General features: G+C 30.5%; 70 protein-coding genes and 1 pseudogene (1 of these 71 running past the window's edge). 2 read left to right on the forward strand and 69 right to left on the reverse strand.

Going from position 1 to position 57,671, the window contains the following annotated elements; all coding sequences use genetic code 11:
* Positions 1 to 467, forward strand: a 467-nt coding sequence (locus CUL_RS17045) for an IS3 family transposase (protein ID WP_035143029.1), incomplete at its 5' end; no start/stop codon positions are given.
* Positions 468 to 534: 67 nt separating this feature from the next.
* On the opposite strand, the gene CUL_RS0108445 is transcribed toward CUL_RS17045, so the two are convergent.
* From CUL_RS0108445 to CUL_RS0108575, 27 genes are all read right to left on the reverse strand, one after another.
* The gene (locus CUL_RS0108445) at positions 535 to 1,533 is read right to left on the reverse strand and encodes a M42 family metallopeptidase (protein WP_005582208.1); all 999 of its coding nucleotides are present in this window, start codon (positions 1,531 to 1,533) and stop codon (positions 535 to 537) included.
* A 1-nt stretch (position 1,534) separates the two neighbouring features.
* On the reverse strand, positions 1,535 to 2,554 hold the full coding sequence (locus tag CUL_RS0108450; protein ID WP_005582207.1) for a M42 family metallopeptidase: 1,020 nt from the start codon (positions 2,552 to 2,554) through the stop codon (positions 1,535 to 1,537).
* On the reverse strand, positions 2,545 to 3,600 hold the full coding sequence (locus CUL_RS0108455) for a M42 family metallopeptidase (protein WP_005582206.1): 1,056 nt from the start codon (positions 3,598 to 3,600) through the stop codon (positions 2,545 to 2,547). The genes CUL_RS0108450 and CUL_RS0108455 overlap by 10 nt, the downstream gene beginning before the upstream one ends.
* Positions 3,601 to 3,662: 62 nt before the next feature.
* A complete protein-coding gene (locus CUL_RS0108460; protein ID WP_025641159.1) occupies positions 3,663 to 4,439 on the reverse strand; it encodes a CheR family methyltransferase in 777 nt (258 codons plus the stop codon).
* A gap of 192 nt (positions 4,440 to 4,631) precedes the next feature.
* Entirely contained in the window at positions 4,632 to 6,611 is a 1,980-nt protein-coding gene (locus CUL_RS0108465; protein WP_005582204.1) for a bifunctional 4-hydroxy-3-methylbut-2-enyl diphosphate reductase/30S ribosomal protein S1, read from the reverse strand.
* 11 nt (positions 6,612 to 6,622) lie between these two features.
* Entirely contained in the window at positions 6,623 to 7,207 is a 585-nt protein-coding gene (locus tag CUL_RS0108470; RefSeq protein ID WP_005582203.1) for a lysophospholipid acyltransferase family protein, read from the reverse strand.
* A gap of 4 nt (positions 7,208 to 7,211) precedes the next feature.
* Complete coding sequence (gene cmk, locus CUL_RS0108475; protein WP_005582202.1) at positions 7,212 to 7,874, reverse strand: (d)CMP kinase; 663 nt, start codon at positions 7,872 to 7,874, stop codon at positions 7,212 to 7,214.
* 49 nt (positions 7,875 to 7,923) lie between these two features.
* The gene (aroH, locus tag CUL_RS0108480) at positions 7,924 to 8,286 is read right to left on the reverse strand and encodes a chorismate mutase (protein ID WP_005582201.1); all 363 of its coding nucleotides are present in this window, start codon (positions 8,284 to 8,286) and stop codon (positions 7,924 to 7,926) included.
* A 50-nt stretch (positions 8,287 to 8,336) separates the two neighbouring features.
* The gene (locus tag CUL_RS0108485) at positions 8,337 to 8,786 is read right to left on the reverse strand and encodes a hypothetical protein (RefSeq protein ID WP_005582200.1); all 450 of its coding nucleotides are present in this window, start codon (positions 8,784 to 8,786) and stop codon (positions 8,337 to 8,339) included.
* A gap of 88 nt (positions 8,787 to 8,874) precedes the next feature.
* Positions 8,875 to 10,092, reverse strand: a complete 1,218-nt coding sequence (locus CUL_RS0108490) for a BaiN/RdsA family NAD(P)/FAD-dependent oxidoreductase (protein WP_005582199.1) — start codon at positions 10,090 to 10,092, stop codon at positions 8,875 to 8,877.
* 2 nt (positions 10,093 to 10,094) lie between these two features.
* Positions 10,095 to 10,706 carry a histidine phosphatase family protein gene (locus CUL_RS0108495; protein ID WP_005582198.1) on the reverse strand — a complete coding sequence of 204 codons (612 nt, stop codon included), beginning with the start codon at positions 10,704 to 10,706 and terminating at the stop codon, positions 10,095 to 10,097.
* A 132-nt stretch (positions 10,707 to 10,838) separates the two neighbouring features.
* Positions 10,839 to 11,714 carry a MurR/RpiR family transcriptional regulator gene (locus CUL_RS0108500; RefSeq protein ID WP_005582197.1) on the reverse strand — a complete coding sequence of 292 codons (876 nt, stop codon included), beginning with the start codon at positions 11,712 to 11,714 and terminating at the stop codon, positions 10,839 to 10,841.
* A complete protein-coding gene (locus CUL_RS0108505) occupies positions 11,698 to 12,261 on the reverse strand; it encodes a 2-oxoacid:acceptor oxidoreductase family protein (RefSeq protein ID WP_005582196.1) in 564 nt (187 codons plus the stop codon). Before CUL_RS0108505 ends, CUL_RS0108500 begins: the two co-directional genes overlap by 17 nt.
* A 14-nt stretch (positions 12,262 to 12,275) precedes the next feature.
* The gene (locus tag CUL_RS17050; RefSeq protein WP_005582193.1) at positions 12,276 to 13,085 is read right to left on the reverse strand and encodes a 2-oxoacid:ferredoxin oxidoreductase subunit beta; all 810 of its coding nucleotides are present in this window, start codon (positions 13,083 to 13,085) and stop codon (positions 12,276 to 12,278) included.
* A 1-nt stretch (position 13,086) separates the two neighbouring features.
* The gene (locus CUL_RS0108515) at positions 13,087 to 14,229 is read right to left on the reverse strand and encodes a 2-oxoacid:acceptor oxidoreductase subunit alpha (RefSeq protein ID WP_025641161.1); all 1,143 of its coding nucleotides are present in this window, start codon (positions 14,227 to 14,229) and stop codon (positions 13,087 to 13,089) included.
* A gap of 1 nt (position 14,230) precedes the next feature.
* A complete protein-coding gene (locus CUL_RS0108520; RefSeq protein WP_005582190.1) occupies positions 14,231 to 14,425 on the reverse strand; it encodes a 4Fe-4S binding protein in 195 nt (64 codons plus the stop codon).
* Positions 14,426 to 14,678: 253 nt separating this feature from the next.
* Complete coding sequence (locus tag CUL_RS0108525) at positions 14,679 to 16,076, reverse strand: oxaloacetate decarboxylase subunit alpha (RefSeq protein ID WP_025641165.1); 1,398 nt, start codon at positions 16,074 to 16,076, stop codon at positions 14,679 to 14,681.
* Positions 16,077 to 16,093: 17 nt separating this feature from the next.
* Positions 16,094 to 16,663, reverse strand: coding sequence for a tRNA 5-(aminomethyl)-2-thiouridylate-methyltransferase MnmM (locus tag CUL_RS0108530; RefSeq protein WP_025641168.1), 570 nt, complete (start codon positions 16,661 to 16,663; stop codon positions 16,094 to 16,096).
* A complete protein-coding gene (locus CUL_RS0108535) occupies positions 16,653 to 17,066 on the reverse strand; it encodes a GNAT family N-acetyltransferase (RefSeq protein WP_005582187.1) in 414 nt (137 codons plus the stop codon). Before CUL_RS0108535 ends, CUL_RS0108530 begins: the two co-directional genes overlap by 11 nt.
* 88 nt (positions 17,067 to 17,154) lie before the next feature.
* Entirely contained in the window at positions 17,155 to 17,862 is a 708-nt protein-coding gene (locus tag CUL_RS0108540; RefSeq protein ID WP_025641169.1) for a pseudouridine synthase, read from the reverse strand.
* Positions 17,863 to 18,022: 160 nt separating this feature from the next.
* Positions 18,023 to 19,120, reverse strand: coding sequence for a D-alanyl-D-alanine carboxypeptidase family protein (locus tag CUL_RS0108545; protein ID WP_005582185.1), 1,098 nt, complete (start codon positions 19,118 to 19,120; stop codon positions 18,023 to 18,025).
* Positions 19,121 to 19,169: 49 nt separating this feature from the next.
* The gene (ytfJ, locus tag CUL_RS0108550; protein WP_005582184.1) at positions 19,170 to 19,613 is read right to left on the reverse strand and encodes a GerW family sporulation protein; all 444 of its coding nucleotides are present in this window, start codon (positions 19,611 to 19,613) and stop codon (positions 19,170 to 19,172) included.
* Entirely contained in the window at positions 19,567 to 20,154 is a 588-nt protein-coding gene (locus CUL_RS0108555; RefSeq protein WP_005582183.1) for a DUF2953 domain-containing protein, read from the reverse strand. The genes ytfJ and CUL_RS0108555 overlap by 47 nt, the downstream gene beginning before the upstream one ends.
* A gap of 74 nt (positions 20,155 to 20,228) precedes the next feature.
* A complete protein-coding gene (gene scpB / locus CUL_RS0108560) occupies positions 20,229 to 20,777 on the reverse strand; it encodes an SMC-Scp complex subunit ScpB (protein ID WP_025641170.1) in 549 nt (182 codons plus the stop codon).
* 3 nt (positions 20,778 to 20,780) lie between these two features.
* Positions 20,781 to 21,530 (reverse strand): segregation and condensation protein A, encoded by a 750-nt coding sequence (locus tag CUL_RS0108565; protein ID WP_025641171.1) that lies wholly within the window; start codon positions 21,528 to 21,530, stop codon positions 20,781 to 20,783.
* A gap of 13 nt (positions 21,531 to 21,543) precedes the next feature.
* Positions 21,544 to 22,137, reverse strand: coding sequence for a site-2 protease family protein (locus CUL_RS0108570; protein WP_005582865.1), 594 nt, complete (start codon positions 22,135 to 22,137; stop codon positions 21,544 to 21,546).
* A gap of 113 nt (positions 22,138 to 22,250) precedes the next feature.
* A complete protein-coding gene (locus tag CUL_RS0108575; RefSeq protein ID WP_005582864.1) occupies positions 22,251 to 23,408 on the reverse strand; it encodes a D-alanyl-D-alanine carboxypeptidase family protein in 1,158 nt (385 codons plus the stop codon).
* Between the two features lie 307 nt (positions 23,409 to 23,715).
* On the opposite strand from CUL_RS0108575, the pseudogene CUL_RS20160 reads away from it, so the two are divergent.
* Positions 23,716 to 25,159: pseudogene (locus tag CUL_RS20160) on the forward strand (IS3 family transposase).
* 133 nt (positions 25,160 to 25,292) lie between these two features.
* Here the strand turns inward: CUL_RS20160 and CUL_RS0108590 are convergent.
* From CUL_RS0108590 to CUL_RS0108795, 42 genes are all read right to left on the reverse strand, one after another.
* Positions 25,293 to 26,618: a pyrimidine-nucleoside phosphorylase gene (locus tag CUL_RS0108590; RefSeq protein ID WP_025641173.1), complete on the reverse strand. Its 1,326-nt coding sequence runs from the start codon at positions 26,616 to 26,618 to the stop codon at positions 25,293 to 25,295.
* A 14-nt stretch (positions 26,619 to 26,632) separates the two neighbouring features.
* Positions 26,633 to 27,451: a purine-nucleoside phosphorylase gene (locus tag CUL_RS0108595; protein ID WP_025641174.1), complete on the reverse strand. Its 819-nt coding sequence runs from the start codon at positions 27,449 to 27,451 to the stop codon at positions 26,633 to 26,635.
* 11 nt (positions 27,452 to 27,462) lie between these two features.
* Positions 27,463 to 28,356: a site-specific tyrosine recombinase XerD gene (gene xerD, locus CUL_RS0108600; protein WP_005582859.1), complete on the reverse strand. Its 894-nt coding sequence runs from the start codon at positions 28,354 to 28,356 to the stop codon at positions 27,463 to 27,465.
* 69 nt (positions 28,357 to 28,425) lie between these two features.
* Positions 28,426 to 29,061, reverse strand: a complete 636-nt coding sequence (gene spoIIM / locus CUL_RS0108605) for a stage II sporulation protein M (RefSeq protein ID WP_025641175.1) — start codon at positions 29,059 to 29,061, stop codon at positions 28,426 to 28,428.
* Between the two features lie 76 nt (positions 29,062 to 29,137).
* On the reverse strand, positions 29,138 to 29,677 hold the full coding sequence (locus CUL_RS0108610) for an NUDIX hydrolase (protein ID WP_005582857.1): 540 nt from the start codon (positions 29,675 to 29,677) through the stop codon (positions 29,138 to 29,140).
* Between the two features lie 15 nt (positions 29,678 to 29,692).
* Positions 29,693 to 30,781: a DUF3866 family protein gene (locus tag CUL_RS0108615; RefSeq protein WP_330216558.1), complete on the reverse strand. Its 1,089-nt coding sequence runs from the start codon at positions 30,779 to 30,781 to the stop codon at positions 29,693 to 29,695.
* Complete coding sequence (locus CUL_RS0108620) at positions 30,778 to 31,593, reverse strand: hypothetical protein (RefSeq protein WP_005582854.1); 816 nt, start codon at positions 31,591 to 31,593, stop codon at positions 30,778 to 30,780. Before CUL_RS0108620 ends, CUL_RS0108615 begins: the two co-directional genes overlap by 4 nt.
* Before the next feature lie 5 nt (positions 31,594 to 31,598).
* On the reverse strand, positions 31,599 to 32,288 hold the full coding sequence (locus CUL_RS0108625; RefSeq protein WP_005582853.1) for a glycosyltransferase family 2 protein: 690 nt from the start codon (positions 32,286 to 32,288) through the stop codon (positions 31,599 to 31,601).
* A gap of 1 nt (position 32,289) precedes the next feature.
* A complete protein-coding gene (locus tag CUL_RS0108630; RefSeq protein WP_025641177.1) occupies positions 32,290 to 33,186 on the reverse strand; it encodes a copper transporter in 897 nt (298 codons plus the stop codon).
* A gap of 14 nt (positions 33,187 to 33,200) precedes the next feature.
* On the reverse strand, positions 33,201 to 34,319 hold the full coding sequence (gene steA, locus CUL_RS0108635; protein WP_005582850.1) for a putative cytokinetic ring protein SteA: 1,119 nt from the start codon (positions 34,317 to 34,319) through the stop codon (positions 33,201 to 33,203).
* A gap of 147 nt (positions 34,320 to 34,466) precedes the next feature.
* Positions 34,467 to 35,288 (reverse strand): sporulation transcription factor Spo0A, encoded by an 822-nt coding sequence (gene spo0A / locus CUL_RS0108640; RefSeq protein ID WP_005582849.1) that lies wholly within the window; start codon positions 35,286 to 35,288, stop codon positions 34,467 to 34,469.
* A gap of 124 nt (positions 35,289 to 35,412) precedes the next feature.
* Positions 35,413 to 36,726, reverse strand: coding sequence for a SpoIVB peptidase (spoIVB, locus tag CUL_RS0108645; protein ID WP_005586101.1), 1,314 nt, complete (start codon positions 36,724 to 36,726; stop codon positions 35,413 to 35,415).
* 240 nt (positions 36,727 to 36,966) lie between these two features.
* Positions 36,967 to 38,667, reverse strand: coding sequence for a DNA repair protein RecN (gene recN, locus CUL_RS0108650; RefSeq protein WP_025641179.1), 1,701 nt, complete (start codon positions 38,665 to 38,667; stop codon positions 36,967 to 36,969).
* Between the two features lie 15 nt (positions 38,668 to 38,682).
* Entirely contained in the window at positions 38,683 to 39,135 is a 453-nt protein-coding gene (gene argR, locus CUL_RS0108655; protein ID WP_005586099.1) for an arginine repressor, read from the reverse strand.
* A 15-nt stretch (positions 39,136 to 39,150) separates the two neighbouring features.
* Positions 39,151 to 39,951: a TlyA family RNA methyltransferase gene (locus CUL_RS0108660; RefSeq protein WP_025641181.1), complete on the reverse strand. Its 801-nt coding sequence runs from the start codon at positions 39,949 to 39,951 to the stop codon at positions 39,151 to 39,153.
* A gap of 16 nt (positions 39,952 to 39,967) precedes the next feature.
* Positions 39,968 to 40,591, reverse strand: a complete 624-nt coding sequence (locus CUL_RS0108665; protein ID WP_005586098.1) for a hypothetical protein — start codon at positions 40,589 to 40,591, stop codon at positions 39,968 to 39,970.
* 678 nt (positions 40,592 to 41,269) lie between these two features.
* Positions 41,270 to 42,139: a polyprenyl synthetase family protein gene (locus CUL_RS0108670; RefSeq protein WP_005586097.1), complete on the reverse strand. Its 870-nt coding sequence runs from the start codon at positions 42,137 to 42,139 to the stop codon at positions 41,270 to 41,272.
* 4 nt (positions 42,140 to 42,143) lie between these two features.
* On the reverse strand, positions 42,144 to 42,377 hold the full coding sequence (gene xseB / locus CUL_RS0108675) for an exodeoxyribonuclease VII small subunit (protein ID WP_005586096.1): 234 nt from the start codon (positions 42,375 to 42,377) through the stop codon (positions 42,144 to 42,146).
* Entirely contained in the window at positions 42,364 to 43,590 is a 1,227-nt protein-coding gene (xseA, locus tag CUL_RS0108680) for an exodeoxyribonuclease VII large subunit (RefSeq protein ID WP_025641185.1), read from the reverse strand. Before xseA ends, xseB begins: the two co-directional genes overlap by 14 nt.
* 5 nt (positions 43,591 to 43,595) lie before the next feature.
* Positions 43,596 to 44,558, reverse strand: a complete 963-nt coding sequence (locus CUL_RS0108685; RefSeq protein WP_025641188.1) for a Kae1-like domain-containing protein — start codon at positions 44,556 to 44,558, stop codon at positions 43,596 to 43,598.
* Positions 44,551 to 44,961: a transcription antitermination factor NusB gene (nusB, locus tag CUL_RS0108690; protein WP_005586093.1), complete on the reverse strand. Its 411-nt coding sequence runs from the start codon at positions 44,959 to 44,961 to the stop codon at positions 44,551 to 44,553. The genes CUL_RS0108685 and nusB overlap by 8 nt, the downstream gene beginning before the upstream one ends.
* 45 nt (positions 44,962 to 45,006) lie before the next feature.
* Positions 45,007 to 45,243, reverse strand: a complete 237-nt coding sequence (locus tag CUL_RS0108695; protein WP_005586092.1) for a DUF2273 domain-containing protein — start codon at positions 45,241 to 45,243, stop codon at positions 45,007 to 45,009.
* A gap of 19 nt (positions 45,244 to 45,262) precedes the next feature.
* Complete coding sequence (amaP, locus tag CUL_RS0108700) at positions 45,263 to 45,811, reverse strand: alkaline shock response membrane anchor protein AmaP (protein ID WP_005586090.1); 549 nt, start codon at positions 45,809 to 45,811, stop codon at positions 45,263 to 45,265.
* A 62-nt stretch (positions 45,812 to 45,873) separates the two neighbouring features.
* Positions 45,874 to 46,272, reverse strand: a complete 399-nt coding sequence (locus CUL_RS0108705) for an Asp23/Gls24 family envelope stress response protein (RefSeq protein WP_005586088.1) — start codon at positions 46,270 to 46,272, stop codon at positions 45,874 to 45,876.
* Between the two features lie 72 nt (positions 46,273 to 46,344).
* Positions 46,345 to 47,013 (reverse strand): SpoIIIAH-like family protein, encoded by a 669-nt coding sequence (locus CUL_RS0108710; protein WP_005586087.1) that lies wholly within the window; start codon positions 47,011 to 47,013, stop codon positions 46,345 to 46,347.
* Between the two features lie 12 nt (positions 47,014 to 47,025).
* On the reverse strand, positions 47,026 to 47,607 hold the full coding sequence (locus CUL_RS0108715; RefSeq protein ID WP_005586086.1) for a SpoIIIAG-related protein: 582 nt from the start codon (positions 47,605 to 47,607) through the stop codon (positions 47,026 to 47,028).
* A 1-nt stretch (position 47,608) separates the two neighbouring features.
* Positions 47,609 to 48,235: a stage III sporulation protein AF gene (gene spoIIIAF / locus CUL_RS0108720; protein WP_081722813.1), complete on the reverse strand. Its 627-nt coding sequence runs from the start codon at positions 48,233 to 48,235 to the stop codon at positions 47,609 to 47,611.
* A gap of 13 nt (positions 48,236 to 48,248) precedes the next feature.
* Positions 48,249 to 49,439 carry a stage III sporulation protein AE gene (spoIIIAE, locus tag CUL_RS0108725; RefSeq protein WP_005586084.1) on the reverse strand — a complete coding sequence of 397 codons (1,191 nt, stop codon included), beginning with the start codon at positions 49,437 to 49,439 and terminating at the stop codon, positions 48,249 to 48,251.
* 11 nt (positions 49,440 to 49,450) lie between these two features.
* Positions 49,451 to 49,840 carry a stage III sporulation protein AD gene (gene spoIIIAD / locus CUL_RS0108730; protein WP_005586083.1) on the reverse strand — a complete coding sequence of 130 codons (390 nt, stop codon included), beginning with the start codon at positions 49,838 to 49,840 and terminating at the stop codon, positions 49,451 to 49,453.
* Between the two features lie 15 nt (positions 49,841 to 49,855).
* Positions 49,856 to 50,053 carry a stage III sporulation protein AC gene (gene spoIIIAC, locus CUL_RS0108735; RefSeq protein WP_005586082.1) on the reverse strand — a complete coding sequence of 66 codons (198 nt, stop codon included), beginning with the start codon at positions 50,051 to 50,053 and terminating at the stop codon, positions 49,856 to 49,858.
* 13 nt (positions 50,054 to 50,066) lie between these two features.
* On the reverse strand, positions 50,067 to 50,591 hold the full coding sequence (spoIIIAB, locus tag CUL_RS0108740; RefSeq protein ID WP_005586081.1) for a stage III sporulation protein SpoIIIAB: 525 nt from the start codon (positions 50,589 to 50,591) through the stop codon (positions 50,067 to 50,069).
* Between the two features lie 19 nt (positions 50,592 to 50,610).
* On the reverse strand, positions 50,611 to 51,585 hold the full coding sequence (spoIIIAA, locus tag CUL_RS0108745) for a stage III sporulation protein AA (RefSeq protein WP_005586080.1): 975 nt from the start codon (positions 51,583 to 51,585) through the stop codon (positions 50,611 to 50,613).
* 96 nt (positions 51,586 to 51,681) lie between these two features.
* Positions 51,682 to 52,023 (reverse strand): CD1247 N-terminal domain-containing protein, encoded by a 342-nt coding sequence (locus CUL_RS0108750; protein ID WP_005586078.1) that lies wholly within the window; start codon positions 52,021 to 52,023, stop codon positions 51,682 to 51,684.
* A gap of 39 nt (positions 52,024 to 52,062) precedes the next feature.
* A complete protein-coding gene (gene efp / locus CUL_RS0108755; protein WP_005586077.1) occupies positions 52,063 to 52,620 on the reverse strand; it encodes an elongation factor P in 558 nt (185 codons plus the stop codon).
* Positions 52,621 to 52,639: 19 nt separating this feature from the next.
* Positions 52,640 to 53,080: a type II 3-dehydroquinate dehydratase gene (gene aroQ, locus CUL_RS0108760; RefSeq protein ID WP_005586075.1), complete on the reverse strand. Its 441-nt coding sequence runs from the start codon at positions 53,078 to 53,080 to the stop codon at positions 52,640 to 52,642.
* A gap of 40 nt (positions 53,081 to 53,120) precedes the next feature.
* Positions 53,121 to 53,681 carry a shikimate kinase gene (locus tag CUL_RS0108765; RefSeq protein ID WP_005586074.1) on the reverse strand — a complete coding sequence of 187 codons (561 nt, stop codon included), beginning with the start codon at positions 53,679 to 53,681 and terminating at the stop codon, positions 53,121 to 53,123.
* Entirely contained in the window at positions 53,674 to 53,940 is a 267-nt protein-coding gene (locus tag CUL_RS0108770; RefSeq protein ID WP_005586073.1) for a late competence development ComFB family protein, read from the reverse strand. The genes CUL_RS0108765 and CUL_RS0108770 overlap by 8 nt, the downstream gene beginning before the upstream one ends.
* 22 nt (positions 53,941 to 53,962) lie before the next feature.
* The gene (locus tag CUL_RS0108775; protein ID WP_157752640.1) at positions 53,963 to 54,991 is read right to left on the reverse strand and encodes a hypothetical protein; all 1,029 of its coding nucleotides are present in this window, start codon (positions 54,989 to 54,991) and stop codon (positions 53,963 to 53,965) included.
* A 16-nt stretch (positions 54,992 to 55,007) separates the two neighbouring features.
* Entirely contained in the window at positions 55,008 to 55,556 is a 549-nt protein-coding gene (locus CUL_RS0108780) for a PilW family protein (RefSeq protein WP_005586071.1), read from the reverse strand.
* Positions 55,557 to 55,558: 2 nt separating this feature from the next.
* The gene (locus CUL_RS0108785) at positions 55,559 to 56,005 is read right to left on the reverse strand and encodes a type II secretion system protein (RefSeq protein WP_005586069.1); all 447 of its coding nucleotides are present in this window, start codon (positions 56,003 to 56,005) and stop codon (positions 55,559 to 55,561) included.
* 13 nt (positions 56,006 to 56,018) lie between these two features.
* A complete protein-coding gene (locus CUL_RS0108790) occupies positions 56,019 to 56,465 on the reverse strand; it encodes a hypothetical protein (protein ID WP_005586068.1) in 447 nt (148 codons plus the stop codon).
* A 10-nt stretch (positions 56,466 to 56,475) separates the two neighbouring features.
* On the reverse strand, positions 56,476 to 57,671 hold the 3' portion of the coding sequence (locus tag CUL_RS0108795) for an S-layer homology domain-containing protein (RefSeq protein ID WP_025641201.1). The gene runs 850 nt beyond the window's last position; only the last 1,196 of its 2,046 coding nucleotides appear in the window; its start codon lies off the right edge, out of view — the gene reads right to left on this strand; the stop codon is at positions 56,476 to 56,478.

A 57,671-nucleotide genomic window follows, 5' to 3' on the forward strand; every position in this document is an offset into this window, starting at 1 on the left:
TTACAGATGTAACTGAATTTTCAATTCCTGGAGATAATAGAAAGCTTTATTTAAGTCCAATTATGGACATTTACGATAACAGTATTATTGAATATGAAATATCCTTTAAAAACAATAATCAACTTGTATTTAAAATGTTTGATAGAGCCATCCAAAAACATCCTGATGCAAAGCCCATATTTCATAGTGATAGAGGGTTTCAGTATACGGGAAATATTTTCAAAAGTAAGATTGAAGAAGCTGGAATGGTCCAAAGTATGTCAAGAGTTGGTAAATGTATAGATAATGGTTCTATGGAAGGATTTTTTGGTATATTAAAGACTGAAATGTTTTACGGTAAGAAGTTTAAAACACTTGAAGAATTAAGGGAAAAAATAATTCAATATATAAAATTTTACAATGAAAAAAGATTTCAAAAAGGATTAGGATGCATGGCTCCTTTAGAATATCGAAACCATGCATCCTAATGTGCATAAATTTTAATTAAATTGATTGTCTACTTGACAAAGGTCAGTTCAAAGTTCAGCTCTTTTATTATAATTTTATATCTTGTTCTAGCAATTTTATTAACAATTTTATGGAGTTCATAATGTCATTTTTTGAAGCCATTTCTATAGTAGAATGAACATATCTAGTTGGAATAGATATTACTCCAGAGGGTACCCCTTCCTTAGTCAAATGGATAACCCCTGAATCAGTACCACCATATTCCAATACTTCTAATTGATAGGGGATATTATTTTCTTTAGCAATGTCTATCATAATTTGTCTCAATTTTGGGTGAGTTAGAATTGAATTATCTTTTACCTTTATGGCAGTACCCTTATTTAATCCTACTGCAAAAGTTTTGGCTTTGGGAGTGTCCCCACTTCCCGTGACATCAACAGCTATACCTATATCTGGGCCGATTTTATAGGCAGATGTTTTTGCTCCTCTTAAACCTACTTCTTCTTGTACTGTAAAGACAAAATATAGATCATTTATTGGATTATCTACTCTTCTTAATGCTTCAATAGCAACAAAGCATCCCACCCTGTCGTCTAGACACCTTGTAAATACTACATTATCATTCTCGCCATATTCAGATCTATAAACACATATATCTCCAATATTAACAAGTTTTTCTGCTTCTTCTTTGTTATTAGCTCCTATATCTATGAACATATTTGATAATTTAAGTTTGGAAATATCGTCAATTGGTTCTGATGAAACAACTCCCATCGTTCCATTTCCAAATATAACTTGCTGGCTCAGTGTAATAAAAGGTGATATCCCGCCAATATTAGTAAACCTTAAGAAACCCTTATCGTCAATATCGGTGACCATTAATCCAATTTGATCCATATGGGCAGCTATCATAATTTTTTTACCATTGCCTTTTTTTCTAGCTATTAAATTACCTAGATCGTCTATGCTGATTTCATCAACATGGTCTTTAATTTCATTCTTAATATATTCTCTAATGTTTTTTTCATTACCCGACGGTCCATAAAGACTAACTAATTCATCCAGCAGTTGACTATTAAATTTCATATTACAGTTCCCCCTTTTTATATTCAGTTAATATGGCTTTTAACAATTTATAAGTATTGTTATAATCATTTTTACTCATTACTGAAGTAGGTGAATGAATATTTCTGCAAGGTACAGATAATGTTGCTGTAATAGATCCCTCTTTTGTAGTAAGTATTTTTCCCGAATCGTTTCCACCCATAGATGTTTTTCTATATTGATAAGGTAAATTATTCTTCCTAGCAATCTTTACTATTTTATTTCTAAAGTCCATATTATATAGAGTTGTTCTATCTACTAATGAGATTGCAGGTCCCATATTTAAATAAGTAGGTATTAAATGCTTATCAAGTTTTGGTATATCATAGCATAAAGTCCCCTCTAATATAATACTAATGTCTGGATCTACACTATATGCTGCAGGCCCTGCTCCTACAAGTCCTATTTCTTCCATTACGGTAAATACTCCATAAAAACTTGTATCTTCAATCTCTTTAAGCAGTTCAACTAATAAACTGCAACCTACACGATTATCTAACGCTTTTGCTTTTACTAGATTTTCACCAAATTCAATATATTGACCGTGAAACAACACATAATCGCCAATACTAACTAATTTTTCAGCCTCTTCTTTAGTATTTACCCCTATATCTATGTATAATTGGTCTATGTTTAAGGCTTTTTGCCATTCCTCCCTTTTCTGTAAATGAATAGGTTTCGCTCCTATAACTCCAAATATTTTATTTTTACCTACTAAAACTTGTTTGGAAACTAAAATCCTCTTATCAATACCACCGACAGTTGTAAATTTAAGTAACCCCATATTATCTATATCTGTAACCATTAAACCTACCTCATCCATATGGGCTGTTACCATTAATTTTTTATGATTATTCTTTCCCTTTTTAAATGCTATGACATTTCCTAATCTATCAACTTTTACATCATCTACATGATCCCTTATTTCATCAATAATAATATCTCTTACTTCTTTTTCATTGCCAGATACACCTGAAGCTTCAGTTAACCTTTTTAATAACATAGTAACCCCTCCAAATTTTCACTTGAAATGGAAGCCATAAAGAATGCTAATAGTTTAGCTGTATTCTTTAGATCCATCATATCAATTACCTCTACTGAAGTATGCATATATCTTAAGGGTATAGATAAACATAAGGTTGGAATACCTTCTCTTGTGATTTGCATAGCTCTTCCATCAGTTCCAGTAGGGCCAGGTGTTACTTCAAATTGAAAAGGAATATTATAATCTTTAGCTACTGCCACAATTTTTCCCCTAAGCCCTGGATGGATATTCCCTCCTATTGTTATTCCAGGACCTTTGCCCATATCGATTGTATCTCCTTTTGGCAGCTCAGGAGTTGAACCAAATCCTACATCTATCGCTATGCCAATATCAGGATTTATCTTATAAGTACTAGTGAAAGCACCTCTCATTCCCACTTCTTCCTGAACAGTGGATACAAAATATATATCTGCCTCATGATTTATTTTTGAAAGTTCTTTAATACATTCATACATGGCAGCTATCCCTGCCTTATCATCTAAGGATTTCCCCATTACCTTATTGCCTTGTAATGAGGTGAAATTTCTTTTAATAGTTATTGGATCTCCAATACTCACATGCTTCTCTACTTCTTTTTTTGGATATCCTATGTCAATTATCATATCTTCTATTTTTATTGCTTTATTAATTTCTGATGGTTCCTGTAAATGAGGCGGTTTTGAACCTATTACTCCAAATAAATCTTTGTTTCCATGTACTATGACTTCTTGGCCTAATATGGTTCTAGGATCTATACCTCCAATATTAGTAAATCTCAAAAATCCGTTATCTTCAATATATTTAACCATTAAACCAATTTCATCCATGTGGGCAGCTACCATTATTTTGAAATTAGATTGGTCGTTTGTGCCTCTTTTTAATATTATTATATTACCCAACTTGTCTATCCAGATATTATCAGCGTAAGTTTTGAAAGTGGATATTATCTCGTCATTAAGCCTAGATTCATGACCTGAAACACTACTACCGTTGCTTAACAATTTTAAAAACTCTTTAGTATCCAATTTACAACCCCCTCTAATTAAATATTTCCACTGTATTATAACATAAATTGTATTTAGCTACACTAATTAACTTTCCCATAGAAGAAAGTCTTAATAGTTCTAAAATTATACCTTTCAGGTAATATTATCTGTTCAGTACTTCCTACAAAAAGAACACCTTTATTACCTAAGCTATTATGAAATTTTTTATACAATAATTCCTTTGCCTCATCAGTAAAATATATCATTACATTTCTACAAGCAATTAATTCTACATTATTTGGAAATGGATCTTTGAGAAGGTCCAATTTATTAAACTCCACACACTCTTTTATTTCATTTTTTATTCGATATGAATTACCAACTTTTTCAAAATACTGTTTCTGAAATTCCATTGGCAAATTGACCAATGCTTTTTCAGAGTAAAGGCCTACTTTTGCCTTCTCGATTGCACCATCATCAATATCTGTAGCCAAAACTTTGATTTCGCTTAAATCATAAAATTTAGTCATTAACATAACTAAAGAATAAGGTTCTTCGCCAGTAGAACAGGCGGAACTCCAAATTTTTAATGGTCTCTTATTTCTTACAATTAGATTAGGTAATATATCTTTTTCTAAAACCTTCCATTGGGATGGGTTTCTATAGAATTCGGATACATTGATTGTTAGATAGTTTATAAACTGGTCTAATAAAAACTTGTCAGATTTTAATCCTTGGAAGTATTGATGGAAATCATCGAATCCATTCCTATTCACTAAAGAAGTAATCCTTCTTTTCATTTGTTTTTCTTTATAATAATTCAGGTCTATATTGATAAGAGCATTTATATTTTTTTTAAAAATTTCATAACTATCCATGGATACCCCCTTAAGATTATTATGGTATTGGAATCAAAGGATAAAATAAGATAAACTTTATTAATTGAAAAAATTTCTGTGGTATAAAACCACAGAAATATCAATGTAAAGGGGGTCTTGATGTAGTTTGTGAGGTCACAATTATATTTTTCCAAATAATAAATTAATTATACATCAATTCCCTTTACACTTTTAGTTGTCTTTTACAATATCCTCTATTTTTATATCCATGTCTTTGTTTTCAAAGGTTTCAACTTTTTCTTTCTCTTCTTCTTCGTCTCTATCTTCTTCAATTGCCCTCATGCTCAAGCTAATTCTTTGTCCTTCCTCATCTATGTCAATAATTTTTACTGTAACCTCTTGTCCAATTTCTAATCTATCAGATGGTCTATTAACATGGTCTTTAGATATTTGAGATACATGAACTAATCCATCAACACCTTCTTCCAATCTAATAAAGGCTCCAAAATCTAAAATATTTACAACTTTCCCAGAAACTATATCTCCAACATTTCTTTTATCAATAAATATGTCCCAAGGCTTTGGTAAAATTTGTTTTAATCCCAAAGATATCCTGTTCCTATTTTTATCAAAATCCAAAACTTGGACTTGAATTTTGTCGCCAGCGGCAACAACTTCTGACGGGTGGCCTATCCTATACCAAGACAAATCGGAAATATGGATTAAACCATCTAAACCACCAATATCAACAAAGGCCCCAAAATCCGTCAATCTTTCTACTTTGCCGTCGATTATATTTCCAATTTCTAAACTATCCCAGAGCTTCTCTCTTTTCTTTTCTAATTTTTCTTGTTCGACTACTTTACTTGACAGTACAATTCTTCTTCGATTTTTGTCAAAATCTATAATTCTGGCAATTAATTTTTTGCCCTTATAAGCACTCAAATCATCAACATAGGATACAGAAATTTGGGATGCAGGAATAAAACCATTAATATTCTTTATCAACACGGAAAGGCCGCCTTTAACGTCCGACAGTACTTTACATTCTATATTTTCTTTATTATCATAGGCTTTTTCAAGCTCTTCCCAATTTTTTATAACCTCTAGTCTTTTTGTAGAAAGTACAACATTTCCCTCACCATCATCTAATCTAACCACATAAACCTCTATCTCATCTCCCTCTTTAATCAAATCCTTAGGCCTAATATCGGGGTCATTAGATAGTTCTTCTTTAGTAATAATTCCATCAGATTTATAATTGATATTTACCATAATTTCATTTTCAGTTACATAAATGACTTTACCCTTTACAACATCTCCTCTACGGACTTTAACAAGTGTGTTTTCTATTGCTTCCATTATTTCATTATTATTAATATTATCCATTGTATTAACAACCTCCTTAATTATCCAATCAGGTGTTGAAGCACCTGCGGTTATTCCTATTGTATTAAATTTTGTTAGCTCTTGTAAAGGCAAATCTTTAGATAATTCGATATGAAATACATTATTACAATATTTTTTACTTATTTCTACTAATTTATTGGTATTGGAGCTATGATAACCACCAATTACAATCATAGCTTCGACTTTTTTCGCCAATTCTTTGCAAGCACCTTGTCTTGTATTAGTAGCATTACATATGGTATTAAACATCTTAACTTCCTCACCTTTACCGACAACAATATCCGATAGTTTTTTAAATTTTTCAAATGTATTAGTAGTCTGTGAAACTAAACAAATTTTATCATAGTTAGAAAGATTATTTGCTTCCTCTTCATTATTTATTATAATTCCATCATCATTACACCATCCGTTAATTCCAATTACCTCTGGGTGGTTTTTATCACCAATTATTACAATTTTATATCCTTTGTCGCTGTATTCTTCAACTTTTTTATGAACGGATTTTACGTAAGGACAAGTACAATCAATTAATTCTAAATTTAAATCTTCAATTTTTTTCTCAACTTTATAAGGTATGCCGTGAGACCTTATAATAACTTTTCCGTTTTCTATAGAATCAACTTCATCTATAACCTTTAAGCCATCTTTATTTAACTTGTCCACTATCTGAGTATTATGGACTAAAGGACCTAAAGAGTAGGTGTTTACACCTCCTGAGTTTTTAATAATTTTTTCAGCGGTATTAACCGCTCGCTTGACACCAAAACAATAACCAGCATGTTCAGCAATATAAACCTTCACCTTTTTTCCTCCTATGCATTATCTAGTGAATAGATAGATTTTAGTATATCCTTACTAATACTTTTATATTCTTCAGTAGAAAGTTTCTTATCAAAATATTCATCTAAATAAATAGGTCTACCAATCCTTACCACTATTCTACTAAATAATTTGTATTTTGATTGGATATATACAGGTACTACTGGCGATTTCCCCTTTATACTAATTAAACTTACTCCTGGTTTTGCACTATCTAAGTCCATCTTTTCTACTCTTGTTCCTTCTGGAAATATTCCTAAGATTTTTTCATCTTTTAATACTTTTAAAGATGATCGAATAGCTGATATATCTGAACTCTTTCTATCTACAGGAAAAGCCCCAAGCTCATAAATCAATTTAGCAATAATTTTATTTTCAAATAATTCTTTTTTCGCCATAAAGGATATGGGTCTAGGCACAGCTATTGCTAAAACAATAGGATCTAAAACACTAATATGATTAGAACATAATACGACTCTTCCTTTATTTGGTATATTTCCCCGACCTTCAATATCTATTCTAAAAAGAATATTAAATATTAAGACTGCAAGAAAACGAACAATTTTATAGAAATACAATTAGTTACCCCCCTTCAATTATCCTTAGAATTTCTTCTACACATTCTTCTACTGTTTTTTCAGTTGTATCTATTTCATATGCATCTAAACTCTTTTTTAAGGGAGCAATTTTTCGTGTACTATCTATTCTATCCCTATTCTTAATTTCAGTTAATATTTGTTCATAGGAAATATTTTTTTCCTCCTTCTCTAGTAATTCTTTATATCTCCTTCTTCCTCTTTCTTCAATGGAGGCAGTTATAAAGAATTTATAATTTGCATTTGGAAGAACAACCGTACCAATATCTCTTCCATCCATAATAAGGTTACTAGATTCTGCTAAACTTCTCTGTAAATGAACCATATTTTCTCTAACTTCTTTAATCTTTGAAATAACAGACACATTATTATTTACTATTTTTTTTCTAATTTCATTATCTACCGTTGTTCCATCTAAGTATATATGGTTATCTTTAAAATATATAGAAGTAGTCTCCATTAATTTTAGAATATTTTCCGTATCTTCAGGATCGATCCCTGCTCTAATTACCTTTAATGTTAAGGCTCTATACATAGCGCCAGTATCGATATATTCTAATTCTAAAATCTCAGCAATTCTTTTAGCAATAGTACTTTTACCTGCCCCTGCAGGGCCATCCACTGCTATGATTAATCTTCTATTGACCATTCCAATCCTCCTAATAAAATAATAACCACCATTGGTGGCATTGTTGTTTTTATTTATTTAAATCAGGTCTCAATGTTTTGGCATCTTTAAGATATACATGTTTTACATCTTTTTGTTTTAAAGAATCATGATATAGAATCATAACCCTAATACATTTTCTAATGCTATCTAAAACATCCATCTCATTGAAGCACATTAATCCACATTGAGTATATCCTAACAACCTAGCAGCCTTAGCAGGGTATTCAGCATTTAAATCTTTAGTTGATGAGAATAAAATACTAATGACATTATCTTTTATTAGATTGTTTTCTTTTTCTATTTTAAATAATAGGTCTTTAGTAGCTTTTACTATTTCTTCTTTATCATTATATTCAACAGTTGTAGCTCCTCTAATCGAAACTATTTTCAATTATATCACTTCCCTTAATAATTATATATTAAAACCTAGAATCAAACAAGTTATTTTAATTTAACATTACTTAATATTTCTATACTCTGGGAAGTTGTTATAACTGTATCCAATTTTGGTATAATGATATTATTGCTTATCCCTACTACTTTAATTTTCAATTGATTATTGTATTTAGTGCCATCAATTTCGATTAGATCATTGTTATATACACCAACTTTAAGCTCATCATTTTTAACAAAATCTCCAATATACTCCCCATTAACTAATACTTCAATATTATTGTAATTTGGAGTCATGTTTTTCAATATAATAATTCCCTTATCAAAGGATTCTGCAGAATTAGCAATAGGAAAAAACTTGCTATCTTTATTATTCATATAAGTTAATATAATATCATTATCAGTATAATTGATATATTGAATTGCTAACAGCAGCAATAGAGATAATATAGATAATAATATCAATGTCTTTTCGAAGTAATTGAAAATAGGTTTCATTTTAGCCTCCTAAATCCATTATTAATAATACTCTATGCATATTGTTAGCAATTAATGAAAATATTATAAGGCTAATCTATTTACCATATTAGACATTCATTCCCGCTAGATACCCTGTTGAATATGCAATTTGTAAATTGTAACCCCCAGTCAATCCATCTACATCAATTATTTCTCCACCAAAAAACAAACCAGGTACAATTTTAGATTCCATAGTAGACGGATCAATTTCATTTGTAGATACCCCTCCAGATGTAACTATTGCCTCTTTAATAGGCCTAAAGTCCTTAAAGGTTAATGGTAAGTTTTTAATGGTTTCTACAATTTTCAACCTTTCTTCCTTGGTTATTTGATGAATAGCTTTTGTTCCATTAATTGAAGCTATATCTATAATTAAGGGTATTAGTTTTTGGGGCAAAAGTTCATCTAATCCATTTTTTATTTGTCTATTGCTAAATTTTTGAAAATCCCTTAAAACCCTTTTGTCTAGCTTTTCCTTCGATAAAGCAGGTTTTAAATCGATAAATAATCTAATCTCTTTATCTGAATGTTTGTTGATTACATTGCTCATAGATAATACAATGGGGCCTGAAATTCCATAATGGGTAAATATCATTTCTCCAAACTCTTCATGCACCTCATTATTTGCTACTGTGCTAATAAGCTTTACATTTTTAAGGGATAAACCTTGTATATCTTTTACCCAATCTTCTTCTAATTCCATGGGTACTAGAGAAGGCCTTAATGTCTTAATTTTATGACCAAATTTCTTTGCAAAATCATAACCATCTCCAGTTGATCCAGTAGCTGGATATGATTTTCCTCCAGTAGCTATAATTATTTTATCAAATTTTTCTATATTCTCATCTTTAAATTTTACGATAAATTTATCGCCAATATTTTCTATATCTTTTACAGTTTTGTTTAACAAAACCTTAACATTATTAGCCAATAAAAATTTTTCTAAAGTTTTAATTACATCACTGGATTTGTCTGACACTGGAAAAACTCTATTACCTCTTTCAATTTTAACCTTAAGTCCATAAGATTCTAACAATTTAATTATATCTTCATTGGTAAAAGAATAAAATCCACTATATAAAAACTGACTATTAGTAATTATATTGTCGAAAAAATCATCTATTGGGGAAGCATTGGTAATATTGCATCTGCCTTTTCCCGTTATGAATAATTTTTTTCCTAATCTGTTATTTTTTTCGATTAAAGTTACATCTATGCCTCTAGAACCAGCAAACCCTGCAGCTATTATTCCCGCAGGACCTCCTCCTATCACTCCTACTCTCACCTTTAACTCTCCTTTATATGGCAAATATCATTAAATAATTTCAGTACTTTATTATGTTCTCTAATTTCTACAATTGATAAACTAACATTATTAATAGTTAAATTCTTAAAATTGGCTAAATTCATATTCAATAATCCTAGTATAATAGTTTTTAAAGTAGCACTATGGGATACTATTAATACGTTATCAATTCTATCATTATGAATTATCTTATTTAATCCATTCATGGCCCTTATTTGTAGTTCTTTTAACGTTTCTGCTCCTTCTATTTGTAATTTTTCAGGCTCGTTTCTCCATAAAGCAAGGTCATCCTGATGTTCTTCAATCATTTTATCGTTAGATATCCCTTCCCATACCCCAAAATTAATTTCTCTAAATTCCTTCATAGGGGTTATAGCTAAATTTAGTTTGTTTCCAATAATTTTAGCAGTTATATATGCTCTATTCAGGTCGCTAGAGTATATTTTTTCTATATTTTCATTAATCAATCTCTCTCCAATTAAATGGGCTTGTTCAATGCCTTTTTGTGTGAGGGCAATATTTTGCTGCCCTTGAATTTTTTTTAGAACATTCCACTCTGATTCTCCATGCCTTACCAAATATATTTTTTTCATATATTTACCTCCAATTTATAAATGTATATAGTTTATTATAACAGAATATTATTTAATATTATATATATCATTTATGATAAGATCTAATATGTTAGCTAAATAACAAATAAAACTACCATCTAATTGGTAGTTTTATTTGTTATTCTTATTGTTTGTATTATATACATTGTGCTTCTTCCAAATCTTTTCCAAATCCTCAAAGTATGCAGTAATATCATTTTTCTTCTCAGTTCCCAATGCAATAATAAAAGCATTTATTAAACTCATGGGAGCTACTAGTGAATCTACAAAGGATAACATATTGCTACTTGCTATTAGAGTAGTATCTGCATACTGAGCTGCTGGTGATATCAAACTATCTGTGATTCCGATTATTTTACAACCCTTTTCTTTTCCATAATCTAATGCTTCTAAGGTTCGTTTTGAATACCTAGGATAACTTATTCCTATAATAACATCTTCATCAGTAGCTTTTAACAACTGCTCAAAAACATCGCTAGGGCCAGATGTTACGACTTTAACATTGCTTAATAAAAAATTTAAATAGAAACCCAGATATCCAGCTAAAAAAGATGAACTTCTAAGACCTAATACAAACACATTATCAGCCTTTAGAGTAATTTCAACAGCCCTTTGAAAAGCATGATAATCTATTTCATTTAATGTTTTTTCAATATTATCCATATCCTTTTTAACCACTAATTTTAAAGCATTTTCATAGTCTGTAAAGTCCTTGCTTAAAGATATTCTTTGAACTGTAGTTAGTTTGTTTTTAATTAATTCTTGTAATTCCTTTTGTAGTTCCCTATATCCATCATAGCCTAATGTGTTAGCAAATCGTACTACAGTAGACTCACTTACCCCTACCGTTTCCCCTAAAGTTGCAGCAGTCATAAAGGCAGCCCTATCATAATTATTCATTATAAATTCAGCAATTAATTTTTGCCCCTTGCTCAAACGATTAAAATTATTTTGTATTACTTTTATTAGATCAACATACTTCTCCATATACACTATCCTTATGGTTTTCTATTAGTTTAAATCCTTCCGAAAGAGCTCTTTTATTCAACTCTTCTGTACCTCGGGGCACTCTACTTAATACTGCTTTTTCTAAAGATTCTTTGCTAACAACTTTAGTCAATTCATAGATACTACCTAAGGCAACAATATTTGCAACCATAGGCTTTCCCAGCTGATTTACAGCTGTATCTAATATAGGTATTGAAAAAATTTTAATATCCTCTCTATTTGGTTTTTCAGTAACACTTTCATCTAAAATTAATACTCCCCCTGGCCTTAAAGAATTAATATATTTTTCACATGCTTTTTGAGTTAAAGACAAAAGTATATCGCATTTATCTACCTTTGGATAGTTAATTATTTTATCACTAATTATAACCTCGGCTTTGCTTGCTCCTCCTCTTGCCTCTGGTCCATAGGACTGGGATTGAACTACGTTTTTACCATCATATAAGGCAGCTTCTGCCAAAATTATTCCCGCCAAAATAAGACCTTGCCCACCTGAACCACTTAATCTTAATTCTTGTTTCATCATTTTAAATCTCTCCTTTAAAAAGATTCCATTATTTTATTATACTCATTAGTATACTCTGGTCTTTTCCCTCTATATAATTCACCTATAATAATTTTGCCTTCTCGCTTTTCCTCTGATAATTTTTCATAAGCAGCTTTATTAATAGTAATATCCCTCAAATTCATCATCATCTCAACGGCATCGCCTTTTTTGTTTTTTCTTCCATAATAGGTAGGGCAGGTCGTTAAAGTTTCAATAAAAGAAAAACCTCTGTTTTTTATACCCTCTTCAACCTGTTTAATTATCATATTTGTTCCATATACCGTTGCTCTACTTACATAAGTAGCACCTGCAGCTTTAGCTAAGTCACATAAATCAAAATTTGCATCTATATTACCGTAAGGTGCTGTAGTTCCCTTGTCCCCCGTTGGCGTAGTAGGTGAATATTGACCTCCAGTCATCCCGTAAATATTGTTGTTGAATACAATAGTTGTTATATCAATATTTCTCCTTGCCGCATGGATTAAATGATTTCCTCCTATGGCAGCACAATCCCCATCACCAGTAATTACTATAACATGTAACTTTGGATTAGCAAATTTAATACCTGTGGCAAAAGCCAGTGCCCTTCCATGAGTTGTATGGATAGTATTAAAATCCAAATATCCTGAAGCCCTAGATGAACATCCAATTCCAGAAACAATACACACATCATTTTGATTTAACCCAATATTATCTATAGCTTTTACAATAGCTCTAGTAACTATTCCATTTCCACATCCTGGACACCAGATATGAGGCAAACTTTCGGTCCTATAATATTTTTCTACTAATTGACTTGGCAATTTAACCCCTCCTACCTTTTATAAAAGAGATAATTTCTTCTGGAGTAATTAACTCTCCATCTACACGACCATATTTATCTACTTTTGTATACTTACCTGCAATTCTATCAATTTCTAAGAAATATTGTCCCAGATTCATTTCTATAACTGAAACTCTATTCACAATTTTAGCCAAATTTTCTATTTGCTTCTGCGCCACTGGCCAAATGGTAATTGGTCTAAACATACCGATTTTTCTGCCTTCCTCTCTTAGTAAATCAATGGCGGATTTGGCTGATCTAGCAGTTGCTCCGTATGTAATGATTATTTCATTTGCATCTTCTAATTTGTATTCTTCATATTCAACAATATCGTCCGCATTATCCTCTATTTTATTAACCAATCTTGTTATCAATTCTGCCGCAATTTTATTATTATTTGTAGGGAATCCAGTTTCACTGTGAATTAATCCAGTTACATGGAATCTGTATCCTTCTCCAAAATTCGCCATTTCAGGGACTATATTGTCTTCCTTTACTTTATAAGGTACATAATCTTCTGGATTAGATGCAGGTTTCTTTCTATTATATATTTCCATTTGATTTTCTTCTGGTATTTCTATCTTTTCCCTCATATGACCAATTACTTCATCCATCAATAATATAACTGGAGTTCGATATTTTTCTGCTAAATTAAAAGCCCTAATAGTTGTATCATAAATTTCTCTTACTGTAGATGGATATAAGGTAATAATAGAATGTTCCCCATGAGTACCCCATCTAGCTTGCATTATATCACCTTGAGCTGGCGATGTAGGTAAGCCAGTACTAGGACCACCTCTTTGAACATTTACTATTACACAGGGCACTTCCGATATAATAGCATATCCTATACCCTCTTGTTTAAGGGAAAACCCGGGGCCACTAGTAGCCGTCATTGATTTCTTTCCAGTTAACGACGCACCAATTATTGCACTAATGCTTGCAATCTCATCCTCCATTTGAATAAATTTTCCGCCTATCCTAGGTAATTTAGCAGCTGAAAGCTCTGCTATTTCAGTTGAAGGAGTAATGGGATAACCAGCATAAAACATCATACCCGCAGCAATTGCACCTTCAACACAAGCTTCATTACCTTGCATTAATTTTACAGTTTTTTCTGGCATTTTACTTACCTCCTAAATAAATTGCATAATCAGGACATCTTAACTCACATTGACCACATTGTATACAAGAGTCCAGATCTTTAATAACTACCTTGTCATCTTTTATTTCTAACACATTTTTTGGGCAAAATGCAACACATATACCACAGCCTTTGCACAATTCCTTTTCCACATTGAGTCTTTCCAATGTCTTCAATGCTACTTCCCCCTTATTGTGATATTTTCTACTATTATAGTATCAAAAATATGCCTTTTATGCAAGATTTATTTCATATTTATAATATTTTTATTAAATATGCAAGTTTTGTTTCATTATTTAGAAAAAACAAGCCCTAAAAAGGACTTGTTTTATAAAACACAAAAGGTATAAATCACTCATAAAATAGACTTTAAATTGATGGTTTACAAAAAAGGCTTTCTTAACTTCAAAATACTTAATGGGAACCTTTTTATACTGGATATGTTTTAAATTCTTCATTTAATAAGTCAGTATCAATTTTATACCTTTCAGCTTGCCTATATTTAAAGAAATCAATGGCAACTTGAGGAAACAATGCATAGGTTAATACATCCTCATCTTGTTCAATATATTCTTTTATCTCATCTCTCATCCTATGCAGTTCCGGATCCATCAAATCTGCAGGTCTTCCCGTAAATACTTTTTCATCACCAATAATTTTTTTCCTTATTTCTTCCTTAATGGGTACAGCTGGTTTTCCGTAAAGACCTTTTACATAATTTTTAGTCTCCGTTGGGATCATTTTATATCTTTCTCCCAATAGTACATTAAATACAGCTGTAGTTCCAACCATTTGACTCATAGGAGTAACTAATGGAGGATAACCTAAATCTTCCCTAACTTTAGGTACTTCCTCTAAAACTTCATCAAATTTATCTAAAGCTCCTTGACTATTTAGCTGCGAAACTAGATTCGAAAGCATCCCTCCAGGTATTTGATATTTTAACGTTCTAACGTCAACATTTAAGACTTTATTATTTAATAATCCTGCTTCTACGTATTTATCCCTAAGCTCTTTAAAATAATCCGTAATTTCTAGTAAAAGGTCCATATCTATATCTGGATAATACGGCGAACCTTGTAGTGAAGCTATCATCGACTCCGTAGCCGGTTGACTGGTTCCCATACCTAAAGGTGAAATAGCTGTATCTATAATATCTGCTCCTGCTTCAATTGCCTTCATATAGGTTTGATTAGCTATACCGCTAGTAAAATGGGAATGGATTTGTATTGGAACTGACACATTCTCTTTCAATCCCTTAACTAATTTTTCTGCCTCATATGGCATAAGTATTCCAGACATATCCTTTATACAAATAGAATCTGCTCCCATTTTTTCCATTTCAACACTTAGATTTATATAGTACTCATTATTGTGCACAGGGCTAGTTGTATAGGAAATAGCTGCTTGGGCATGACCACCATGTTTTTTAGTTGCCTCTATGGATTTTCTAATATTTCTAGGATCGTTTAGTGCGTCAAATATGCGGATAATATCGATGCCATTTTCTATCGATTTTTTTACAAACATTTCAACTACATCATCTGAGTAATGTTTATAACCTAGTAAGTTTTGTCCTCTTAATAACATTTGCAACTTAGTATTTTTAAAAGCTTTTCTTAAAGCTCTTAATCTCCCCCATGGGTCCTCATTTAAAAATCGCAAACAGGAATCAAAAGTTGCTCCACCCCATACTTCAAGGGAATGGAAACCAACTCTATCTAACTTATCTGCTATAGGTAACATATCTTCTGTTCTCATTCTAGTAGCAATTAAAGATTGGTGTGCATCCCTTAAAATAGTATCTGTAATTTTTACACCTGACATTATTAACCCCTCCTATTTTATAGTTTTTCTACGCCAAAAAGTACAGGCGGATTATTTTTCTGATTTAAAAAATTAAATTTTAAAACACTGTATTCCTTTTGGTCAAGTTCTTTCAGGAAATCTTTTACTCCTTCTTTTTCCTCTAAACCGCCTTCATGACCAGTATAGCAAGTTATTAGCAACAATCCATTTTTTCTTAACAAGTATAAGGATTTTTTTATACTCTCTAAAGTTGAATAGATTTCAGTTTTAATGCTTTTATTACCACCTGGTAAATAGCCTAGATTATATATGATAAAATCTACTTCATTAAAAATATATCTATCAATATTTTCATGGCCATCGTTTATTAGAATTACCCTTTTATCTAAATTCTCTTTAAACAATTTTTCTTTAGTTATTTTTAAAGCTACAGGCTGAATATCAAAACCATAGACTTTTCCTTTTTTCCCAACTAATTTGGATAACAAAATAGTATCATTTCCATTTCCTACAGTGCAATCTATTGCTATACTTCCACTTTTCACATAGTAATACATAATTTTCTTTGCTAAATCCACTGTATTGACAAAATATTTAAACCCCATTTTTATCACCACAACAATATTTGGTAAAAAAATCATTTATTTTTAAATAAAGTTTGTACTCATTTGAAAAATATTGTCTATTATGTATGAAACCTTTCTTAATCAAATAGCTACTATTGTCACAATAGTATATATTATTGATACCCATAGCTTGACATTTAAATAACATTCCTCTTAAGATACTATCGCCGTAATTAAAACCTCTAAACTTATCTTCTACAGCAATGTATTTTAATATACCATAGCTATCTTTTAAAAATATCTTACCTATTCCAATAATTTCATCCTTATTTTCTAATATATATACTATTCCATCTAACAAATCATCTTCTATCAAATTATCTTTGAGAATAGGCTTAACCTTATTATAATCTTTTTTTTCTATTTGCCGCAATATCAACACAACTTTCCACTCCTATGTTAATTATAATTGATAGCTTATGAAAAATAAAGCTGAATATATTTAACATTATAATATGCAATCCTTTTTACTAAAGGGATTTTAAATATCTAATTTCATTATTAGTTAAATATCTCCACTTACCTAACTCAAGATCTCCAATTTTCAATTCACCAATGGCTACCCTACTAAGTTTTATTACCGGATGTCTAATATATTCACACATCTTCCTAACTTGCCTATTTCTACCTTCATAAATTGATATTTCCAATAAGGAAGAGTCCTTATATTTTCTTACAATTCTAATATAAGCCTTAGCCGTCATTCTACCATCTAATTTTAGTCCCTTTCTAAACTTATTTAATTGCTTACTATTAGGTACTCCCTCTACTAATGCTATATATTTTTTATATACCTGAGAGCTTGGATGGGTAAGTTTGTAAGCTAAGTTACCATCATTAGTCATTAGGAGCAGTCCAGAAGTATCTTTATCAAGTCTACCTACGGGAAAAATCCTTTCATCAACATCATGAACTAAATCCAAGACTATTTTATCATTATATTTACTCTTTAAAGTCGTAACATATCCTTCTGGCTTATTCAACATTATATAAATTTTGTCTTTTACTAGCCTAATTTTTTTATTATCGACTTTTACTACATCCTTTTCCGGATCAACTTTTGTACCAAGTTCTTTTATAACATTATCATTAACTTTAACTCTACCCTGCAAAATTAGTTCTTCAGCCTTTCTTCTTGAGGTTATTCCTGACTGTGCTATGTACTTTTGTAATCTCATAATTTAAAAACCTCCTTCTGTTCACTATACTTATTTTAGCCTTTTAAAACTAATTTGTAAAATTAATTATGTATAATATAATTAATTATTTATTTATAGTAGAATACAGAATATAAAACCATATTACTATTTAAAAAAAGAAAAAAGCCCATAGGCTTTATTAGCTTTGAATTTTCTTAATAAATCTTTTAATCATACCTAATTTTTCTACTTTTTCTTTTGATATAACTTTTCCCATATGGATAATCTGTCCATCTAAATATATAGTTATATCCCCAATAATTTCACCTTTGGCAATAGGAGCCTCTATAGCTTTAGGTAAGTTGAGATTGATCTTGACTCTATCTAACTCTTCCTCTTTTAGGGGATATATAAAAGTATCTTGGGAAATTGCAGATACAAAATCTTTCTTTCCATTATTTATAGGAATTTTCTTGAAAAATTGTTCCTTTTCACATATTACATAAGTAGTAAAATTCTCAAACCCATAATCCATTAGCTTATAGCAGTCATTGAACCAATTACCATCGTTTAATGCTACTGCAATTAACTTGGTACCATTTCTTGTGGCACTGGTTACCAAACACCTACCTGCCCTGGTAGTATAACCAGTTTTTACTCCATCTCCTCCTTCATATTCCCATAGGGTCTTATTTTTATTGTAGAATATATTATTTTTATTTCTATCTGCTTTCCAGGTTTTACTACTAACGATTTCGCTAAATTTCTCCAATTCCATAGCTTTCGCTGTAATCAATGCTAGATCATATGCAGTAGAATAGTGATTATCATCATGGAGTCCATGGGGATTCATAAAATTAGTATTCTCAGCGCCTATTTTCTTTGCCATATAATTCATCAATTTTATAAAGTCTTCAATATCTTTCCCAATATAATTTGCTATGGCCACAGCAGAATCGTTGCCAGATCTAAGCATTAAACCGTATAATAAATCCTCTAAGGTAATAATCTCCCCTTCTTCTAAATATATACTGGATCCTTCAATTCCTACAGCATTTCTATCTATTTTTATCTCCTCAGTTAATTTTCCCCTTTCTAAAGCTATTAAAGCCGTCATTATCTTTGTAGTACTTGCCATTGGTAATTTAATATAGGGATTATAACTAGCCAAAATTCTTTTTGATTGTGCGTCTATGAGCACTGCGCTTTGAGCGCTTATATCCGGTTCTTGACATAAAGCGATTTTCCCCCAAAATAAGTTTATTATTATAACAGATATAAGAATTTTTCTATTCAAGAACAAACCTCCCTAATAATAAAGTAATAGAAGCAGAATTTTCTGCTTCCTAAGTTGGATTATGAACATTATCTAAATTTACAGTGCTATCAGAATATTTCTTTTCCTTACTCATTGACTGTTGGATACTGTCTGCCAGTTTAGTCATAAAATCAAATAAACTACTTAAAGCAGTATTTCCTTCATCCACAGTTAATAATTTAATTTGATTATTTCCTGCAACTATAAAGCCTACTGGTTGTACCGATACCCCAGCTCCACTACCACCACCGAAAGGGAGTTTTTCTTCATCAATTTCCCCTTCTTTTGTGTTTTTGATTTTATTAAACTCACTACCTCCAGATGCAAAACCAAAAGAAATCTTCGATACTGGAATAATAACCAATCCGTCCGGTGACTGTACCGGATCTCCAATAATAGTATTTACATCTACCATTTCTTTTAAACTATTCATTGTAGTTTTCATTAAACCTTCTATTGGATGTTCTGCCAATTACCTCACCACCTTTATTTGTTTTTCTCTGCCAAATCCATACAATTATAATATAAACCATTCTTATTTTTATTATGCAATCAAATATTATTTCTAATTGATTTTTATTAAAAATTGGAATTACATTATAATTTAAATCCTCGACTTCTTTCTTAGATAACAAAAATCCTACTATAAGACTTTTTAAAAACCATAGACTACCTATAATAGTACCTACATAGAATGCATCTTCAAATCCTATCTTAGTTTCCCAATTTACCCTTTTAATAACTAACTTTTCCCAAATCATATCGATAAACTCCTTATACTGGTCATCCTTATGGATAGATTTAATCCTATCTAAAAATCCTGTTTTATAATTTCTATCTTTTTTCTCCTTGTCGAAAGGATAAAATTCAGGTTTAAATATTCCAAATAGATAGGATGTGGTAATATTTAATCGACTACTGCCTTCTATATAATTGTATATAATCTTAAATTCCATTGGCATAATCAAGAGTATGATCATAAAAATCGGTACTACGCTCAATAAGCATTTCATATTTTCACTCCAAATTTATTTGGTTGCTACTATCTATATTTTCCATAAAAAAAAGAATAATACATATATTTGTATTATTCTTCTCCCTCATTTATCTCTTCATTTTTCAGTTCAAAATCCTTAAGAGACGGTAAATCATTTAAATTTTCTAATCCAAAATATCTTAGAAACTCCTTAGTAGTACCATATATAATTGGACGACCAGTCCTTTCTAATCTACCCTTTTCTTCAATCAAATTTTTATTCAGTAAGGTATCTAAAGCCTTATCACATCTTACACCTCTAATAGCTTCAATTTCATTCCTTGTTATAGGTTGTCTATATGCTATAATGGATAAAGTCTCTAAAGCTGCATTTGAAAGACTTTTATTGTTTTTTTCTTGTGACAATTTACTTATCCAATGGTAGTGTTCGGGCCTTGTTGATAGTTGATAGCTATCCTCTATTCGTACTATCCTCAGCCCTCTTCTATTATAATTAAATTGGTCTATCATCTCATTTAATATATTTTTAGTTTCTTCTTCCTCTATTTCCAGAATATCAGAAATATCCTTTAACGATAAAGGCTCCCCCCATATAAATAATAATGCTTCTATTATAGATTTAACCTCTTTTTTCTCCATAATTTATACACCCTCTTTATCATTCTCATAAATTATTATATCTGAAAAATTATCTTCTTGATAGATTCTAATATATTTAGTTCTAATAAGTTCAAGTAATGATAAAAATGTTACAACTATTTCCTTCCTATTAGGATTTTCACCTATTAGAGTACTGAATTTAACACTTTTTTTCTCTTTAAGTGAGTCCTTTATCTTTTCAATACATTCATCTAAAGTGTATTCTTCCTTTTGGATTTCATTTATTTTTAGAGAAGTTTGGGTTTTTGTTCTTTTTTCTAATATGTTATTAAAGGCTTTAACCAATTCTTTTAAATCCATTTGTTCTAGATCTTCTTCTTCATTAATAAAATAGGACAGGTCTTCCTGAGGTTTATAATATACTTTGTTTTGCACCTTTTCTAGGTTGCGAAATTTGGTTGATGCAAGCTTATATTTTTTGTATTCTACTAATTTCTTCACTAATTCTAATCTTGGATCAACATCATCCATTTTTAGTTGTTCATCTTCATCTTTATTATTCTTTTGGGGCAAAAGTAATTTTGATTTTATTTCTAATAGAGTAGCAGCCATAAGTAAGAAATCACTAGTTATCTCTAAATCTAGTTCTTCCATCCTGGCTATATAATCTAAATATTGCTCTGTTATTTCGTTAATGGGTATATCATAAATATCAATCTGTGCCTTATCAATCAAATGTAGTAACAAATCCATTGGACCTTCAAAAGTTTCTAATACAATCTTGTAATCCATAATAAAACTCCCATTAAACAATTATTTTAATTAATATATTCAAACTTAAGTCAATAATTGGACCCAATATTTTATTAATAGTATTTGTTGCAACTAATATAATTAAAATTAAATATAGATATCTCTCATTCTTGTAAAAAAGGTATTCATATTTGACCGGTAATAAACTAGCTAAAACCTTCGAACCATCTAAGGGCGGCAGAGGTAGTAAATTGAAGACCCCCAACATTAGATTATACCATAACATAATAATTAATATATTAAACAAAATATTGCTTGATATTATATCCATAGATATTGTGAACCCAATAATTAATGCCATAATAAAATTAGAAAAAGGTCCGGCTAAGGATACGGCAATCATACCCCTTTTCCTATTTTTGAAGTTATTTGGGTTTATGGGCACAGGCTTGGCCCACCCGAACCTAAACAATAATAAAAAAATAAATCCAGTTATATCTAGGTGTTTAAGTGGGTTTATCGTTAACCTCCCTGCTTCCTTGGCTGTATTATCGCCTAATATATAGGCTACATAACCATGAGAAAACTCATGGATTATTATTGCTACTAATAATCCTGGTAATCTAAATAAAAAATCATATCCCATTATTTTCCTCTTTCTAATTTGAATTATTAGAACCTCGACTTATAAGCCGAGGTTTCACCATCTTTATTATATTCTATTATGTTTTAATATAAAATACAAATAAATATTTTATATCATTTATTAATGAGAAAGTTTTTCAAAGTCTTCTTAAACATTTCCTTAAAACCTGCCTTATCCGCTTTAGCCTTAGATACTAATTTAATTCTATCAACTTCTACACCATCTAATTTAACTATCATTTGACCTATTTCTTGACCTTCATTAATAGGGCTTTCCAAGAATTCGGGTAATAATATTTCCTTGCTAATATTTCCACTATTCCCTTTTGGTAAAAGTATATAGCTATCTTTTTCTAAAACCGCCTCTATATATGGAATATCTCCTTTATGAACTTCTACTTTACCTAAAATATCACCTTTTTTCCCTATGGTAATGGAATCATAATTTGCAAATCCATAATCTAACAACCTCATAGCTTCATCAAATCTAATTTTTGATGTTTCACTGCCCATTATAACGGCTATTAGCTGTAAATTTCCTCTTTTTGCTGAAGCAGCCAGGCAGAACCCTGCTTCCTTTGTAGAACCAGTTTTTATCCCCGTAGTACCTTCATATTCTTTTATAAGCCTATTGGTATTCACTAAACTCTGTACCTTATCCTTCTTTTTTCCTACGAGAATTTCATCCATATAAACAGTTAGCCAATTATGGATTTGCTTATGTTTTAATAGTTCTACCGACATTAACGCTACATCATATGCAGATACATAGTGGTTTTCATCTGGAAGGCCTGAAGCATTCATGAAGCTTGTATTTTTCATGCCTAAGGATTTTGCTTTTTCGTTCATCATTTTAACAAATATTTCTTCACTTCCGGCTATATGTTCAGCTAAAGCTGCCGAAGCATCATTGGCAGATCTAATAGTAATAGATTTAAACAAATCTTCCACAGTTTGGGTTTCCCCTTCTTCTAACCATAATTGACTACCTCCCATTCCTGCTGCATGTGAACTTATCCTAACTTGGTCAGTCAGATTAATTTTTCCCATCTCTAAAGCCTCCATACCAAGTAAAAGAGTCATGATTTTGCTTACACTAGCAGGAGGTAACTTTTCATGAGGATTCTTTTCATATATAACTTCTCCTGTGTGATAATCCATGAGCAGGGCTGATTTGGCTTGAATATTTAATTCATCTTCTGCAAAAGCGATAGATGGAATAGTAAACCAAATTATTAATAGCAAAATTGTTGAAATTATTCTCCTATTCACTAGACAACCTCCTAAATCAATCTTTACTTTTATAATATCCATTCAAATCTTTAGTTATACAAACTATTCTATAAAAGTAATAATATTCTATTAATTTTGCTAAATAAAAAAGCCTTCTCTCGAGTATTATAAGGAGTCCTATTTTGAAATCCATTTAGCTCAAGTTTTATCTAAAAGATATTTTTAGATGAGAATTTTCCTATTAGTTGTAAAAAACACGCAAAAAAACACCTTATGAATGACCATACCCCCTTAAAGTTTACAGGTGAAATAATAAAAACCTGTTAAAACTTTAAGGGGGTTTTGTATGTCTGAAAGAAGTAAACATAGTGTAGAAATCAAACTGATAGCGGTAGAAAGATATCAGAATGGTGAATCTGCTACTAAATTATCTAGAGGATTTGATGTAGATGTGAAAACCATTCGAATTTGGACTAAGAAGTATGAGACATTTGGTATTGATGGCATAAAGGAGAAAGGAACATGGACTAGGTATTCAATAGAATTGAAAATTGCTGCTGTTGAGGACTATCTAAATGGTAAAGGTTCTCTAAGAGATATTTGCACAAAATATGGAATAAGAAGTAATTCTTCTTTGAGAAAATGGATTTTGAAGTATAATACTAGTAAAGAATTAAAATCTTACCCGAAAGGAATTCAAAAATCCATGAAAAAAGGTCGTAAAACAACTTATGAGGAAAGAATTGAGATAGCAAAATATTGCATAGAAAATAACTACAATTATTCAGAAACTGCAAAAATCTACGATGTTAGCTACCAGCAAGTCTACTCTTGGGTTAGAAAGCTTGAAGAATCTGGAGAACAAGGCTTAATCGATAGAAGAGGTAAATCAAAGGAAGAAACTTCTTTAACAAAAGAAGATAAATTAGCGATTGAAATTAGAAAACTTAAGAAACAAAATAGAGAATTAGAAGTGGAGAATGCTCTGCTAAAAAAATTAGAGGAACTCGAGAAGAGGTATCGTTAGGCCGAGTTCCTGCCTTTAGAATGCACTCAGCCATAACTGAACTACATAACAAAGGCTACTCTATCTCTGAGTTATGTAGATGTGCAGGAATATCAAGACAAGCGTACTATCAATACAGAAATAGAAACAAATCAGAAAATGAAATTAAAAATACAAAATTAGTAGATGTAATATTAGAAGTTTATGAAGATGTTGAGAAGAATAACTATGTAAAGTCTACTCCTGATTATGTAGCAGAGAACATACTAAATAGAGATTTTATTGCTAATAAGGCTAATAAAAAATGGGTTACCGATGTAACAGAATTTAAATATGGAGCTAATAAAAAAGCATATTTAAGTGCAATTATGGATTTATATGATAACAGTATGGTAGCATTTAAAATCGGTCATTCAAACAATAATCAGCTAGTATTTGATACACTAGAAGAAGCTATAAAAAACAATCCTAAAGCAAAGCCATTAATACATAGTGATCGTGGCTATCAATATACATCTTATGGGTTTAAGAGAATGCTAGAGCTTCAAGGGATGACTCAAAGCATGTCTAGACCAGGAAAATGCATTGATAATTGTCCAATGGAATCATTTTGGGTAAGATAAAATCAGAAAGATATTATTTAAGATTTAAAAAAGAAGGATACAATACATTTGAAGAATTGGAAAAAGATATAGAAGATTATATAGAATTTTATAATAATGATAGACCACAGAAAAAATGTGATGGATTTGCACCAATAGAATATAGAATGATGGCTGCATAGAAATTTTACTGGGGTACCCCAGTAAAATAAGAGAAGTAGGATCTCTTTCAATCCTACTCATCTATAGCTTTTATTATTTCGACTGTAAACCTAAATGGGTTCAGGTCAAATTAAGGTGTTTTTTACATACAGATTAATATATTTCAACTCTATCTTTCGTTACAAGGCCATATATTAGTTTCTTCGATTTTTTATTCTTTTCTCCAATTTCAAACAATCCCTTTAAATCCTCTTCTACATCTTTTCCTTTTGATATATCATTAGTATGAATTTGTGCCAATGTTTCGCCTACCATTACCTTATCATCTACCTTTTTGTTTAATATAATACCTGCAGAGAGATCGATTGTCGAATCCATAGTTTCCCTTCCAGCACCTAGTTTTAAAGCACATTTACCAATTTCCTCAGCATTTAATGATTTGATATAACCTTCTTTCTCACTTTTAACTTCAATTATATATTTTGCTTTTGGTAACAATTCCGGGTTCTCAATCTGATTTACATCTCCGCCTTGCCATTTAACTAATTCTTTGAATTTATTGTAAGCTGCACCAGAATCAATTATTTCTTTTAATAGTTTTTTGGCTTCTTCTTCTTTTTCAACTTTCTTAGCTAACAACAACAATTTTGTTCCTAACTGTAAAGTAAGTTGAAACAGATCTTCAGGTCCATTACCTTTTAGAGTTTTTATAGCTTCTTTTATCTCTAGCGAATTTCCAATAGCTTTTCCTAATGGTTCATCCATATTTGAAACTATTGCTATGGTCTCTCTACCATATCCCGTACCAATAGCTACCATCTCCTTTGCTAAATGGATTGCATCATCAATATTCTTCATAAATGCTCCATTGCCTACCTTCACATCCAATATAATTGCGTCAGAACCAATAGCCAATTTTTTACTCATTATACTGCTGGCAATTAATGATAGGTTTTCTACGGTAGCTGTAACATCCCTTAGAGAATATAATTTCTTATCAGCTGGGGTTATATTAGCCGTTTGACTGCAAATAGATATCTTAATATTATTAGTATATCTTAAAAACTCTTCATTGGTTAGTTCTACCCTAAAACCATTTATAGATTCTAATTTATCTAAAGTTCCTCCCGTATGTCCTAACCCTCTACCAGACATCTTAACAAAAGGTACATCACAAGCGGCTATCATTGGCCCTAATATTAATGTTACTGTATCCCCAACTCCTCCTGTCGAGTGTTTATCAACCTTTATTCCCTTAATCCCTGACAAGTCTACAATATCGCCTGAATTAACCATAGCCCTAGTTAGATCTATGGTTTCTCTTTTATTCATCTTATTAAAATAGATTGCCATCAATAAAGCTGAAATTTGATAATCTGGAATCTTTCCTTCAGTATAATTTTTCACGAAATAGTTTACCTCTTCAGTAGTAAGTTCTTCTCCGTCCCTTTTTTTCTTAATAATATCATATATTCTCATGCTTGTCACTCCAATTAAATATTGAATAGTATCTCTACTACTAGCCTTTCAAACTTATCTTTAACCATCAAAGATGTTTCAATAACTTCGTCGTGCTTTAAAGGTTGATCTAATATTCCAGCTGCCATATTAGTTATACAGGAAATACCCAAAACCTTAATACCTTGATGAGCAGCAACTATTACTTCTGGTACAGTAGACATTCCAACAGCTGAAGCTCCTAGAGTTCTAGCTAATTTTATCTCAGCTGGCGTTTCATAAGTTGGCCCAGTAAACCACATATATACACCTTCTTTCAAGGATATGCCTAAATCTTCACCAGCTTTTTTTGCTATGGACATTAGTCTTTCATCATAAGCCCTAGTCATATCCACAAACCTAGGTCCTAAATCATCAAAATTTTGACCTATTAGTGGGTTCTGGCCTGTAAAGTTTATATGATCCTTGATTATCATTAAATCTCCAGGGCAAAAATCCTCGTCAACTCCACCAGCAGCATTAGTAACAATTAAATTCTCAATTCCCAAGCCTATCATAACCCTAATAGGAAATACAACATCCTTTAAAGGATATCCTTCATAATAATGAAATCTGCCCTGCATAGCAATTACCTTTTTATTACCTAGTTGACCTAGTATAAGTTGTCCTTTATGTCCTTCCACCGTTGACATAGGAAAATTGGGAATGTCTTTGTAGTCTATAACCATTGGATTTTCAATTTTTTCTCCTAGACTACCTAAGCCTGAACCAAGCACTAAACCAATTGAAGGAGTTTCTTTTGTTTTGCTTTTGATGAACTTTATGCTCTCTTTCATCTTATTCATATAATCCATATACTAACCTCCTATGCTCTAGGATGTGTTTTTTTATATACATCCTTTAATTTTTTATTGTCTATTGCAAAAGAATATATTTGAGTTGTAGAAATGTCAGAATGGCCTAACATCTCCTGAACGGTTTTAATATCTGCCCCATTTTGTAATAGATGGACTGCAAAAGAATGTCTTAATGTATGGGGAGTTATCTTTTTATCTATATTTGATTTTTTCGTATATTCCTTTATTATTTTCCAAAATCCTTGTCTAGTCAATCTATTTCCATTATAGTTTAAAAACAAAGCCTTCTCTTTTTTATCTTTTAGTACTTCCTTCCTATATTTGTTTAGATACCTATTTAAATGTTCTAATGCAACGCTTCCAATGGGTATAACCCTTCCATTTTCACCGTCATCTTCTAAAGTTAAATATCCTAACTCTAAATTAAGGTTGTCCACATTTAAGGCAATTATTTCAGAAACCCTTATTCCAGTAGCGTATAATAACTCTAACATAGCTTTGTCTCTAATGGCTTTAAAACTATTCCCACTTGGTTGAGATAATAAAATATCTACTTCCTCCTTTGTTAAAATATTTGGAATCTTTCTTTCAGGTTTTGGTGAACGTAGATTATGAGTAGGATCTTCACCTATTAGATTGTTATTTAATAAATATTGATAAAAACATCTTATAGAAGCTAGGTTTCGTGAGATAGTTGAAGTAGCTTTCCCATCTTTTTGTAAATACATTAAATATGTAATAATTACCGTTTTATTAACTTTAGTGCTATCATTAATATTATTTTTTACAAGATAATCTTTAAACTGAGTTATATCTCTTATATAAGCTTCCAAAGTATTGGAAGTCAACCCTTTATCATTTTTTATATAATCTATATACTTTATTAAAATCGTTTCAGACATACTGGTTCTCCTTTATTTACTGGTTATGTACTTATTAAACAAAATTTAAGAAAATCCTTCCAAAAAATATTAATTCAAATAATCCTTTAGTAATCGCAAAAATATTGGCGATATATAAGCTTCTATAAAACAACCCAATACTATAATAATGGAGAAAATAGATATTAAAATAGTGTAATCAACTATTTTTCCAAATGCATTAACATGTTTGACTCTTGCTTTTCTCATTTTTATACGATCTATTGAATAGGCCATTCCTATCGAAGCTATGGAAATTATGCCAGGAATTATTAATAAATTTTGTGGAAGAATTCCTAAAGTGGAAAATAAAAATCCTTCAAGTCCATATTCATGGACAAGAAATCCAACAGTAAAACCTAAAGCAAACCCCCTAAACAAGATAGAAGTTGGAATTATAGGGATACCTATAAATATCATACCCGTTATCCACATTATTCCAACAGTTTTAAAATTATCAATTAATGATTGTTTTAATATGGATGTATTGCTAAAATCATTACCATCCATAGTTTTAAAAAAAGAATTTAAAAAAATCATAATATCATTCTTTTGATTAAAATCTAGGATTTTTATAGTAATGGAACCTATTACTATTCCAATAGCAAAAATGATTATTATTAGAAAATAAATAATAAAATTATCCTGAAATTGTTTAAATAGCCATCTTTTGACCTTATTAGGCAATGATAAATCCTCCCTTCAATTAATACAAGCCTATATGAAATAATATGCTTTTAAGGAGGATATTATCACTATCTTATTATTTTTGATTTATATACTTTTCTGCATAAAAGATACTTATTATAGTTTTACTATCAATAATTTCTCCTCTATTTATCATATTTATTAAATCTTCAATTTTTATCTTTTTAATCTCTATATATTCATCATCGCCAGGATTTTCCTTTTCAAATTCCAATTCGGTGGCCAAGAATAAATAAATTTTTTCATCGGAAAATCCAGGGGAAGTGTAGAACTCGGAGATATATTCCATTTTATTTGCTATATATCCTGTTTCTTCAACTAACTCTCTCAAAGCCGTTTCTTTAGGTTCCTCATTAATTTCAATTTTCCCAGCTGGGATTTCTAAAAGAGCTTTTTCAACAGGCTTTCTAAACTGTTCTACTAATACTATAGATCCATCTTCAGTTACAGGAATTATTCCAACAGAACCAGGATGTTCGACAATTTCTCTTTTAGAATACTTTTTGTCTGGTAATTCTACTGTGTCGATTCTCAAATTAACAATTTTTCCTTCATAAATTTTTTCAGACTTCATAGTCTTTTCTTCATAACTCATAAAACCAACCCTCCCCTATTTTAACCCTTTAACAATATAAGTCCCTACAGCACCTAAGGTTTTAAAAAATTCTTTATCCTCTTCATAACCTCTCCCCATAGTGGTAACCTTTAGACAGAAATGATTCATAGCTTCAATGATTTCATCTCCATTTTCATAAAAAACTTCATACTTTTTATTAAGCTTAAGCTTTTCAATTTGGTCTATTAATACATTAAATTTGTATTCGTCTAGCACTGGTATAATTACTTTGCCAGTAGTTTTAACAATTTCTGACAAAACAGTCCTAGTATGATGACTTAACCCCAAATGTCTTTCTCTTGGGTCCTTAAAGCTAATTCTTGGTACTATAATAGCTTCTCCCCCTAGAGTATTTACAGCATCTATAATCTGTCCCTGTTCTATTCCACTAAATCCGTATTTGGTTCCCGTTCCAACTATTCCAGGTCCCATTGTTACAATGGTCACATCTCCATTCAATATCTCTTTTGCAGCAATTAAACCAGTGTAAATATTTGTACTCTCTAAATCACCGCCAAAAGCATGGCCAATTGTTATAGTTTTATTAATTAATTTCTTATCTTTTAATTCTCTAACAGTATTACTAAAATGTATCGGTAAGGAACCTCCATCCGTCATTAAATAATTGACTTCAATTCTACTATCAAGCCATTTTAACATGGCAACAATAGGTGCTAACATGCTATGTAAGGAACCAATTATAACTCTATGGTTGTTTAAAGATGTAAAATCATTAAATATCTCATGGTATTGACTATCTTCCTCTTCTATAGCTAAACATCTAATTTGATAGGGAGTATATCTTAACTTCATAATATGTCCTTGGCCTTCTAGACTTTTCGACTCATTACTATAATTAAATATAACAAAATGCACTCCTCCAGTTCCTAAGGACAATTCCACAGCAGTAGTATTTATTATAACCATGTCCCCTATTTTAATAGTGCCAGTTAGGTCATTATAATTTATTGCCTTTGAAATTTTATTGTCTAATTGAACCTTAATCCAAGAAACGTGTTGATCAACTTCTTCTATTTCAATTACTATGGCTTTCCTATAACTTAACAGGTTAACCCCTCCTATCTACCTAAGTTGTCAATAAACTTCAATATTTTATTATTATCAATTATCTTGGAAAATGACAGTCTCTCCGCTAGTATATGTATTATTATTAATAAAATTAAATATATAATCTTACTAGCTAAATTATGGGTATATGCACAATATATTCCTAGGGTAATACCTAGAACGTTTGAGCCTACATCTCCCATCATGGCTTTTGCTTTTAAATCTAAGGGAAAATATATAACTAATATACCATAAAAAGAATAAAAAAAGAAATTATAATCCTTAACCCCGCGTGTTATTAGCATAACTAGTGAAATCATAATAAATACTTTTATGGAGCGCCCTGGCCTTAAATCCAATAGGTTGATTAAATTTGTAAATAAGGCAATTAGTAGAGTGTTTATCAAAACTTCGATAATATTTACGCTCAATATTATTGAGATGATCAATGCAACAAAAAATCCAACTCCCGCTTTTATTCCTCCTGTTGTAAGTTCTCCTCTAAAAAAAGACTTTATATGTCCCTTAAAACCCTTTACATCCTTATCTCCAATTAGATCATCCAGTAACCCTACAAACCCCATTAATGAAAAGGAAAATAGATAGTACACAGTATAATCAATATTTTCTCCTGTTATTAATAAAATAATTGAAAGACTAATTATCTGTATAAATACAAAGGATAATCCCATGGAAAGGGGAATATTCTCCCCTTTATAATTTGGGCTTACCGTATTATTTTTTAATAACATATTCAAAATCATAGGAATACCAATATAAGATAATGCTAAGCTTATAAGAAAACTAAAAATATTTATATAATTCATCTATTTCACCTTCTAAAGTACATAATTATTAAGGTTTTAAATATATCTAAAAATTGCTTTCCTCTATGCTTAAATCCCTCTAGAGATCTATCTGAATATCTATGGGTCATATTAACGGGCACTTCTTTAAAGGTAAATCCATTCTCTAAAGCCTGTACAGTCATAGCTACTTCAATACCATAACGGTCAGGAATATATTTCATATATTTCATAATTTCTTTCTTATATACCCTTTGGCCAGAAAGAGAAGTATTTATTTCCTTTTTAGTATAATAATAAACTCCTTTTTTAGCTAAACCCTTTACAAAACCAAATCCTCCTTTAGTTTTAGTATTTACGTTAGATTCGGGAAACTTAGCTATTGTAAAATCTACTTCATCAGTTATTACGGGATATATTAGCTTTTCCACTTCCACACTTGTTAATCCTAAATCTCCATCTACAAACCCGATATAATCATATTCCCTTTCTTCTATCGCTTTTCTCATTGCAAAACCTTTGCCTTTGTTTTTTTGTAATGTAATTATAGATACATCTAATTCCTCTATTACCTCTCCAGTTTTATCAGTAGAACCATCATTAACAATTAAAATTTCATCAATTAATTCTATTTCTTTTAATCCTTTTATAGTATCTGCAATTCTATCAGCTTCATTATATACCGGTACGACAATTAATACCTGTCCTTTTTTCATACTATCTCCCCTTAGAATATTCCAATGCTGGTAAACTAGATCTAGGAGTTAATTCTTCAGCCGTTGGTTTTATACCATAATGGCCAGGTCTGCCCTCCATTGCCAAAATAAGGGATACCTTGCCAATATTTGTATTTACATTATCTACAGTGCTAATTCTAAATTTTTTATAATCTTCCATATAGGAAATATTAGTATTTTCCTTTTCTACACCTATAATCGATTTTTCCATATTTTTTGCAGTATTAATTATTGCCTTATCGATTAAATTTAATCTATTTTTTTCCTCTTTCAAACTACCGCCAGCTAGGATTATATAATCTACAGGCTCGTTGAAGAGGCCTACCACATCTATACAATTTTTTTCCATTAATTTTGTTACCAATTCAGTTTCTTCTCCATTGACAATAGACCTGGTCAATTCAATAATACTATTGGTTATTAAATTGATATCCCACTTGGCTAAATTGGAATCATCATATATTTCTTTTAATAGTTCTTCGTTTGTAATCCTATCAGATATGGTAGTTACATTAATTACATTTGCTCCAGCTGTCTCTAATATTTGACCTACACCTGAATACATATAATCCGATTTAGTTTCAATAATTGCAACATTAATGCCTTCTAATCTTTTTCTAACTATTTCCTCATAAGTGGAATCGATAAAATATTTATATCTATCATTTTCTGCCTCTATATTTTTTATAGAAGATTTCAGCTGTTGATTTTCCTTAGTTAGAAAATCGAACCTTTCCTCTATTTTAGCCGCAATATCCTCTTTTTGTTCAACTATAAAGCTTTGTGCATCAAGAGTAAACCCAATATATATTCCAATCCCCAAAGCAGCAAAAATTGCAACAATTGATATTACATAGAATTTCATATTTGGTATCATAAAAAAATCCTCCTTTATAATCCTAACATCATCCTTATCCTGATCTTTAAAAGGAGTAACAACTCCTTTAATAGTGGATGCATAAAAGTTATTACTAAAATTGGTATTAGGGCTGCAATTGTAATTCCTACAACATACTTCAATTTAAAGGTACTATGGTACAACTTGTTTACTCCTTTTGCATCGACTAATATGGATCCTACCTTTAGTCTTACTAAAAACGTACTAGACATCCCACTTCTTCCCTTTTCTAAAAAATCGATCATATTGGTATGGGTACCAACTGCAACTATAAGATCTGCTCCATTAGCATAAGCTAATAAAAAGGCAATGTCCTCACTAGTGCCCGGTGCTGGAAAGGTTTGAGCTTTTAAACCTAATTCTTCAACCCTTTTTAAACCAGGCGCTCTACCATCAGGATAGGCATGAACTATTATTTCCTTTGCTAATTTTAAACATTTATCCGATACGCTGTCCATATCCCCTACAACTATATGAGGCTTGTAGCCAAAATCTAAAAGAGCATCTCCTCCCCCATCTACTCCTATCAATATTGGTTTAACTTCATCTATATAAGATTTTATTGCTTCTAAATCCATTTTATAATCCCTACCTCTTACCACTACCAATACATGTCTACCTTTTATCTTAGTTTTTGTCTTAGGAATAGAGATTTTTCCAGTAACTAAACCTTTTTCCTTCTTGGCATACTCAAGAGTATTTTCTATAAAACTTTCCAATTCGCTTTCTATATTAGCATATCCAATATTTAATAGTTCTTCAATTCGTTTTTCATCTAGCAACTCACAATCTGCAATTTTTTCTCCTTTGGATATTATTTTGTTTTCAATAATTTCTATTATATCACCTTCATCTATTCGATTAAATACGTCATCATTAGATTGGAATAAAGGAATATTGGCTTCAGCCAAGACAGAGGGCCCCTGATTAGGATATCTGCCACTTATTGTTTCATTGATATTGACTACACATTTTACCTTTTTCTCAACTAATGAAAGAGCTGCTACTTCATCTAAATCCTTATGATCGATTAAGGCTATATCTCCATATTCTAACCTATTTGTCAATTTCTTTGTTTTTCTATCTTTTTTCACTACACCTTTTATATACATAATTTATCCTCCAGCCTATCCACCTTCATATTATTCCCAACTATTTACATTTTAACAAATAGCTATCGGATTTATTATAACATAATATTTCTCTTTGTGAAAAAGATATTTAACCCCACAAAGTCAATATTCTTTGTGGGGTTAAAATTAAACATTTCCTTCCATCATCTCCAACTCAAGTCTCAATTTATCAGCTACCATAGCTATAAATTCCGAATTGGTAGGTTTACCTTTATTGTTGTTGACGGTGTAGCCAAAAATCTTATCTATTGTATCTATCTTTCCTCTAGTCCAAGCGACTTCAATAGCATGCCTTATAGCTCTTTCCACCCTACTGGGGGTTGTTTTAAATTTAATTGCTATATTTGGATATAATTCTTTAGTAACAGCACCTAACAATTCCATATCTTGAATTACCATGGAAATGGCTTCCCGTAAATATAGATACCCTTTAATATGAGCAGGTACTCCTATTTCATGAATTATATTAGTAATCCTTGCTTCTAAACTCTTAGCTATATCCATATTTGTTGAAATCGTTGTCTTTGGAATCTGTATATAATCATTTTTTGATATGGACTGCCCATTATTATCCTCTCCTGCAATTTGCTTAAGCCTTTTGATAAATACTTTAAAGTCAAAAGGTTTAACCACATAATAGTCAGCTCCTAGTTCAATGGCCCTCTGTGTAATTTGATCCTGGCCAACGGCTGATAAAACTACAACTTTGGGCATTTTTTCTAAATTCAGGCTATGTAATGCCTCTAATACTCCTAAGCCGTCTAAATGTGGCATAATGATATCTAAAATTAAGATATCTGGTTTTATTTCTGCCATCCTATCTAAAGCTTCCAATCCATCTTTAGCAATACCAATTACCTCAAATTCCCCTTCCATAGATATAAATTTGCTTAAAATTTCGCAAAATTCCCGATTGTCATCCACAATCAAAACTTTTCTTTTCTCCAATATAAACTACCCCCTGTTTTCTATTTATTGGTATATTTATTTATTCGACAAACAATCGTCATTTCCTTCTATTTTATAAAATATTTTTTAATTTTGAAAAAAAAAGATAGGCTTTAGCCTATCACTAAAAATTATTAACAAGTTTATTATTTGTTTGATAATTTGACATCACTTGCTCTAGCATCCATTCAATATAAATACCATATCCCTTTGTAGGATCATTTACAAATACATGGGTTATTGCACCTATTAACTTACCATCTTGTATAATTGGACTTCCACTCATACCTTGAACAATTCCTCCAGTTTTTTGTAATAGCCTTTTATCTACAATTTTAACTGTTATACTTTTTTGATTTGGATATTGCTGTGGTTGAGCCTTTATTATCTCAATTTCAAATTTTTCTATCTTATTATTATCAATGGTTGTTAGTATATGGGCTTTTCCTTCTCTTACCTCTTCTTTGAAGCCAATTGGAATAGGTTTTGTTTTGTTTGACCTAATAAACTCATCTCCAATTACCCCAAAGATTCCATAGGGAGAGTTTTTTATAATTTCTCCCAACACATTTTCCGTTTCATAAAAAATCCCCCTTATTTCTCCAGGGCTTCCTCTTTTTCCTTGCTCGATATTGGCTATTTTTGCATTGGTTATTTTTCCATATTCTACATTTAACAGATTGCCAGTATCCATATCTGTTATTCCATGACCTAAAGCTCCAAAAATTTTACTATTTTCATCATAAAAAGTTAAAGTTCCAATGCCAGCAGTTTTATCTCTTACCCATATACCTAATCTATAACAATTATCCTGCATGCTCTTTACAGGTATTACTTCAGTTTCAAACCTTATCTTATTTCTTTCAATTACAATTTTAATCTTTTTATCTTGGGTTTGATTTAACAATTCCACCACATGTTCTGCATCCTTTACCTTTATATCATTTATTTCCAAAATACTATCCCCAGTTTTTATACCTGCTTCTTTAGCTGGATTATATCTTTTACCATCCACTCCAAGTACATCTGTTACTGCTACAACTAGAACACCCTTAGTATTTAATCTTACTCCTAACGCATTGCCACCTGGCACTAAAAATTGCCTCTTAACTACATTTACATCAAATCTTTTAATTGGTATTAATCCTAAGAGTTTAAGTTGAAATTTGGCTTCTCCAGCCTCTATTCCATTTATTTGGTAACTTTTCTTGAATCCTTTTGTATTATTTTGATTATAAGTGGATTGTACTATTGTATCCTCATCATGCAATGCATTTAGAGAAAAAGGAAATAATACATCTATACTTTTATTTTCTCCTTTTGCAATTTTTATTTCAGCAGGGTAATATGATATATTCATTATTTGTGCTATATAAAAAAAGGTTAATACTAAAATCAATAAAGAAAATGCTTTTCTATATTCTTTATGGCTATCCAAAGTACAATCACTCCCCTAATTTTCCCTCTTTCATATTCACCTCCAAAAAATAATTTTAACGTAAATATAATTTAGCCTTTTTTCATCTTATTTATTCTTCTTTATTCTTCAAAATTATTATTTATCATCTAAAGTAAATATCATATTGGTAATAATCAAAAAAATAATAAAAGCTTCCATTAAATAATACCTAATGAAAGCTTTTTCCATATAATGTTTAAATTATAAATTCCTTATTTTCTATTTATTAGAATTTAATTTTTTTGACATTTCAAGCATTTCCTTTGCATGTAGTTTAGTAGTATCTGTTAGATCTACACCACCTAATAACCTTGACAGCTCGTCAATCCTTTCATTATCCTCTAATTTTCTTACAATGGTACTAGTTTTGTCTTTAACCGTATGTTTATCGATTACAAAATGGGTGTCTGCTAGGGCAGCAATTTGTGGCAAATGGGAAATGCAAATTACTTGATGATTGTCTGATATCATTTTTATCTTCTCTCCAACTATTTGTGCAGTTCTTCCACTAATTCCTGTATCTATTTCATCAAAGATTAAACAAGGTATATTATCGTAATCAGCTAATATTCTTTTGAATGCTAGCATAATTCTAGACATTTCACCGCCTGATATTATTTTTGACAAAGGCTTCAAATCTTCACCTTTATTTGTGGAAATTAAGAACTCTATTCGATCCCACCCCCTCTCAGTAAAGTACTCTGTTTTGCTGAAGTACACTTTGAAAACCACATTGTCCATATTTAAATCTTTTAATTCTTTTGTAATCAATGTTTCTACTTTTTTACTTAATTTTTTTCTAAGTCTAGTCAATTTAGTGCAATAATCAGTTAAATCATTTTCCATTGATCTTATTCTAATTTTGGCTTTTTTGATTTCCTCTTCGTTGTTCATTAGGATATCATACCTATTTTCAATTGTATCCCTATACTTTAAAATATCCTCAATGGTATTTCCATACTTTCTTTTTAACCTATTAATAGTATCTATTCTATCTTCTAAGAGCTTCAACCTTTCCTCATCTATATCTAAACTTTCTATATAATCCATGATATTCCTATATAAATCCTGCAATTCGAAGCTTATATATTCTAAAACATTATTGTATTCTTCTAACGTATTGTCATAAATTTTTATATCATTCATATTAGATATACATTTATTAATGTTGTTAATTAAAGATATATTATTATACCCTTCATTGCCTATAATATTCACTATCTCTCCTAAACTATATCCAATCTCTTTAATATTTGATATTTTATTGTATTCTTTTGTAATTTCATCTTCATCATATTTTAGAAGATCTGCACTATGGATTTCATCTATTTGATATTTTAATAAATCTATTTCTCGGTCCCTTTCAATAGTATCTACTGACAACTCTTTTAATCTTTTCTTTTCCCTTAATAATCCTTCATATTTTTTTCTCACATTATCAAGTAAAGATTTTAGTTCAGTACCACCAAATGTATCTATTAATTTCATGTGGTTCTCGACATTTAATAAAGATTGATGTTCATGTTGTCCATGGATATCCACCAGGTTAGAAGTAATATTATTTAGCATAGTTAATGTAACCGTTCTTCCATTAACTCTAGATACATTTCGACCATTAGTATGTATCTCTCTTGAGATTAATAAATAGTTGGATGGGTCAATATCTATACCATAACTTTCTAATATTTTGTTTACTTTTTTTGGATTATCTAAGTAAAAAATTCCCTCTAAAATTGATCTTTCCTTTCCCGTCCTAACTAAATCCCTATTTGCTCTTTGACCTAAAATCATACCAATTCCTTCAACAATTATAGATTTGCCAGCTCCTGTTTCGCCAGTGAGCACATTAAATCCCTTTGTAAAATTAATTTTTAAGTTATCTATAATAGCAAAGTTACTAATATTTAACTCGACTATCATACCTATACCCCCAGATTATTTGAGTAAATTTTGGAGATTTTCCAATAGAGAGTTTATCATATTCATCTTTTCCATAGCAATAAAAATAGTGTCATATCCGGCAATAGTCCCAACTATACCATTAAATTTAAGATTGTCCACAGTGGAAGCACAAATACGGGCTGCACCAGGTAAAGTCTTTATTACTATAATATTTTCAGCTCTTTCAATGCTAAGTACTGAACTTTTGAAAATTCTAATCAACCGTTCACTTGTTCCCTCATATTGATTATCTATAGTAGCATATTTATATTTTTTATTAGTAGTTAAAACTTTTACCAGTCTTAACTCTTTTATATCTCTAGATATTGTAGCTTGGGTTATTTGGATACCTTTTTTCAATAAATGATCTGCTAGTTCTTCTTGAGTTTCTATTTCATGATTTTCGATTAGATCCAAAATTATACTCTGTCTAGTATATTTTCTCATCTTTTCCTCCCTTTTTTAGTATAAGCTTCGGTGAGCATCTTCTATAGTTTCTAATACTTTTTCTTCATTTATTATTTTATTTCCACCCTTATTTATATAAGATAAAAACTCAATATTCCCAGTACCACCTGTAATAGGTGAAAATCCTAAGTCTACCATATTTAAATCGATGGTATTACAAAAGTCAACCATATTCTCTATTACTTCTTTATGTATCATTTTATCCTTAACTAAACCCTTTTTACCTACATTATTCCTTCCAGCTTCAAATTGAGGCTTTATTAATGCCATAATATATCCCTCGGAATTTAGCAATTCCTTTGCTACAGGAAGAACCAGTTTTAAAGAGATAAAAGACACATCTATGGATATGAAATCAACTAATTCTCCAATATCTTCTTTTGTTACATACCTAATATTAGTCCGCTCTTTAACTATAACTCTAGGATCATTTCTAAGATTCCAGTCTAATTGTCCATAGCCTACATCTATGGCAAATACTTTCTTTGCTCCATTTTTGAGCATACAATCAGTAAAGCCTCCAGTAGAAGCTCCAATATCTATTACGACTTTTCCTTCTAAGTCTATATTAAAAATATCTATTGCTTTTTCAAGTTTTAACCCTCCCCTACTGACATAATGGATAGGATCATCTTTAATTATTATATCGTTATCTATATTGATCTTTTCCCCTGGTTTATCGATTCTTCTACTCCCAACAAAAACTACTCCTTCCATAATAATTCTTCTAGCCTTTTCTCTAGAATCTACCAATCCCTTTTCAAACAATAACACATCAGCTCTTTTTTTTTTCATATAATCCTCCTATTTATCAGTCCAATCTATTATTCTGTCTATTATTTTTATTATTCTTCTTCTTTTCAGGCAATAGATCTATTCCCAACTTATTATTTATAAAATTAAAAACCACGGCAGTCTTAAGAATAATCTTTTCAGAATATAGTATGGCAATAGATTTGCCGAAGGCTTTACCTCCAACAGTTAATGATGCTACTAAGGAAGTAACTATTATACTTAATAAAATTCCATTTTTTATATCATATATATCCATTAATTTGTAAATAATAGTAGTTCCAACGGCTCCACTAACAATTCCGCTAATATCTCCAATTACATCGTTACAAAAATTAGATACTTGTCCTGCGTTTCTAACTAATTTTATGGCATATCTAGCTTCTTCTACTTTATTAGCTGCCATAGCGTGGAAAGGTTTTTCTTCAGCAGTTGTAACAGCAATGCCTATTATATCAAAAAATATTCCTATTAATATTATGATGATTAATATAATGAATGCTAAAAAAATATCTAAGTTCTTTACTAATCCTTCTGTAACTATACTAAAAATCATAGCCATAATAAAGGTCCAAAGGGTTACCATAACTATCCATTTTAAATTATATTTATCTGAAAAATTTATATCATCTTTCTTGCCCATTCTATATTGGTTCCTCCATTAAAAATTATTATGTAAAAAGCTGATAGCATCATGCTATCAGCTTTTTAAAGTGGTAGTATATTGAGTAAATCTTACGGCTTAAGGTCCAGTAGGATTTCCCTGAAAGAAACTGTATGTCGCCATAACAGCGGTTTCCCTTTAATTCTATCACTACTACGTCGCCATGAGCAGAACTGGATTACCACTTAGTCCGCACTGTAATCCCCAATATACCTCTTCCATTAGAACAGTCTAGGAGTTTTCCTCTGCAACCAGTCTAATCCTTAGCCTCTTTTGCAATATTGGTTTCGATAACAAAACCTTCCTTGCTTGGGCCCTAGGCAAGAAAAGTCGAACTTATCATCCGCCAACATCACTCAAGGCAGGCTACTCTGTATGTTTGTATCATATTTATACATACAGGTTTATCTTACCAAAAGGTAAGTCTCCACGAAAGCAGGGTCAACGCCTGCATGCCATTGCAGATCGCCCCATCTTTCTTACTCCCAGCATCAACCCTCGACTGGGCGTCGCGAGCCGAAACAAGGAACTTCATCGATATGCCCTTCGACGGATTTTTAGCCCCGCCCTCGAGATTAGCTGTGTTGACTAGAATACTGTACCACTCTATTAAGTCTAATTAATTATAGCATAATATCTATAATTATTCAATGATTTTTAATAGTCCCTATGCATTAAATGATATGTTAATTTTTTAAAAAATTCTACATCCTTGTTTTCATAATAGTCCAATACATCTATAGCTTTTTTACTTAACTCATCAACTTTATCCTTTGCCACGTCTATATTATTAAAACTTAGATAGGTAACCTTATTAATTGATTTATCCTCATTCACATCTAAAATATCATCTCTTATTTGGTATGCTAATCCAAGATATAACCCAAATCGTCTCATTCTTTCTATATCTTCTTTACAGCCTCCTCCCAATATAGCACCAGCAACTAAAGATGCTTGTATAAGAGCTGCAGTTTTAGATTTATACATAAATAGTAGTTTATCTTCATCCATAGCAATTTCATTAGATAGTAAATCCACCACCTGACCACCGATCATACCATAAATTCCTGAATATTTACCTATTTCATCAATTGCCCAGATATTTCTTTTATAATCTTCAATAGTTTTTGAGTTTTTTAAAGTAAAATCTACCATGATTTCAAAGGCTAAGTTTAACAACCCATCTCCAGATAAGACAGCAATAGCTTCTCCATAAACTTTATGGTTTGTCAATCTCCCCCTTCTAAAATCATCGTCATCCATGGAAGGTAAATCATCATGAATTAAAGAATAGGTATGTATCATTTCTATTGCCATTGCAAATGGAATTGACCTTTTATGCTCTCCTCCAAGCATTTCGCAACTCTTTAGCAATAGAATAGGTCTTAATCTTTTTCCTCCTGTAAATAGGCTATAATTGATGGATTCAAATATTTTTTTCTGATATCCAATTTTATTTTTTAGCAAATTAGATAAATTTTTATCTATTATATCCTTAGTATACTCCAACTCTTCATTTATCAACATTCAATTATACCCCCATATAAAAATCTTCTTCCTCCAAATTGCCCTCTTCATCTTTAAGCAATATTTTTACTTCTCCTTCCACATCTTTTAATATTTCATTACAATAATTATAGAGGTTTACTCCCCTTTTAAATTTTTCTAAGGAATCCATTAAGGATAAATCCTTTTCTTCTAAATCTTCAATTATTTGTTCTAACTCCTTAATTGCCTCTTCATAAGTCAGTTTATTTGTTTTCATAATAGAACTCTCCTTTGCTAATTTTAACCACTTTTACTTCAATAATACCATCTTTGATCAACAGTTTTAATTTTTCATCTTCAGATACATGGTCTACAGTATTGACTATATTATTTTTTTCATCTAAAATAATTCCGTATCCCCTATCTAAAGAGGAGATGGGATTTAAATAGTTTAGGCTATTTAACATACTGGATAATTTATTTTTATTGCCATCTAATTTTCTCTCTATGATGAGAGAAAGTTTTCTAAACAGGTTATCTTGTTCCTGTGCCCTTTCTTTTAATTGATAAATAGGATTGTAAAATTCTAAACTTCTTTTCATATAGTTTAACTTTATTATATTTTCATTGATAATATAGTTAAAAGAATTATTCAATCGGGCGAAGGTTTGATTTAAATTTTCAATTAACTTTTTTTGCTCTGGTGTAACTATCTCTGCAGCAGCAGATGGAGTAGCTGCCCTAAGGTCTGCAACAAAATCTGCTATAGTAAAATCCGTTTCATGCCCTACTGCTGATACAATAGGTGTCCTCATATTAAATATCGTCCTAGCAATAGATTCATCATTGAAAGCAAATAGTTCTTCTATAGAACCTCCTCCTCTACCTGTAATAATTACATCTACATCCCCTCTATTGTCAAGATATTTTAATCCTTCACATATCTCCTTCGGAGCTTGTACACCTTGAACTAATACAGGGTAGATAATTATATCAACAATTGGAAATCTTCTTTTTATTACTGTAATAATATCTTTTATTGCTGCACCGGTCGAAGAGGTAACTACACCTATTTTATTAGGTAAAAATGGCAACTGTTTCTTATTTTCTTCATCGAATAATCCTTCTTTTTCTAATCTTCGTTTTAATTCTTCAAAAGCTGCAAATAGATGCCCAATACCACTTTCCTCGATACTTTTTACATAAAGTTGATAATCTCCTTCTTTTTCATATACGGAAATATATCCTTTAGCGATTACCTTAACACCATCTTTCAAATTAAAATTTACCAACCGGTTATCATTCCTGAACATTACACATCTCAATTTTCCTTTTTCATCTTTTAAGGAAAAATACATATGCCCACTATAATGATGTTTAAAATTTGAAATTTCTCCCTCAACTTTAACATTAGAAAGAAGCCAATCACCAGCAAATATCCTTTTAATATATTGATTGACTTCACTTACCTTTAAAGGTTTAGATTCCATATTAATCACCTACTAGAAAATTTTTCTTTTGCCAAATATGCTACACCAACTCCATTATCTGTAGAAAGTGGAATTTTGGCAAAATAAGGCCTAATGTTATTATCACTAAGCTTATTATATAAGGAACCTCTTATATGCTCATTTGCAGAAACACCACCAGTAATTAAAATATCATCTAATTTATATTCAATATGCCTATTAATAATTATATTATATAATAATATCGATATAGTATTAAACAATGTGGCGAATATATCTTCTATTGCATAAGAAGAGTCCTTTATTAAATTTTTAAAATAGTTCTCTAAACCAGAGATATTAAACCAAGTTTTGTCCTTTAAACTAATAGGTATATTTAAATTTAATACATTTCCCCTTTGAGAAATTTTATCCATTTCCATACCACAGGGAAAAGGCAAGCCTAATTCTACCCCAATTCTATCGATTAGCTGCCCTAAGCTTAAATCTAAAGTTCCACCTATAATGTCTATAGACATTTGGTTTTTCTTATTACTGACTAATAATAATTCTGTAGTCCCACCAGAAATATGAAGGCTTAAAAATTTATCACAATCTTTAAGCTGACTCCCCATAATCCCAGCGCCAATATGTCCTTCCTGATGACTATATTCACTATATTTAGTCCCCAATATTTTAGATAAAATAAAAGCCTGTCCTTTTCCAACTACAAAAACAGGCATATATGAATCCTCGACACTCCTAGGTTTGTTACTACAAGCAATAGTATCCACTTTAGTAATATCTATCTCCATCATCATCTTTTCAATCAGCAAAGGTAAATTATTTATATGCTGAAAAACCGCTTCCTGTTGTCTTAGACCTTTCTGTCCTTTCTTTACCTCTAAAACTTTTCTCAAGTCTAAGACAATATTATCTTCATTATCAATTATAGCTAAGGAAGTAGTATATGCAGATGTATCTATTCCAATAAAGTATCTGTTACTCATTATTATCCCTTCTTCTAACAAATCCACCTAATACTCCATTGATAAACTTCGAAGATTCATCAGTGCTATATGTTTTTGCAACCTCTATAGCTTCATTAATGGAAACTTCCACTGGTATATCCTCTCTATAAACTATTTCATATATAGCTATTCTTAGGATACATAAATCTACCCTTGCTAATCTATGTAATTCCCATCCTTCTATATTATCCTTAATATGATCATCTATTTCATCTAAATTCTTGATTATTGTATGTATCGCATCTTCAATATATTCCTTTTCACTTAAATTAAATTTATTATTATTAAAAAACATATCTATAATGTTGTTAGAATAATCTGAATTTATTTCCATTTGATATAACAGCTTCATTGTAGATTCCCTTGCATATCTTCTACCCATTTCTACCCTCCTTAATATAATCTAATTTTACATCTAAATTTCATATTACATTCTCTTTGTTGGGGTAAAGAGCCTTATCAAAAACCCTTTAATATCTTCCCAGCTATAGGATTTGCTTCCAATGAAAAATCCTAACCAGGTACATAGAACTATGAATATAGTTTTAAAAAAACCAATCGTTAGTATTAGTATACCAATTAAAAAGCCTAGAAAAGCCCCTAAGGTTTTATTCTTATTAGCCTTAATATATTCCATCATCTCAACGAATAATTCTTTTATCAATTTGTAAACACCTCATTTATCATTTTACATTTCTAATAGGTGTAGTAATATTGCTAATAATGACTTTGACTTCATTAACATTGACTCCGGTACAGTTTTCGATATGTTCTTTTACTTTATTTTGAAGGCCCTTAGTAGTTTCCGGTATATCTATTTCAGGATAAACTTCCCCTTTTAAATTTACAAATATTTGCCCTTCTACTATATCTACCTTTGTAGTAATATTTTTTATACCGGTAAATTTATTAGATACAGTTTCCACTAGGCCTACTATGGTTTCAGATGAAATATTTATTTCTCCATAATCTGTTCTCTGCACTAAATAGGTGGTCCTTGGTTTATCAGCACCGACCTTTACCCCTAATATCAATGTTCTTAAACTTAATAGTAGTACAGCAAGTCCTATTCCAGTACATATATAATTACCTTTAACCCCTTCTAGTAAATAATTAATATTATCTGTAGATAAAAATCTTATCTGTTCGAAAGGGAATAGTATCATAATTATTGAAAAGGCAATTAAACAAAGGGACAAAAGAGTTAATATTATTCTATCAATTATGCTCATAATTGATTCATCCTCCTAAAATATATTTAAAATTACCCTCTGGTTTCCAGAGGGTAAATATACTATTTTACTCTTGGTTCATTCTCAACTTTAGGCTCTTCTTTAGGTATGTTAACGCCTTGCACATTAACATTGACTTCTACTACATTTAAGCCGGTCATGGTTTCAACTGTATCCTTAACATTCTGTTGCACCTTAGCTGCAACTTCAGATATTTTAGAACCATAATCTACAATTAAGAATAAATCTATTGCAGCTTCCTTCTCGCCAACCTCAACCTTTACACCCTTAGATAGGTTTTTCATACCCAACATTTCAGTAATATCGCCGGTGATGCCACCACTCATACCTGTAACGCCATCTACTTCAGTAGCAGCTAAACCTGCTATAATAGCCACAACTTCATTAGCAATTTTTACTGTACCATATTTGATCTTTTCATCACTTGAAAACTCCGTCACTTTAGACACCTCCCATTATCTGAAAGTCCTTAGAGTTATTATATCAGAGGGTTAAGTTTTTTACAATCAATTCTAATTCTTTTTCATTATTTTTATATTTGATGTATCCAGATTGGTTTCACTCATAACAACGTCTAATATTTTGACTACATCCTGTTCGGTAAGCTCATCTATCGATACAACAACTTTTGCACTTTCATCTGTAAGAAATATTAATGCATCTTCAAATCCTTTTGCTTTTATCAGTCCTTCAATCACTAATTCCTTTTCAGAATTTTCTCCTATTCTCACAATCTTTTTCTGAGCTTCCGTTCTCATTTCATCATTAGTATTGTCATTGTTAACAATTTCATTCAACCTATCAATTAATCCTGCTCTTAGTTTGTCCCTAGATAGCCTTTGTTCAATAAAGTAGTTTTTAGATCTTAAACTATCTTCTCGATTAATTGTTTCTTTAATGGATTCCTCAGTGGTTTTAGCCATATCATCTATATCTTCAAAAGCCTTAGTATCCAATATTTCCATTTCATCTTTTTCATCTTCATCGCCCTCAGATATTGTTGGAACTAAATCCTTTTCTTCTAAATGGCTCCCTTTTGCCAATTCTATTTCCTCATGTTTTTGATAGTCATTTGAAACCTTTGACAAAGCTTGTTTGGTTAAATTATGATTTAAATAACCAGTAAACACCAGTAAAACTATTAACACCAATATTATAGCTGGCCTTTTCATGGAAAACATTATTAATCCCCCCTATTTACTAGTATAAACCTCTACCCTATTGCCAGGTAGGCCTAATACAGTTTTAACAGCTTGATACAATCGTTCCTTAACTTCTAAATCCTCTGCCCCCTCAGCTATTACTATTACCCCTTTTACCGTAGGTTTTATTTCTTTCAACACTATTGGAGAGCCTTCACTGCCTGTGACTACTTGGATAGTCATATCTTCCCTAATAATTTCTCTAGTTCCTCCTTGAGAATCTAATTCATTAGTTGTTTCATTGTTTTTAGTAGTGTTAAAAGCTGGAATCCTTTCCACAGTATCTTCTAGAGTTATCATTACTTTTACTGAACCTACCCCTTTTAATTGACCTAATACATGTTCTAGTTTGTTCTCTAAAATTGCTCCATAATCCATTTCAATGTTGGAGGTATAATTAATTTCATTTTCTAACTTCAAGTTGGAATTAATTCCCTTCTTCTCTTGAAAAAAAATATCTGCTATTATAATAAGTATGACTCCAATAATTAGTATTATGAATAAATTCTTAATTAAATCCTTATTGTTTATTTGGGCTAAGTATTTTTTAATCCTATCTATTATCTTATCCACCTTATTCACCTTCTCCCAGGGTATTTAAAAATACTCTTATATTTTCCTTTGAAATATTATAATTTTTGTAGATAATATCTACTATTCTTTCACTATTTTCAAATTCCTGTAATTTAACAGTTTTTTCTTTACTAGAGCCTACATTTACTTCTTCAATTTGGACTACTGTTACATAATCATCCATTCTTTCATCTTTTCCTCTATTTTCTTTTAATATTATCTCTACATCCCTAATTTCTCCATAATTTATTCCATCCTCATGAATAGAAATATTTATTCCATCTACTATATATTCTGTAGTTTCAAGAATTAATCCCTCAATTTCATCCTTAATTTTACTTACATAAATCTCCTTTACCTGTCCCTCTTGCAGTGAGGCCAATTCTGCATTTTCTTTATATTCGTATTCTATTTGATCTACTGTATTAAAAAATACCTCCCTATCCACTTGGAAATCTTTTTGAATTAGTTTTATAAAAGGTGTAATCAATACAATTATTATTAATAGCCCTATTACCATATCTATATATCTTTTCATATTGCTGCTAGGAAGAACTATTTCTATGATAGAAATCAAAACAAAGATTATGGCTATATCTTTTACCCATGCTTTTAAAAAATTAACTATCCCATATAATCACCTACCTAAACATAATAGTAGCATTTCCAGCCTCAACTATTACTGTAATAGTTATGAAAAACATAGTTGCAACAGAGAGTATTCCTATTAATAACAATAGGAGAGACTTAGACACCTCACTAAAACTGCTGGAAATATTAATAGACGCAATAGGCTCTACAAGAGCTGCTATGACCTTATAAATAAATATAAGGACCGTTATTTTTATGGCAGGAGCTATACAGATGAAAAACAAAACTACTAATCCTATCATCCCTATTCCATTTTTTAATATTGCAGAACAACCTATTACTGCTTCTACAGCATCAGATAAGAATTTTCCAATTATTGGTATGAAATTATCTACGGCAAATTTTGCAGTTCTAATAGTGACTCCATCAATATTGGCACCTATTCCATACATTGTAATTATTCCAATAAAAACGGTAAAAGAAGCGCTAATTAACACAATAATTATTTGGCGCATTAATTCGGATAATTTTGAAAACTGAACTTTTTCGGAGATATTGCTTATAACTCCAATTATAAAGGTAAAAAAAATCAATGGAAATACCAAATTTTTAATCAAAGAGCCTATTATATTAACTACTCCGATAACCATAGGATGAAAAATAAATCTAGTATTAGCTCCACCTATTGCCGTTAATAAAGTCAATAAAATAGGTAGTATTATTTGCATAAAATTTACCATTTGAGCTACAGTTTTTTTCCCCAGGTCTAAAGCCAACATAAAACTATTAATCATAAGCATAGCTAAAATTATATAACAAGCATAATGGGCTAATTGAGCAACTGTATCTTTCTCAAATGTACTTTGTAAATTGGTTAGAATTGAGCAAGCCACCGTTATAATTAGTATTTGAGAAATCAAGTTCAAATTATTTAGTATCTCATTGAAGAATATCTTAATTACCCCTTCTTTAATTTGATTTACATCTAATTTGTTTTGACCTTTAATTGTGGATATAATATTTTCTTTTATATTTATTTTAGGATAAAAGCCTTCATTTCCTCTTAATATATCTTCTAATATTAGTTCTAGTTCTCTTATGTTAAGGCTATCTAGCTGTTCCTGTAAAAACTGATCCGTAATACTAATGCTATTTTCATCTTTTTTTTCAGCAAAAGAATAGGATGAAAATAGTAGTATTAAAATAATTATTTTAAAAACTATCCTTTTCCTTTTCTCCATTTTTTTCACCTTTAGGGAAGTATTTTTATTATCAATTCCATCAATGCTAATAAAATCGGTATAGCAAGTACCATCATCACAATCTTTCCACCCAATTCAATTTTAGAGGCAATTGCTTCTTCTCCTGCATCTCTGGATATTTGAGCACCAAATTCGACTATATAAGCAATTCCAATAATTTTTAATATGGTAGAAAAATATGTAAATTCGATACTTGTTTTTTTAGCTAATTGATTTAAGGTTTCAACCACATATACCAATTTGTCCATAATCATAAAGAATATAAGGATACCTGTAACTAAACTAATAAAAATGGCAAATTCTGAACCAATACTCCTTCTTACTATTACTGCCAATATAGTTGATATTATTCCTATACCAACAATCTGCATAATTTCCATAAAATCACTTCCCGTTTAATAAAGTTGAAATAGGGTTTTTATACTATCAAATAATTTCGATATAAGCCCTATAACCATGCTAAAAACAATAACAACCCCTACCAAGGTGGTTATATAAGCAAATTCTTCCTTCCCAGCCTTGTCTAAAACGGCATGAAGAACACCTAATAATATACCTATACTTGCTATTTTAAATATCAAATCGATATTCATATTCTTCTCTCCTCTATAACAGTATTATCACAATAGCAATTCCCGTAAGTATTCCTAAATTTTTATACATCTTTTCATTTTTATCCCTTTCTAATTTAGCTTCTTTCTGAAGAATAGCAATTTGGTTTAGAATTAATTTAAAATTTTTCTCTTGATCTTGCCTATCAGAAGAACCTAAGACTCTCCCTAAGGATAAAAATATTTCTATATCACCTTCTTTGAGATTTAACCTATCTCTCAACACAGTAGCTACGCTAGTAAAACTGTTAAAAACATCCCCTTTTTTATTATTTAGCAAATATATTTTAATTTCTTCGAATATAAAAGATACTTTTTTATTGCCTTTATTATAAACATTGGTTAAAGCTTCTGGTAATGGAACGGCTCCATAGACTATTTCTGTTTCGAGGATTTTAAAACATTGCTCTAGGAAAATTAAATTATCAAATCTATTAGCAAATCTACTTCCATAATGAAAACCCATTGAGGTAGTTGAAAGAATAATTAATAAGCCGCCGAGAAATTTAAACAATCCCATAAAATCCCTTCTTTCTCATTTAAATTATGGAGGTAAAAGAATCCCCTTCAATAATATCTTTTACGGTGCCAACTCCCTTAGAATTATCTAAAAATATATACCTTTTAAATATCTTATCTTCAATTAGCATTCTTAGACTTTTCTTTGAAACTAGATCCTCTAAAGTACTGCCATGTATGGTGGCAATTATCTTCACTCCTGCTTTAAGAGCCTCATGGATAGCATCTACATCATTAATACTTCCTATTTCATCCATGGCTACAATATCTGGTGACATAGCTCTTATTAACATAATCGTTCCATCTTTTTTATTACAACCATCTAACACGTCAGTCCTTAAACCAATATCGAATTGAGGCATCCCATTATACATACCTGCTAACTCAGATCTTTCATCTATAACTCCCACTTTCATACCTTTCCCTCCTAAATCTTTGCTTCCATTGCTTAAAATTCTAATTAAATCTCTCAATATGGTAGTTTTTCCACACTGTGGTGGAGAGACGATTAATGTGTCGTAAATAGTATGGGAAAAATCTATAATATATTTAATCAATTTCTCAGAAACCCCTATTTTTTCTCTTGCAATACGCATATTTAAAGAAGAAATATCCCTAATCGTTTCTATCCCATTTGGTCCATATAATACCTTACCTCCTATACCAACTCTGTGGCCTCCCCTCAAGGTAATAAATCCATTCTTTATCTCCTCTTCAAAAGCATAAACTGAATAATTGCTAACAAGTTGGAAGGTCTCTATTATTTCTCTTTTATCTACCAATCTACCATCTTTTTTATTTCTAGTTAATAAGCCATCCTTTGTGACAAAAAAATCAGAGTTATTTGAATATATATTAAGAGGTGATCCATATCTAAGCCTTATTTCCTCTACATTTTTTTTATACTTATTTGGAATCTTTTTTAGAGTATGGCTTAATTCTAAACTAATATATTCTAGAATATTTTCATATATTCCAATTTCCTTCTCTTCCATAACATGTCCCTCCTTTATATATAAATATGAACAAGCTAAAAATAATATGCAAAAAAAAGACTTAAAACCATAATGGTTTTAAGTCTTTTAAATAATCTATTCTTCATCTGGCTCTTCCTCTAAATCGTCAGAATCAAAATCTACATAGTCAAAATTCTCATCAAAATAATCATCATCAAAATCTTCATAAGGATAATAATCTTCTTCGTCGTCCAGTTCGTATAATTCATCTTCAATATCGGTTAAATCCTCATCAATATATTCTACATACTGCTCTAAATCCTTATAGTCTTCAATTAATTCATCTATTACGTCTGCAAAATCCTCTAAGGCATCTATTATATGTAATAATAATTTGCCTTCCTTTGATTCTTCTTCAATTCCAAGACCTTCTGCTAATCCTTTTAAATATGATACTTTTTGATAAAGATATTCCATGTAAATCCCTCCTATTAATTTATATATTTTTATTATTCCCTAGACCCTTGATAAATACTCGCCTGTTCTAGTGTCTATTTTTATTTTATCACCCACATTTATGAATAGAGGAACATTTACTATGGCACCTGTCTCAAGGGTTGCAGGCTTAGTAGCTCCTGCGGCTGTATCACCTTTAACTCCTGGTTCTGTATGGGATACAACTAATTCAACAAAATTAGGTGCTACTACTTCGAAAGGCTTCCCTTCGTAGAATCGAATGATAGCATTATCATTCTCCTTTATATAAACTATTGCATCCTCAACCTGTTCTTTTTCCAAAGGCAATTGTTCATAGGTTTCATTATCCATAAAATAATAAAGGTTTCCATCATTATATAGATATTGCATTTCCTTAGTCTCAATTCTAGCTCTAGGGTATCTATCATTAGGATTAAAAGTCAAGTCTTTTATTGTACCAGTCATAACACTTTTTATTTTTGCTCGAACAAAAGCAGCTCCTTTTCCTGGTTTAACATGCTGAAAATCCACAATTTGATAAACATCTCCATCCATTTCAAAGGTAATTCCTTTTCTAAAATCTCCTGCTGAAATCATATTAAAACCTCCTTAAACATTAAACATTTTCATTAATACTATTAAAAGCTTCCAAGGCTAGCAAATAGCTATATAAGCCAAAGCCAGATATTTGACCTCTACATACGGGAGCAATTACAGATTGTTTTCTAAAATCCTCTCTTTTAGATATGTTAGATAGATGAACCTCAATTACAGGGATATTCAAAACTTCAATAGCATCTCTAATAGAAATACTATAATGGGTATAGCCCCCTGGATTAATTATAACTCCTTTATAATCACTATCTAATGCCCCATGAAGTTTATCAATAATCTCTCCTTCAGAATTAGATTGGAATAATTCAACTTCCATATTAAGTTCTTTTGATTTCAATTTAATCATTTGATTTACCTCTTCTAAGGTAAGGTTTCCGTATATTGATCTATCCCTTTTACCCAACAGATTCATATTTGGTCCATGAATAATTAATATTTTCATTAACATCTTCCTCTATTATGCTATTTTATTATATCAATCATCAAAAACAACTACAAGGGTTAAGCTGTTGAAATATGTGAATAATTTCATCACCTACTTTACCTACAGTCTTATCATCTACATTAATTATATGGTCAGCACTTAAAACATATAGTTTTTCCCTATCATTATATATTTCCTCAATTCTCTGACTAAGACATAAACTATCTTTAAGTAGAGGTCGTTTTTCTTTATAGGATAGAGAAGTTTCTAAATTTGAAACTATAGTTTCTATGCTGGCTTTTAATAAAAAAATTATTCCATTTTCTTTTAATATTTGGATATTCTGATTGTATAAAACTACTCCTCCTCCTGTAGAAATAACTACTCCTCTCTTTGAAGACAAGCTTTTGATAACATCTCTTTCAAGAGATCTGAAGTATTCTTCTCCGTAAATATTAAATATATAATCGATTGTTTTTCGACTGCTAGTTATTATCATCTCATCAGTATCTAAAAATTCCATACTTAGTTTATTAGCTATATATTCTCCAACAACGGTTTTTCCAACACCACTCATTCCAATTAAAACTATATTTTTAAAATTTCCATACCTACTCATGGCGGGGCTCAGCTCCTACTATATTCACCGCTTTCACAATCTCTTTTATTAAATCTGCATCAAATTGATAATCCAAAGTATCTACTTTCCCATACAATTCCCCTTTGTCAGTGACAACATATTTAGGTTTTAAATTGTTTAAGACAATGGCTGCAATATCCAATTTGCATTTATCACAGGTACATATATCTTTTTTATCTTTTAACAATCTATTTATTGCATATATAACTTCATCCTCCATTAAATTTCTTAACTCCATAATTCTTCCCCCTTAATAAAAATTAGTAACTTTTAATAACTTGTACCTTAGGATCTATAAACTTAGGTAAATATACCCCATATTTTCTTATTTCATCTAAATTATAATTAATTTGAATATTCCCACTATCTAGGAGATTTCCATTATAACGATTTAATAAAAGGACCCCTTCTATTTTTACCTCACTGGAGGGTTCCATTAACAGTTGACCATTATTTAGGACTAGAATGCCATAAAACTCAAAATCACTATATATTTTTAAATCCCCTTCTATATAGAAAATACCTTTTAGGATTAATTTATCTGAATCTTTTTCAGATTCAATAGATAAAGTGGGATTAACATAATTGTTCCTAGCTAATAAAAAAATTTCATTATCCACGAGCATTTCCCTTTTTATAGGATCTTCTATATCGTTTCTAAAAAATTCAATATCAATTCTATTATCCAACCTCCTAATAAATTTTATATTATCATAGTCCATTGCCTCTATTCCTATTAGACCATTAGACTGTTTGGGAATTTCAATCTCTTCTTGTAAATATAACATATAGTTTTCAAACTCCCTAATCTTATCTTGTAGAATATATTCTATAGATACAATTGGTATCCCCATTTCAAAAAAATCATTAATCATTGTTGTCTTGGCTAAGACATTTTTACTAATACCAGAATATGTACTGTAGGTTTCCAGCTCTAAAATTCTCCTATTATTCTCTTCTGCAAAGCCCACCTTAATTATGTCATTGTTATCCCCTTCAAATAAATCCTTATTATCTAAGATAATCCTTCTATCATAAAATTTACCTAACCTTCCATACTTTAAGTATGTCTCTATCCTAGGTACTAACTGTCCATAATAATATTCTTCTTTTCCTAATACCATATGTATTTTACTTTCTGCAAGATAATAAGCTTGAATATTATTTTGGCTAGAAATTACAATTAAATATTCCATATTTGAGGTATATATTAAAAATAAGGCAGAAATCAATATTATAGCCATAGTGAGTAAAGCAACAATAGTAATAAACCCCTTATCATTAATCATAAACCCACCCCATAATTTAATAGATAATAGGACATCTAATACTAAGTTTTGATTCAAGTAATATTTCTTTACCCTTATTCGCTCCTAAAACAAAGGATAAATTTATTATTTTAGTGTTGAAATCAATACTAGTATCCTCAATTGATATTATATATTCAGCTATTTCATTATGTCCACTAAAATAACTACCTTTAGGCAGTTTATCGTCTATTCTATTAGCAGCAATTCTATATATTTTGTTATCTTTAAAATAATATGTAGAGTAATTATATTTACAGGTAACACCAGGGTTATAATTCATTATTACAAATCCAAAATTATCCTTATATAATTCATTTAGAGAATCAAACTTTTCTGCAGATACTATCTCATCTGCAGCTTTTATTTCCCTTTTAATATATTCCAATGCATACCTCCCGTTTAAGAGAACCTCATCTTCCATATTCCCTAAATTACAACTGTTTATACTATATTTAAGCAGGGAGAAAAGAGATAAAGCAATTATAGAATAGATAGCCAATGATAAAATTAGTTCTATTAAGGTAAAACCCTTATCTTCTCCCATAATTATACCTCATCCTTTTTAGGAATAGATACAAAAGTTTTTATATTAACGTTTTTTATTCTCTTGCTTTCTTTAATTGGAACAACCTCTACATTCAATTCCCACAAGTCATCGCTATTGTTCTCCTTATATATAGTACAATAATAGTCGAATTCTTGGTTATTGTTACCTAATGGTAATCTAATAACTATAGTATCTGAATCATTAAACATATCTATCAACATTTGTAAGTTCATATCCAACACATATTCATCATCTGTCCAACTATAATCGAAAGCTTTAATTTGTTCTATAATAGATTCTGCAATCAATAGCATATCCATCTTATCCTTAGTCATCCTTATATTGTCAATACCTATGTTTAATATAGGCAAACAGGTTATTGCTATAATCCCTAATAAAAATAACCCCATCAATATTTCTACAAGAAGGAAACCTTTTTTATTCATATTTTCCTACCTTTCAATGGAAATAAATATTTACCTTGCCTGTGGCAGGTGTAACGGTAATGCTTATTTTTTTTCCTTTTCTACTTTCTAAATATATGGTTCCCGAATCTTTAGGTGCACCTGAATAATTGAAAACCAATTCATTGTTTTTTATATTAGTGCTTTTAAATTTAATGCCGCTAGTAAATTCCTTCTTTTTAATAGTTTCTGGAAAATTACTATATTTGTATATTAAATAGGTATTACTATTAAGTCTAATATCAACACTATACAATTTTGATTCTACCACCGCTCTATTCCTTGCATAATTTATATCGTTTTTAAATTCCCTTAGCTCTTTTCTTTCCTTATAATTAAGAATGTTATTTCCCCTGATAATTGGAATAGCTAACAATATAGACAATAGACTAATTATCAAAATCAATTCTATTAAGGTAACCCCTTTAGAATCTTCTAGCATTTTCTTTTCCCTAATACCTCCATTCATTTAGTCTATGTAACATAAACACAAATTCTGCTCGAGTAATTGTATTGTTCATATTATCCTTACTTTTAGAACGTATCCCATTTTCATACATCATCTTTTCAGCAAAATAGTTCCAATTGAATTTTTGATTATCTAATACCCTAGACATAATCCCTTCAACTTCCTTATAGGTTATAGGATCGTGAGGTCTAAAAGTGTTATCCGGATATCCATTAACAATATTATAATAGCTTGCATAAGAAATAGCTTTTTCTGCATATCCAAACTCTATATAATCTTTAAATTTGGTTATATTAGATGAATCGTGAGGTGGAAACCAATCGTATAGGCGACTCAACATTGTAACAAATTCCCTTCTCGAGATCTTTTTATCGGGTCTAAAGGTTCCATCAGGATAACCATATATTATTTCTCTCTTAACATAAGTATTTATTTCCTCTATAGCCCAGTGGCCTCTAGAATCATGGAAAATTGGCAGTTGATTATCCACTCTAACAGCATAAATATTTCCTAAAAAATCTATATTATTTAAATTTATATCTGCAACTAAATAGTTACCTTCCTGTCTAGAAGGAATATAAATCCATTTATTATGATGATATTTGTAAATACCATATTTAACATTGTTTCCGTAGGATTTAAATTTAACAGTTATCTTTTTATTTTTATCAAATGTACCTGCTAAGTTTAAAACCTTTAACCCATAAACTCCTGAAGCTTGTGTATGTCTATGGGAGCTAGGGTTAACGTAAGAAGTGGGTATTGAGTCTATTGTAACTATTACATCATTGTAATAAGTACCAGATTCAATATCTACTAAGAATTTATCATCCTCAGTTATTCCAATATTTTCCTTGCCATCAATTGTAATTTTTTCCGTATAGGTCTTAACTTTATTGCTGTTCAATTGAAGTTTTTTATAGGTTTCGTTATAAGATTTCATAAATCCATCCCAGTACCCAATTATAAAGGCCATTCTGTAATTTTCAGATTGAAATTTAAGCCCATATTCATCGATAATAATATCATCTTTAGTTTTATGTCTTGTCCATAAATTTGGTTTGCCCAATGTGATATCAATTATTCCAGCATATTCTCCCTTCATTTGACCTGTGGTCCTACCGTCTTCTTCACCGTTTAAATCGGGAGTTTCTACGAATTCTTTATTAGTTTTTCTAT

Source organism: [Clostridium] ultunense DSM 10521 (assembly GCF_000511955.1).
GTDB classification, from domain to species: Bacteria; Bacillota; Clostridia; order Tissierellales; family Tepidimicrobiaceae; genus Schnuerera; species Schnuerera ultunensis.

Excerpts from the sequence above, each read along its gene's own strand:
- xerD (WP_005582859.1), bottom strand. The coding sequence starts at position 28,356 with ATGTCTGAAACGATTTTAATAAAGTATATAGATTATATAAAAAATGAT.
- CUL_RS0108665 (WP_005586098.1), bottom strand. The coding sequence starts at position 40,591 with ATGGGCAAGAAAGATGATATAAATTTTTCAGATAAATATAATTTAAAA.
- CUL_RS0108530 (WP_025641168.1), bottom strand. The coding sequence starts at position 16,663 with ATGGGGTTTAAATATTTTGTCAATACAGTGGATTTAGCAAAGAAAATT.
- CUL_RS0108485 (WP_005582200.1), bottom strand. The coding sequence starts at position 8,786 with ATGAAACCTATTTTCAATTACTTCGAAAAGACATTGATATTATTATCT.
- spoIIIAD (WP_005586083.1), bottom strand. The coding sequence starts at position 49,840 with ATGGAAATTATGCAGATTGTTGGTATAGGAATAATATCAACTATATTG.
- CUL_RS0108540 (WP_025641169.1), bottom strand. The coding sequence starts at position 17,862 with ATGAGATTACAAAAGTACATAGCACAGTCAGGAATAACCTCAAGAAGA.
- CUL_RS0108625 (WP_005582853.1), bottom strand. The coding sequence starts at position 32,288 with ATGAAAAAAGGACAGGTATTAATTGTCGTACCGGTATATAATGAAGCT.
- scpB (WP_025641170.1), bottom strand. The coding sequence starts at position 20,777 with ATGGAGAAAAAAGAGGTTAAATCTATAATAGAAGCATTATTATTTATA.
- xseA (WP_025641185.1), bottom strand. The coding sequence starts at position 43,590 with ATGGAATCTAAACCTTTAAAGGTAAGTGAAGTCAATCAATATATTAAA.
- CUL_RS0108515 (WP_025641161.1), bottom strand. The coding sequence starts at position 14,229 with ATGCCAGAAAAAACTGTAAAATTAATGCAAGGTAATGAAGCTTGTGTT.
- CUL_RS0108710 (WP_005586087.1), bottom strand. The coding sequence starts at position 47,013 with ATGTTTTCCATGAAAAGGCCAGCTATAATATTGGTGTTAATAGTTTTA.
- CUL_RS0108495 (WP_005582198.1), bottom strand. The coding sequence starts at position 10,706 with ATGAAAAAAATATATTTGGTAAGGCATGGAGAATCAGAGTGGAATGTT.
- CUL_RS0108750 (WP_005586078.1), bottom strand. The coding sequence starts at position 52,023 with ATGGAATATCTTTATCAAAAAGTATCATATTTAAAAGGATTAGCAGAA.
- spoIIIAA (WP_005586080.1), bottom strand. The coding sequence starts at position 51,585 with ATGGAAGAGAAGGAAATTGGAATATATGAAAATATTCTAGAATATATT.
- spoIIIAE (WP_005586084.1), bottom strand. The coding sequence starts at position 49,439 with ATGGAGAAAAGGAAAAGGATAGTTTTTAAAATAATTATTTTAATACTA.
- CUL_RS0108525 (WP_025641165.1), bottom strand. The coding sequence starts at position 16,076 with ATGTCAGGTGTAAAAATTACAGATACTATTTTAAGGGATGCACACCAA.
- CUL_RS0108785 (WP_005586069.1), bottom strand. The coding sequence starts at position 56,005 with ATGAATAAAAAAGGTTTCCTTCTTGTAGAAATATTGATGGGGTTATTT.
- xseB (WP_005586096.1), bottom strand. The coding sequence starts at position 42,377 with ATGAAAACAAATAAACTGACTTATGAAGAGGCAATTAAGGAGTTAGAA.
- steA (WP_005582850.1), bottom strand. The coding sequence starts at position 34,319 with ATGTATATAAAAGGTGTAGTGAAAAAAGATAGAAAAACAAAGAAATTG.
- CUL_RS0108595 (WP_025641174.1), bottom strand. The coding sequence starts at position 27,451 with ATGGATTATATGAATAAGATGAAAGAGAGCATAAAGTTCATCAAAAGC.
- CUL_RS0108670 (WP_005586097.1), bottom strand. The coding sequence starts at position 42,139 with ATGTTGATAAATGAAGAGTTGGAGTATACTAAGGATATAATAGATAAA.
- recN (WP_025641179.1), bottom strand. The coding sequence starts at position 38,667 with ATGATAGTCGAGTTAAATATTAGTAACTTTGCTATTATAGATAACTTA.
- CUL_RS0108445 (WP_005582208.1), bottom strand. The coding sequence starts at position 1,533 with ATGAAATTTAATAGTCAACTGCTGGATGAATTAGTTAGTCTTTATGGA.
- CUL_RS0108660 (WP_025641181.1), bottom strand. The coding sequence starts at position 39,951 with ATGAAAAAAAAAAGAGCTGATGTGTTATTGTTTGAAAAGGGATTGGTA.
- CUL_RS0108590 (WP_025641173.1), bottom strand. The coding sequence starts at position 26,618 with ATGAGAATATATGATATTATTAAGAAAAAAAGGGACGGAGAAGAACTT.
- CUL_RS0108610 (WP_005582857.1), bottom strand. The coding sequence starts at position 29,677 with ATGAGTTATGAAGAAAAGACTATGAAGTCTGAAAAAATTTATGAAGGA.
- CUL_RS0108620 (WP_005582854.1), bottom strand. The coding sequence starts at position 31,593 with ATGAATTATATAAATATTTTTAGTTTTCTTATAAGCTTAGCATTATCT.
- spoIIIAB (WP_005586081.1), bottom strand. The coding sequence starts at position 50,591 with ATGGGATTGTTTAAATTTCTCGGCGGCTTATTAATTATTCTTTCAACT.
- nusB (WP_005586093.1), bottom strand. The coding sequence starts at position 44,961 with ATGGGTAGAAGATATGCAAGGGAATCTACAATGAAGCTGTTATATCAA.
- CUL_RS0108790 (WP_005586068.1), bottom strand. The coding sequence starts at position 56,465 with ATGCTAGAAGATTCTAAAGGGGTTACCTTAATAGAATTGATTTTGATA.
- argR (WP_005586099.1), bottom strand. The coding sequence starts at position 39,135 with ATGAGAAAATATACTAGACAGAGTATAATTTTGGATCTAATCGAAAAT.
- CUL_RS0108500 (WP_005582197.1), bottom strand. The coding sequence starts at position 11,714 with ATGGAGAAGTATGTTGATCTAATAAAAGTAATACAAAATAATTTTAAT.
- CUL_RS0108460 (WP_025641159.1), bottom strand. The coding sequence starts at position 4,439 with ATGGATAGTTATGAAATTTTTAAAAAAAATATAAATGCTCTTATCAAT.
- amaP (WP_005586090.1), bottom strand. The coding sequence starts at position 45,811 with ATGAGCATAATTGATAGAATAATATTAACTCTTTTGTCCCTTTGTTTA.
- aroQ (WP_005586075.1), bottom strand. The coding sequence starts at position 53,080 with ATGAAAATATTAATTATTCATGGACCAAATATGAATCTGTTGGGTAAA.
- CUL_RS0108770 (WP_005586073.1), bottom strand. The coding sequence starts at position 53,940 with ATGGAGTTAAGAAATTTAATGGAGGATGAAGTTATATATGCAATAAAT.
- cmk (WP_005582202.1), bottom strand. The coding sequence starts at position 7,874 with ATGGTCAATAGAAGATTAATCATAGCAGTGGATGGCCCTGCAGGGGCA.
- CUL_RS0108765 (WP_005586074.1), bottom strand. The coding sequence starts at position 53,681 with ATGAGTAGGTATGGAAATTTTAAAAATATAGTTTTAATTGGAATGAGT.
- CUL_RS0108555 (WP_005582183.1), bottom strand. The coding sequence starts at position 20,154 with ATGAAATGCTTATTGAGCGTAGTACCGATTTTTATGATCATACTCTTG.
- efp (WP_005586077.1), bottom strand. The coding sequence starts at position 52,620 with ATGATTTCAGCAGGAGATTTTAGAAAAGGAATTACCTTTGAAATGGAT.
- spoIIIAC (WP_005586082.1), bottom strand. The coding sequence starts at position 50,053 with ATGAATATCGATTTGATATTTAAAATAGCAAGTATAGGTATATTATTA.
- CUL_RS0108570 (WP_005582865.1), bottom strand. The coding sequence starts at position 22,137 with ATGGGATATGATTTTTTATTTAGATTACCAGGATTATTAGTAGCAATA.
- CUL_RS0108775 (WP_157752640.1), bottom strand. The coding sequence starts at position 54,991 with ATGATTAATGATAAGGGGTTTATTACTATTGTTGCTTTACTCACTATG.
- CUL_RS0108450 (WP_005582207.1), bottom strand. The coding sequence starts at position 2,554 with ATGTTATTAAAAAGGTTAACTGAAGCTTCAGGTGTATCTGGCAATGAA.
- CUL_RS0108780 (WP_005586071.1), bottom strand. The coding sequence starts at position 55,556 with ATGGGAGAAGATAAGGGTTTTACCTTAATAGAACTAATTTTATCATTG.
- CUL_RS0108685 (WP_025641188.1), bottom strand. The coding sequence starts at position 44,558 with ATGAGTAACAGATACTTTATTGGAATAGATACATCTGCATATACTACT.
- CUL_RS0108565 (WP_025641171.1), bottom strand. The coding sequence starts at position 21,530 with ATGGATTACAAGATTGTATTAGAAACTTTTGAAGGTCCAATGGATTTG.
- CUL_RS0108505 (WP_005582196.1), bottom strand. The coding sequence starts at position 12,261 with ATGATGAAACAAGAATTAAGATTAAGTGGTTCAGGTGGGCAAGGTCTT.
- CUL_RS0108630 (WP_025641177.1), bottom strand. The coding sequence starts at position 33,186 with ATGATACCAAATATGAAATTCTATGTAATATCAATTGTTGCAATTTTT.